The sequence below is a fragment of the Microcoleus sp. F4-D5 genome, assembly GCF_036704885.1.
Taxonomy (GTDB): domain Bacteria; phylum Cyanobacteriota; class Cyanobacteriia; order Cyanobacteriales; family Microcoleaceae; genus Microcoleus.
This window is the reverse complement of the sequence record NZ_JAUBSX010000044.1, coordinates 1-57,509: the sequence shown is the minus strand read 5'-3', so window position 1 is coordinate 57,509 and position 57,509 is coordinate 1. Positions and strand designations below refer to the sequence as shown.

The following is a 57,509-nucleotide window of genomic DNA, read 5'->3' as shown; positions in this document are numbered from 1 at the left end:
ATGAGGACGCCCAGACATTTTAATATTCTCCTTTACTTTTCAGGTAACTCTAGCATAACTTTAGAAAAATGGTATAATTTCAGGAGAATTGAGGTTTAGAGTTCCTCAAACGGGTGAGTTTTTGAAGACTCACCAGGAAGAAAACCTGGGACGGGTGGCTGCGGAGTCAACATTGCGATCGCTCGTAACTCAACTCTTAAATTCTGGAACGAGTCTGGAACAGGTGGCACAAATGATGAATTTATCAACCTTGGAAGTGAGACGATTGGTACGGGAAAACTTTTGATCGATCGCACTTTTCCCAGATATCCAGGATAGTGCGATCGATGTATGGCACAAAATGTGAACAGTCAACAGTCAGGACTCAACTATTAGCTAATGACTAGAGAGGCTTATTAGTAGGTTTAAAACCCTGCTTTTGAAAATAGGTTCTAAATACCTCTTGAGCAATTGGTGCCGCCGATACAGCACCATATCCTCCGCCTTCAACGATAACTGCGATCGCAACTTCGGGTTTGTCAGCGGGAGCAAAACCCACATACATAGAATTGTCAGGATGACCGGGCATTTCCACCGTCCCAGTCTTACCAGCACTTAAAGGAATAGTACCGTCATTCATGGCGCGGCCTGTACCTTTTTTCACCACGTCAATCAATCCCTGGCGAACTACATTTAAAGTTGCAGGCTTAATACCTGTTTTGATTTTTTCAGTAACAGGCGTATTGGTTTGAGAAGCCAACAAATGCGGCTGCACTCGCCAACCACCGTTGGCAATAGTTGACACCATCACCGCCAATTCTAGGGGAGTACAAAGTACCAAACCTTGACCGATCGACATTGTTACCGTATCGCCAACGTACCAATCTTCCCCATACATTTTCTGTTTTTCTGCTGGGATCGGAACTTGACCGTGATTGGCGCCGTCTATCCCCAAAAGGTCTAAATTAATAGTACCGCCAATGCCCATTTTTTTAGCCCATTTCGCCATTTGTTCGGGGCCGGCAGCCATGCCTACTTGATAGAAAAACGTATTGCTGCTGTAGGCTAAAGCATCGCGGAAACCGATAAGGCCGTAACCGGCGCCGTGTTCGTTAAAGGAAATTCCGCCGATGTTAATTGAAGCAGAACTTACCAAAGTCGAGTCAGGAGAAAACTTGCCCGACTCCATCCCGGCTACAGAAGTGACAATCTTAAAAGTGCTGCCCACTGGATAGCCTTGAACTGCCCGATTTAAAAATGGTTTGTCTGGCCCTTGCAGTCGATCCCATTCTTGTTGAGTTACCTTGCGGGTGAAAATATTGGGATCGAATGTCGGCCAACTAGCCATTGTTAAAAGAGCTCCGGTTTTCACGTCGATCGCCACAACTGCACCCAGGCGATCGCCCAAAGCTTTTTCCGCAGTTTTCTGCATATCTAAATCTAAAGTTAGCTGCACCGGTTTGCCGGGAATAGGGTCTTTTACACCTAAATCTTGGATTTCTTCGCCCTTAGCATTTACCTCGATTAAACGGTTTCCCCAAACGCCCTCTAAAGTTGAATTGGCTAATTTTTCCACTCCCATTTGACCGACGATCATCCCCATCGGATATGCAGGATTAGCTTTTAATTGATCTAAAGTAGCTTCGCCGACGTATCCCAAAACGTGAGCTGCTAATTGCTGGTTGGGATTGTCTCGGCTCGATTCTACGCGAATTTCAACTCCCCGCAAAGCATTACTTTGTTCTCCCAAAGCGACGAAAGTACCGACATCGATATCCTTACTAATTCGCACTGGTAGGGCCGATCTGTAGCCAACTCCATCGATTTTTTTGATAATTTCGGCAGCGGGAAGTTTGACGATCGGACCCAGTGTAGCGGCAATCTCCTGCCACTCCTTGGCCGATCGCTCTTTTGGCCACACATAGACCGATCGAGATACGCGGCTGGCCGCAAAAATTTTGCCGTTGCGGTCTAAAATTTGACCGCGATTCGCTGGGACTGAAACAGGACGAATGCGGTTATTTTCCGCCCGCTGTCGGTTGTAGGCTCCCTGTATCAGTTGCAGTTCGGCTAGACGAAATATCGGCAGCGTCACCAAGGTAGTGACTAGCAGCATAAAAATCATAACTTGGAGCGATCGGCTGCGTTGCCGTGAAGCATTGTCCAAGCCATTTTTGTCTAATCGGACTTGAGAGTTAAAAGAAAAATCGCCAGCCATATTAATTAATCTGCTATTTTTATTCAACTAACAGGTTGATCTGGTTGCGATCCGGATTATTTGGCGGAGGATACACCTATGATAACTTCTAACTCTTTAGTGACAGACATAAATTCTGTCGATTGGTAGAGGAATCAGCGGTTTTTTTTGATTAAGGTAGAGCTTAAATATCAGGTTTTATTGACAATTCAACTGTTAAGGAGGTAGGGGCGCTGTGGAACCGATCGATTTTTTGATTGCTTGGCTGGTGACGGGCAGCAGCTTGCTGCTAATTTCTCAACTCCCGATCGGCGTAGAAATTGACAGCACACCGAAAGCAGTAATTTCCGCTGCGGTTTTGGGAATGTTGAATGTTTTAATTTTGCCAATTCTAAAAGCAGTTTTTTTCGTGCCGAACCTGCTGACGCTGGGGTTGCTTTCCGGCGTGTTTGCTTTTGTAATGAACGTGATTGTTTTTGCCTCGGCGGCGAAGCTAGTTGAAGGATTTAGTTTGCGGATGGGCCTTTGGAGCGCGGTACTGGGCGCGATCGCCTTGGCTGTAGTTAGCAGCTTTATCAACGGCGCACTGATTTAGCAACTCCCCTAGAAAAAGGGCGATAGAAATCGCCCGATATTTCCACGCCTTACCTGGCGCGTTTCGTTTGCCTAAAAGCGATTTCTGTCGCCGAATATTTCTTTTCGCTTCTTCCTTCTCCCTTGTCCCATCTTCCCTATTCCTTCTCCCTTCTCCCTTGTCCCATCTTACTTCTCCCATCTTACTTCTTCCATCTTCCATCTTCCATCTTCCATCTTCCTTCTTCCATCTTCCTTCTTACTTCCCAATCACCGACTTATAGGCTGTCACCTTAATATCAATCCCAGTAATATCTGTGCCGACAACAACAGCCGTCGCTCCCAAATCCAATGCTTTTTTAGCCATTTCCGGCCCAGCGATCCCGCCTTCGCAGATAACGGGAACCTTAAGCTTTTCTACCATTTCCGCAAGCAAATCAAATCCGGGCGGCGAGAAATTTTTCGTCTGGGCAGTGTAGCCAAAAAGAGTAGTTGCTACAGTATCGGCACCAGCTTGGGCTGCCGCGATCGCAGCTTCTATTGTATCTACATCCGCCATCACTAATTTGCCCAATTCGCTGTGAATTCGCCCGATTAATGTCTTTAACTCTTCGCCAGCAGGACGGTTTCTCAAAGTAGCGTCAACGGCGATAATATCTGCTCCAGAAGCGGCGATCGCCCGCGCGTCTTCAAACCGAGGAGTAATGTATATCTCGCATCCCGGCAATTGCTGCTTCCAAATCCCAATTATGGGAGCGGATACCTGTTTTCGCACCGCTGCAATGTGAGCCGGAGTGTCAATCCGCACGCCCGAGGCACCTCGATTGATGGCGGTTCGAGCCATTGCCACAATTACGATCGGATCGTGCAGCGGCGAATCAGCAGGTGCTTGACAAGAAACAATTAACCCTGTAGGAATTTGACAATTAATCATGGGGAATGGGGAATGGGGAATTGGGAATTGGGCGGAGCGAAGCGGAGGGATGGGGCATGGGAATGGGCCTTTTTTTGTAATTTATTCCCTGTCGGCTATTCAACTCAAATAAGCGTTAAGTTTTGGTAGTAATTTATCGACAATTGGTTTAAATTTGCTTACTTCTTCGCTTGTGATAAGTTGTCTAGCATAGGCTCATGTTAACCAGTTTACTGTTTCGTACAAAGAGCCTCTGGCAATTTTTACACAACGCCGACTATCTCGGTCAATATAACGAACTCTTGCTTCAGCCATATTATCACAGACACTATCAGCAGACATAACGATCTGTTTGCCGATCCTATCTTTTGTGAAGTAATCCCATTTTTTTACAATCTTCCAAATCTCATTCGCCCAACTTTCCGTCAACTTATAAACCTCTAATGCCTCAAAATCAGGTTTTCCCATAATTGCCTCAAAAACTCAATTATATATTAAATGTCCGATGCTTTTAGACCCAATTCCCAATTACCCATTACCAATCCCCGCCATTAAAGAAATAATTTTGTCGAGCAAGTGTTCAGGGTGAATCGGTTTAGCCAAACAATCGTTAGCTCCCGCTGTCACGGAAGATATCTCATCTGCGGGAATCTCCTTAGCGCTTAGAGCCAGAATTTTAATATTTTCAGTAGCGGGTCTTTGGCGCAGTTGGTGAATTATTTCGCAGCCATTCATACCGGGCAAACGCATATCGACAATCACAGCATTCGGCTGCAAAAGTTCAATTTGTTCCACCGCCGCCGAACCTTCAATCATCCACACCACTTGCAGTCCTGCGACTGTCAGGATCTCGCAAATCAGCATGGCAGTTTCTTCATCTTCTTCGACGAGCACGAGGCTGCCCTGCAAGGAGGAAGAATGCAGCGGTAAAGATGAATTCGATTTTTCATATGTGAATTTTGTGGATTCATCTTTGCTGAGAGTTTGGATGGGTATAAAAACGGTAAAAGTAGAGCCGACATCAACTGTAGAGCTGACTTCGATCGCACCGCCGTGAAGCTCTACTAACTGTTTAGTTAAAGCCAATCCCAGACCGGTACCGCCGTATTCGCGGCGGTAGGGGGAATCCAACTGCTGGAATTTTTGAAACAAAAGCGATCGCTGATTTTCGGGAATTCCAATGCCGGTATCTTTGATTTGAAAAACAGCGGTGCTGCCAGCAGGTGCAATACCGGGATGCCGAACAGCAGGCGTTCGATTTTTATCTTCTGTAACCCAAACTCGCAGGATGACTTGCCCGCCTTCGGGAGTAAATTTTATCGCATTTCCTAAAAGATTGAATAGAATTTGTCTCAAACGGCGCGGGTCAGCGGTGAAGCGATCGCACTCTTGTTTGATCCGCTGTTCTTGCACCAGTTTCACGCCTTTAGCCACAGCTTTTTCTTTTAGGGCGTGCAGGCTCTGAGAAGCTAATTTAGAAATAGAAAATTCACTAATTTTTAATACTGCTTTTCCCGCTTCTACTTGCGATAAATCTAAAATATCGTTAATTAATTCTAATAAGTGGTCGCCGCTGTCTCGGATAGTTTGCAGGTACTGCCGCTGCTTTTGCACCGGCACTTGTTTGCTGCCAACTTTGCCGTAAGACCACCGCAGCAGGGTGTCGGAAATCCCGATGACGCAAGTGAGGGGAGTCCGCAATTCGTGACTCATAGCTGCCAAAAATTCGCTCTTGGCGAGGCTGGCAGACTGGGCAGCGACCAGTGCATCGCGCAGTTCTTGCGTGCGCTCTATTACGCGCTGTTCTGAGGTGCGCTTTTGCTGCTGGACTTCTGCATAAAGTTCGGCTTGGTAAATGGCGATCGCCAAATGTTCTGCTATGTGTCGCAAAAATGTTTTTTTGCTTTCTTCCCACTCCCGAAAAGTACACTGGTGGGCAATTAGCAGCCCCCACAATTCGTCTTGAACTACGATCGGCACTAGCAACTTCGCCCGCACCTTCGCCCGCCGCATCAACTCTAAAAAACAAGGCTGCGAAGAGTAAGTTTTTTCCACATCCGCGACGCACAAAGCCAAACCTTTGCGATATTTCTCTCTGTCAATGACTCCATTGGTAAAACACTGCGCGCCTTCACTAAAATTCAGTACAGACGAGATAGCTTCGCTGGCTAAAGCTTCGTAGGTGACGCGACCTAAATAGAAGTAAGACCCGGAATTTTTTGGGGTGGTTTCGCCAGACCCAGAAACCGCCGCAGGTATTTCTTTACCTAACTCGTTATTGTGCGGCGCTGGGACTTTTTCAAATTGATAAATTAACAGACGATCTACTTCCAAAAACTCTCGCACTCGCTCGACTGCTTTTGACAAAATTACAGGCAATTCCAAGCTCTGGCGGATTTGAGTTGTCACCTGATTCAAAAGTCGCTCTTGTTCGAGCTGCTGCTGCAAAGCATCTTCCACCGGCTGACACAATGAAATGCAGGGACTCGTAATTTGTAAGTGATTGACTGCTTCCGAAATCTGGCGCTTCAGCGTTTCGGAATCTATCAGTTTGGGCGCGGATTTTCCCTGTATTTCTGTTTGGGTGTGTAGGGGCGGGCGACTGTTTTGGCTGGCATTGTCTGCGAGAATCTCCAACAAATTTAGGGTGAATTCGCTTTGAAGAACGGCAGAGTTTGGCTGTATGTTTTTAATTGCTTGTTTCAGGGCGCGAAGGTCTACTTGCCGCGAGGGTGCGGGTGTTATTTCTGCGAGTTTGTCTGCGAGGGGAGAGAGGAAATTGGCGATCGCCCCAGGATCGAAAGTCAACTGCACATTCAATTGCGAATTGAGATTTTTTTCGCTGTGCTTGTGTCCGTTTATTGCGAACTCATCTAATAGATTGCCCCGCAGCAGCGCGCTAAACCCATCGGATACCACTGCTGCAAATCTTTCCGACGAGTTTTCCAGATCTTGAGAATCAGCGAGCGCATCGTCTGCCAGCCAAATCGCCCCGGGCATTTCAGCCATTTGCTGTAACAACTGGTAAGCAGCCTCAAACGTTGCTAGCGGCAAAGTCCGACTTAAGGTTTTGAGTTTCAATCTAGATATTTTCCCGGTTGTTTTAAAGAACAAAATTTGAATGCCCCTGTTTTGGGGACGGAACCCGGGGCGCGGGAGGGGCGGCCGCTCCAACAGAGTTGAGCAGACTGGAGATCGAAGTAGTCAGAAGCCAGGGTCTCGTCAGGCCCAGGAGCCAGAAAGCTTATTTCTCCCTATAGTTGTCATTACTTTAAACAATCTTATTCCAGTATAATATTAATATATAATTTGTTAACTTCTACTTAACACTATCCGGGTAAATGAGCAATCCAACTCAACTCACCCCCGATTTCACGATCGGACATCTGCCGTGTCACCACTTCCAAGTGAGTGCTGCAACTCCAGGACAGGTAGTGGCTGAAAGATTCGAGCAAGAACCCGACCTGCCGGGAGTCATTATTACTCATGAATCACAGGTATTGGGCATGATTTCTCGCGTCAAATTTCGAGAGCACATGAGTCTTCCCGATCGCGTAGAACTTTACGGGACGCAGCCTATTCGAGCATTGTTAGATTTTATTAGAATTCCGCCTTTGCTGCTTTCGGAAAACTGGAAAGTTGACGATGCCGTGCAAGCGTCTCTCAACAGGCACAAAGACTTGATCTATGAACCGATTATTGTGGTAATGGAAAACCGGACTTACCGCCTTTTGGACGTTCATACTCTGGTAATTGCTCAGTCAAAAATTTTAGCGCAAGCTAACAAAATTATTCAAAGATACCGAGTAGAAAGACATAAATATCAGGCGATAATTCAACAAGAACAGGCAAAATTTCAGGAATGCAATGAACTTTTAAAAGCCCAACAACGTCAAACAGAAAAATCGCATATTAATCCCAGTAACCAAGTAGCAATGATCAAACAAGCTGAAGAAATTGCTCACATGAATCAGCGATTTATGAAGATTGCGAAATTGATTTCTTCGGAAGGTCGCCAAGCATTTCAAGCTACTTTTCAAGGTGCTAATTCTATTTGCAACAATACAGATAAAATTTTGGGCGTTGGCAAAGCAATAGCTAATGATTTAGAAACGGTTAACCGCACTTCTCGAACCATCCGGGAGGCGATCGAACAAGTCAGGCATTTAGCAGTACAGGTGGCTGTAGTTACCAATCAAATGGGAAGTCAGCCCAGCGGTCTGAGCCAAGTGAGTCTGGAAATTGGCAGACTGGCAAGTAAAACTTTTGAATTGGGAACTCAAATGGAGCAAATTGCCAGCCGGTTTAAACTTCGCGTTCACGAACTCACGGAGGCAGCAAGAGCGGGTGCGAATGTGGCTAAATCCGTGACCATTAAGATCGATCGCGCGGAAATGGCGCTGTTAGAGTTAGAGGAATTAATAGCGGAAAAAGATTTCAATTCACAGACCGGTATCAAACAACCTTTGGGAGTCAGAAAAAGTGTTACCGCTGATTCTTTAGTTAAAGATATAAAAAACGCTGAAGTCGCGGTTTCTGAGTTGGAACACATAGTTCAGCAACAAGATTCATCGCAATATTTGATTCAAAAAATTCAGCAGGCGCTGAAGTCAAAAAAACCATAAAGTACCCTGGAGAATTTGATGAAACATTGGGACAGGTAAAAAAATCTAATAATAATTTACCATCACACTATATTCAAAAATACTATTTGTTAGACTGAGGGTAGGAAAATTTCAAATAAACTAGGAAAAAGGTTATTTAACTATCCCAATAATTCGATAAGAAGTCAGTCACTAACATAGATTAAACAACAGGTTACGCTTATGAAAATTCTGCTGGTAGAAGATGACACAATGACAGTCAGGTTGCTTACCCAAGCGCTGAACTCTCACAATTACAATGTTAATGTTGCAGCAGACGGTGAAACAGCCTTGCAGTTGGTGCAGGCATACGATTACGACCTGATTGTTTTGGATGTGCTGATTCCTAAACTCGACGGCATTAGTTTGTGTCGGAAATTGCGGGCGTCGGGCTGCCAAATGCCGATTTTACTGCTAACAGCGCTAGATAGCAGCAACGATCGAGTCCAAGGTTTAGAAGCGGGTGCAGACGATTATGTGGTCAAACCCTTTAATCTCGAAGAATTAATCGCTCGAATTCGGGCTTTGCTGCGCCGGGGTAAGGCAACTTTGTCGAGTACAAATTTGAGCTGGGAAAAACTGCAAGTCAACCCGGACACTACGGAAGTAACTTATGGGGAAAAAGTGCTGCACTTGACTCCCAAAGAGTACAATTTGCTAGAACTTTTCCTGAGAAATCCCCGGCGCATTTTCAGTCGCAGCGCCATCCTCGATCGCATTTGGTCGGCCGGCGAATTTCCTCAAGAAGAAGCCGTTACCGCTCACATCAAGGGGCTGCGGCAGAAGCTGAAAGCAGCCGGGATGACTGTAGATTTAGTGGAAACCGTGTATGGATTGGGCTATCGGCTCAAAAGTCTGCCGGAGGATATTGAAAACCAAAAAGTTGTGCAGGAAACGGCAAAAACTGCTAAAACTCCAGAGACTTTATCTCCTGAATCCAGCGGGTCTAGCCGGGAATTAAACAATGACGAACGCCGCCTCAAAGTCATGAGTGTGGTTGCCCAAATGCAGGGTAATTTAAAAGCTAATTTTATAGAAAAAGTGGCGGTATTCGAGCGCGCGATCGCTCAACTGAAAAACGGAAGCTTGGAGGGCGAACTGCGCGAGGAAGCCCAAACTCAAGCTCACAAATTAGTCGGTTCTTTGGGAACGTTAGGGCTGCCGAAAGGTTCGGAAGTTGCGCGCCAGATAGAACATTTGTTCAAGGCGGAAAACATCTGGAAACCGGGGACGGATCGGCAGATTGAGCGATTTCTGCATAAGCTCAAACAAATATTCGATCGCCCGTCGCCCGAACCAGAAGGCGATTTGGTTCCTGCGGTTTCCCAAAAGCGCCGAATGCTGATTGTTGACGATGATACTTTTGGAAGCGATCGACTCAAAACAGTAGCATCCGGTTCCGACTTTCAGATAGAAGTCGCCAACTCTCCGCAAGCGGCAAGAAATGCGATTTCTCAACAGCCTCCCGACGCGATTTTGCTGGATTTGACATTTTCCAGATCTCAGGAAAACGGACTTTCTCTCTTAGCCGAACTCCGCATTGAAAAGCCCGAAATTCCGGTGATGGTTTTTAGCGAGCAAAATCAATTGAGCGATCGAATAGAGGTTGCTCGTTTGGGAGCTTCGGGCTTTTTACACAAATCTATGCCCCCAGCAGATATACTCAAAGCAGTCGCCCAGCTAATCGACCAGACTGGTCCTGCTGAAGCTAAAGTTATGGTGGTAGACGATGACGTGCATCTATTGGCTGCACTGCAAGTGATTCTAAAACCTTGGGGATTTCAAGTAACAACATTGGACGATCCCGAAAAGTTCTGGGAGGTACTCGAAACGACTTGTCCGGATTTGCTAATTTTAGATGTAGAGATGCCCGGTTACAGCGGTATCGAGCTGTGTTTGGCAGTTCGCAACGATTTGCGCTGGAGCCAGCTCCCCGTGCTATTTTTGACAGCTCATTCCGAATCGGAAATAGTGCGCCAAATGTTTGTCGCAGGTGCTGACGACTACGTGAACAAGCCGATCGTCAAACCGGAATTAATTGCTCGCCTCCTGAATCGTTTGGAGCGAACTCAACTGAGGAACAGACTGGCTCAGGCACAGCGTTAATCCATTTTAGATTTAACAAATTAAATAATTAAAAAATTGAAGCATTGGGAATGACTGATCGGATCTGGGTTTCGATCGCTGACTTATAGCTGTATTCTTGTTTTAAACTGGTATAACTCGGAGGAAATATGCAGTGCGTGTCCGAAACAGATCGGGAAGCCTTAGCCAAGACTTGGGATTGTTTGATTGTGTGATTCCGACGCGGTGCTGTTGATTGATGCTTGCCCGCCAATCGAGGACACAGGCTAATTTAGAGAAGTATTAATCAGATGAAAGCAATGGTATTGCCCTCAGACACAGACCATCTCAATGACAGCAACTGCGAACTAATTTACGCTCCGGCTTCGATTCAACCTCACGGCATGCTTTTGGTTCTGGAATTTCCTGTGTGGAAAATTTTGCAAGTTAGCAACAATACTTTTGAGGAACTCGGCATTTACCCAGAAGAACTTGTGGGCAAATTTTTACATGAATTTGTCGAGGCTGAGGCAATTGAGGCTATAGAAAAAGCTTTATTTGAAAAGAATCATCACTCTAACGGTATCAGATTATCCTTCAAAAGTCAAAACCGCCAGTCTTTTTTTCATGGAACGCTGCATCAATCTAGTTCAGCATTAATTGTTGAATTAGAGTCGGTTGTTTCCCCAACAGCTAGCGATAGTTTTAATTTCTACCGTTTAGTCGAAGAGCCGATCGACAAAATCCACAAAACAGCCAACCTGCAAGTGCTGTGTCAGACAGCAGTGGAAGAAGTGCGGAGGATGATCGGTTTCGATCGAGCGATCGTCTATCAATTTGATGCCACCGGGGCGGGGGAAGTAGTCGCCGAAGACAAAGTAGAAAGTTTGGCTCCTTTATTGGGACTGCACTATCCGGCTACCGATATTCCTCCCCAGACAAGAAACCTGTTCACCATGAATTTAATTCGGTTTATTCCCGATATTAACTGTCAGCCGATAGAACTAATTCCTCACTGCAATCCGCTGACCGGTCGCCCCCTGAATCTGGGCTTCTCCTTGTTGAGAGCAGTTTCCCCTTGCCATATTCAATATCTCAAAAATATGAACGTTGGCGCCAGCATGACATTGACATTAATCAAAGATCGAAAACTCTGGGGATTGATTGCCTGTCACCACCCAACACGAAAGTATGTCAACTACGAAACAAGAAAGGCTTGCGAACTGCTAGCAAAGTTTGTGAATCTAGAACTTAGCTACAAACAAGACAGCGAAAATTGGGAATATGCAATTTATTTAAAAGAAAATTGCCGTAACTTTATCACCCAAATTTCTCAATCACACTGCTTTGTAGAAGGTTTACTTAAATCCGGAGATGAATTGCTGAGCTTAGTGGGCGCTACCGGTGGAGTTGTGTGTGCCAATGAAAATTTAACAACCATCGGCAAAACCCCGGAATTGCTAGAAATCCAAAAGTTAATTGCTTGGATAAAAACTCAAATAAATAATGATATTTTTCATACAGATTCTCTATCAAAACTGTATCCGCCCTCCGAGAAGTTTAAAGAAGTTGCTAGCGGTTTGCTGGTACTTGCCATGTCCGAAATGCAAAATTATTATATTTTGTGGTTCCGTCCAGAAACAATTCAAACTGTCAACTGGGCCGGCAAACCAGACGGGGAAATTGAAGTGCAACCGGATGGCAGCCGGCCGCTGTCTCCTCGCAATTCCTTTGACTTGTGGCAAGAAACTGTGAGGTTAAAATCTTTGCCTTGGCAGCGGTGCGAAATCGAAATAGCCCGAGAACTCCGAGTTGCTATTACTAGCATGGAGTTGCGGAAAAAAAATCAGCAGCTTAGCTTAGCTTTGTCCGCTACCAAAATCGGATTTTGGGACTGGGACTTGCAGAAAAATCACATTGTTTGGTCGAGGGAACACGAAGAGTTATTTGGGTTTGCCCAGGCAACTTTTGACGGAACTTATCAAATGTTTGTAGCTTGCGTTCACCCAGAAGATTTAAACAGTCTTCAGAATGCTGTAAATCAGGCCCTGGCCCAGCGATCGGATTACTGTCACGAATACCGCGTGGTTTGGCCCGACGGCAGCATTCACTGGATTGAGGGGAAAGGCAAGTTTTTTTACAACGAAGCAGGCGATGCAGTGCGGATGGTGGGGACAGTTAGAGAAATTACCGATCGCAAAGCTAGAGAATTACAGTTGCGCCTGTTGGAATCAGCAGTCACCACCACTAACGACGCCGTGTTAATTACCGAAGCTGAACCGATTAACGAACCTGGCCCGCGAATTCTTTATGTCAACCCAGCTTTCACGCGGATGACCGGCTATACGCTAGAAGAAGTTGTGGGCAAAACGCCGCGAATCTTGCAAGGAGAAAAAACAGACCGCGCCAGTCTCAATCGAATTCGGACAGCTTTGGAAACCTGGCAGCCGCTGCGAGTTGACACGATCAATTACCGCAAAGACGGGACGGAATTTTGGGTAGAAATGAGCATTGTGCCCATAGCGGACAAAAATGGTGAGTTTACCCACTGGGTATCAGTGCACCGCGATATTAGCGATCGCAAACTTGCTGAAGCCGCCCTCCAACAGCTCAACGAACGGTTAGAAATGCGAGTTTTGCAGCGAACCAGAGAACTAGAAAGCTCTCAAGCAGAACTGCGGGAAAGCGAAGCTTTATTTCGCTCTCTGAGCGAGAGTTCCCCCGTCGGCATTTTCAAAATCGATGCTGAGGGGAAATGTACCTATACAAATCCCCGCTGTCAAGCAATTGGCGGCTTCGCACCGGCAGCAGCTTTAGGAGACGGCTGGATGCAGTTTGTTCACCCGGAAGACATCCAACTAATTCTGTCTAAGTGGTCCCAATCGCAATCGCTAGATGGGGAATTTTCCTGCGAATTCCGCCACATCCAGCAAGACGGAACAATCCGGTTTTGTCGGCTTAAAACTGCTCCGATTTTTTCCGACAGATCTCAACTAATCGGTCACGTCGGCACAGTCACAGATATCACAGAAAGTCGGGCAATTGAAAAAATGAAAAATGAGTTTATTTCGATTGTCAGCCACGAACTGAGAACTCCGCTTGCCTCCATTCGCGGTTCTTTAGGTTTGCTGGCGACTGGGGTACTGAAAAATCGACCGGAAACTGCCAAACAGATGTTAGAAATCGCTTCGAGCAATACTGAACGGTTAGTGCGTTTGGTCAACGATATTCTAGACTTAGAGCGGCTCGATTCGAGCCAAGTTACCCTCGTCAAGCAGTGGTGCGATGCCCAGGTTTTGATGCGGAAGTCTGCTGAAGCTGTACTTGCTTTGGCTGCGGAAAATAACATTGATTTGTCAATTTTGCCCGAAACGGCAAAAATTTGGGCTGACCCCGACAGGATAGTTCAACTGCTGGTAAATTTGTTGAGCAATGCGATTAAATTCTCGGCTCCGGGGAGTACAGTAACTGTCAGGGTGGAAGATTTGGGCGATTCTCTACGGGATAGCTACGCTTCACGGATTTTATTTGAAGTCAAAGATCGAGGCCGGGGGATTCCTGCTGATAAACTAGAAACTATCTTTGGACGGTTTCAACAGGTCGATGCTTCTGACTCCCGCCAAAAAGGAGGTACGGGTTTGGGTTTGGCTATCTGTCGCACCATCGTGCAGCAGCACGGCGGCAGAATTTGGGCCGAAAGTGTTGTCTCAGAAGGCAGCAGTTTCTATTTCACAGTGCCTGGACCGTTGGAAGGCTAAGGGGGCAAAACTTGGGAGTTTTGAGATTGCTTTCATTAAGAGAGTGCGAAGGTTAACTTTCCTCACAACGCAAGCCGGGAGTATTGAGTTTGGGAGGAATATATTTCGATTTTTCTGTTCTCGGTTTAAGTAGGTGAGCGGCAAAATATAGCAACCGTTCCAGACGATTAGGACGTTTTTAATTGCTGAAACTCTTAATTTTATTGCTTCTTCCTGCTGCTATATCTGTGAATAAAGCGGGTTGATGAGCCAGGGTGCATAACTGCTTTTTCAGTTTACCATTATTAATTTAAAATTTGAGTTTTAATTATGTCAGCAAAACGCATTTTGGTAATCGATGATGAAAAAAACCTCTGCAGCGTGATTCAGGCCTGTCTGGAACACTTAGGCGGCTGGACGGTATTAAGCGCGCCCGACGGCAGCCAAGGATTGCTTTTAGCTGAAACTCAACTCCCTGACGCTATTCTGTTAGATGTGATGATGCCGGATATGGACGGACTTACTCTGTTTGGTTTGCTGCAAAACAATGAGGCTACTCGGGGGATTCCGGTGATTCTTCTGACGGCTAAGGTGCAGGCGATGGATTTGAGCGAATTTGCTGATTTGGGGGTAGCAGGGGTGATTGCAAAGCCTTTCGATCCTTTGACTTTGGCACAGCAAGTGGCGGAAATTCTGGGTTGGGAACCGTTGCTTTAAACTGGGGTAAAATGCGATCGGATGATTTGCGATACCACCTCAAAAAAGTTTTGCTACAATTATGTCTCTTATACCAATTATTAAAAGTCCCATATCTTTCTAATGACAAGACATTACCGTTTGCCTGTAGATGCTCGGTTACAATATATATGTAGCTCTATTTTACTGAAGCGGTATTGCTTTAAACGCTGATTTCTTAGAACTTCTAGAAGTCGCCTCATGGACTCGGGGTTTTTTGTTTCTCGCAAAGTCGATCGGCTACTAACATATTTACACGCAGAATAAATACTGTATAAGTTAGGCAGACTTGCCCCAACAAATCGGGTTTTTTAACCCGAGCTCTCAGATGCAGCGAATTTTTTGGTCAACAACCCGGTTTGTGCTAGCTAATCCAGCAATTACCCGCGCTTGCCTCAGAAACCGGGTTTTTTAACCCGCACTCGCGAATGCAGCCAAATTTTTTAGTAAAAACCCCGGTTTCTGCGTAAGAGTTGCAGTTTGTGCTTCGGCCAAAGTATATTCATCAAAAAAATGATTCTCTTCAGAATTTCCTCATATTTTTTAGATAATCTTTACTTCAAGCTCTTGAGTTGAAAGTCGATCGCACTCTCAGCAGCATGCCGCTGGCAAACAACAAACCTGTTGTCAGAGAGGTTCCGGTCAGTAACTGTACTTTCTATTAAGTGGTGCGACAGCACAACCAACCTGAAGAAGTAAGGAGTTACGCACTGTATACCAAACAAACCGGGTTTTTTAACCTGGAAAAACCTGGTTTATGTGCAATTCATTTGAGTGTGGACAGGAGAAATCAATAATAAAAAAATCAATAACTGAGGATGTGATTTGCCCTCTCGAACAACAACATAAAAATAAGTCGCTCATTTTGTCAAGAGCAAAACTCGCAATTATCGCTAACAACCCAAACCAAGTCTGAGTAAGTTTTTGAAAGAGTGTGGAGATTTTTCAAATGTTAGATCGGCTATCTTCTAAATGTAACAACAAAATTCTGTGCTATTACGCAAATGTTACCAGCCTAACTCAGGTAGTTCGGATTGAAAACATTCCAAATTGGTACTTTGAAAGAGTGATGTTTCCGGGACAGCGACTGATGTTTGAAGCTGCTGCTGAAGCAGTATTAGAAATTCACACTGGTGCGGTGGCAAGTGCTATTTTATCGGACAAGATTCCCTGCTACGTGCTGCGGGTTATAGAAGAGGTAAGTTCCGAGAGCGAGCTGGTGATTCCCGAAGAACGATTGGCGCTATTAGCGCGCTAAGATTCAGCAGAAATCACATGAGATCGAGAGCGGCAACAAAAATATTAGTTAACGAGTGTGGAGGGACGGGGAAAATGCAGAAAAATCTTGTCAATATTACCTTAGCTGTAGTCACAGAAGAAGTAGAAATTATCTTGGAGTCTTATCCGACGCATCCCTACCAACAAGCTTTTTCGCCCTCGGGCTTGCGGCAGGATTTAATTGCTTACGTGCTGAGCCGAGTTCCTAATAGATATACTGCGATCGACTCCGGCGAGTCGGTGTCACACCAAACAGTCCAGGTTCGCTGTTCTTCAGAACAGTTGCTGCACATAGAAAATTTGATTCATGCTGGCATTCGCGACCTGCTGCACAGCTATCAGAAGATAGATTACCGCCTTCCTGAACAAGTTAAATTCGGTTCGAGAGTTGCTACTTGGTTTTGATAGTTTGGCGTAATTGAGGGAGATGGTGATGGCAGCATCTCACTTTTGTAAAAAGCGTTTTTTAGGAGTGTTCGCTGTCAGAGCACAGCACAGCCTATATGTCTGGCTTCGCGAGATCGCAGCGAACACTCCTGTGAAAGATCGTTCAGGACTTTTGGTAATCGCAGCAGCGATCGCACGGGCCATTGGGATTGACAGCACAGCGCAGAATTTCCGATCGAGCATTAAAGCGGCAGCTAGCATCTCCGATAACCCAGATGCCGCTGACAAAAGTTCTTTCCGTCGGCGGTGCGGCAGACTGCACGTACAGGGCAATTTTTTGCAATCGGTAGCGGCCGGATTTGAGTTGATAGCGGTGGTGGCGTTCCAAGACAGCGTAGGTTTCTCCCTCTAAATCTAGATAGTTCCCCGGTTGCGGCGTCCAATCCAGCCGAATGCTACCTAAAGATTGGCGGGGGTGAGAGAGAATCACCTCTACAGGTAAAGTATTTTGTTCCATCTGGCGGTGCGTTCGCGACTACACGCTGATGGTATCGCACTCTCCGTTTCGATCGAGACGCGGTGGAGATTCCGCACAGATTTTCAGGGTTTGCGGGACTTGAGGTGCTGGGAATGCGTTCGTAGTGAAGATTTGATTCCTTTGATTTTCCGCAATCAAAATTTCCAAAAATATGCCATTCCTTCCATGATTCCCCAAGCACAAGCAGAACTAGCTAAATAATGATTTTTAGTGCCGCATTCGCGATGCCATTCTAATAGTTCTGACAGAGCATTAGCAACGATTACTCCCCGGACATCCTGTTCAAACATATTGATATCATTGCCAGAATCGCCGCAAACTAATGTTGCTTCAGATGGAATTTGCAGGCGCTTTTGTAAATAAGTAAGGGCATTGCCTTTATTGCTAGTCTGCGGTAAAATATCTACATCGCGATTGCTGCTAAAAATGATTTGAGCTGCCAGTCCCGATTGAGTTAATTTTTGCTGCAATGCCTGGAGAGTCGAGCTGTTTTCTGCTGCTGGTTCCAGACAATAACTGATTTTCCAAGGATTTTGTTCTTTTGGGGATTGGGATTTAAGCTGAGAAAACTGCTGACCTAAAGAGACGATCGCCATTTTATCCCAATCTTGAGAAAGATATTCCGCCCAATCTAAATCGAGGGTTCCATCTTGGTAAATTTCGCTGCCTACACCTGCGATCAAATAGTCCGGTGCTAGCAGTTGCTTTTGGGCAATTAATTCGCAAGTTGAAGCATGAGAACGCCCGGTAGCGTAAACCAAACAAATTTGCGCTCGCTTTGATTGCAAGTGCTGGTTTAAAACTTGAGTTGCTTCGTCATCTCCGACTAGCGTGTTGTCTAAATCTGTAACTAATAAAAACTTCATTTGGGAAATTAGTCATCAGTCATTAGTGATTGGGAATCGATCGCTTCCTAAAATTATTTTAAGTATTTATCAGAATTTGTTAAACCAAGCACATTTATAACCAAACTGATCGTTTAAGATGGGCCAAATTTAATTTTCAACAAGTGGTGTGAGTGTTTTTGTGAATAATTCAACCTCCGTTAAAGCTTTTTGGCTGTCTTTCTTGATTTCTGGTGTGGCGGTGCCTTTGGAGCCGATCGCAGCAACAGCTCAAATTCAGGATACCTTAACTCCTGAAGTTGCGCTAGAGGGTAGTGCCGTCCCTGCTGCTACCCCAGACGCAGCGCCAGCAGCAGGTAAGACTGAGATACCGCAGTTAGCGGCGATAACCGCAGAGACTAACTCAGCAGTCGATCGCGCTTTACCTCAAACAGATACAGCAGTCGATCGCGCTTTACCTCAAACAGATATAGCATGGATCGATCGCGCTTTACCCGAAACAGATGCAGCAGTCGATCGTGCTTTACCTCAAACAGATATAGCATGGATCGATCGCGCTTTACCCGAAACAGATGCAGCAGTCGATCGTGCAACAACAGCCCCAGAAATAACGGAGGCAATTGGCGAATTGCCCCCACAGAAGTTAGAAATTGCAAACTCTCCTGAGTCTCAAAACGTTGCTGAAGCCAGCAAAGTTGCCGACATCAGCAGCGAGACTGGCACCGCTGATGACCTCAGCATACAAGAAGACGCAGCACAAGTCACCTCTGTTTCCCAACTGTCCGACGTGCGGCCAACAGATTGGGCTTTTCAAGCACTACAATCCCTGGTAGAAAGATACGGCTGCATAGCGGGATATCCAGACGGCACATTCCGAGGCAATCGGGCAATGACTCGCTACGAATTTGCCGCCGGATTAAACGCTTGCTTGGATCAAATTACCAAACAACTTGGCGGTTCTACTGGTAATTTAGTCAGCCGAGAAGATTTACTTGCTTTGCAAAGATTGCAAGAAGAATTTGCGGCAGAATTAGCTACATTGCGCGGTAGAGTAGATGCTTTAGAAGCCCGCACAGCAGAATTGGAAGCCAACCAATTTTCAACTACTACTAAACTCAACGGATTTGCTTGGTTTAACCTGACTGGAGCTTTTGCGGGCGATCGAGTCCGAGTTGAAGCGACAAATGGAAAAGCTGCTGCGCTCGATCGAGTAGCCGGACGAGATCCTGTCACCAACAGACCGATCGTGCAGAAAGTTGACGACCCAGAAATCACTTTCAGCCAGTTAGTTTGGTTGACCCTCACTACTTCGTTTACAGGGAAAGACGAATTGATTACACAGCTAGCTGTAGGTAACGGCAATTCCCCAGCCAACCAGTTTACTTCGGTGGGTTTTTTCAATACATTCGGCACTCCTTTTCTCGATCAAACTGCGGGAGGAAATCCCAATGAAGTTGTCTTGAGGGAACTTTCCTATCGGTTTCCGGTTAGTAACAGCTTGCAAGTAGTAATCGGGCCGAGGATTAATTTCTACCGCTACTTCGACAACAATAACTTTAACTTTTTCGTAGACGGTGCGAGCAGCTTTAATTCTAACAACAGTCCTTTGTTAAGCGCTACCAGACGCGGTGCGGGTGCTTTGGTTTTGTGGGATATCGGCCGCCCATTGAAACTCCGCTTTGGCTATTTGGGCGAGAGTACGGAATTTTTGCCCACTTCCGTGTTTAATTCGGCTTCCAATCCGTCTCAAGGATTGTTTGGCGGGACAAATACGACTACAGCAGAATTAACATTCAGTCCGAGCGATCGGGTTAATTTGCGCTTTTTGTACAGCCGTTCCAACATCCAGCAAATCGGCGGTTTAATTGGATCTCCTAACAGCAAGCCGTTGAACGGTGTGGCAGATGACGGTTTCGGCGGCCGCCTCGGGAACGCGACTGCGAATACTTACAGTTTCAATTTCGATTGGTCAGTCACTCGCGGCTTTGGTCTTTTCGGCCGCTACGGCTACGCCGAAACCAATATATTTCCCAAGACTAACCGACCTGACGGCACGATCGAAAATCAATCTTATCAGTTAGGACTTGCATTTCCCAATTTGTTCAAAGAAGGAGCTTTGCTTACGGTGTCATATTTAGTACCTTTTGACTTTACTGGCGGTCGGAGGTTTCTGGTTTCTGGCGGAGGGAATGGCGGCACTCAGTACGAAATTGAGGCAACTTATTATTTGCCTCTCACCGACCATATTTCCATCGTGCCGGCATTTTATGCGATCGGCAATCCCAATAATTTCGATAACAACCCGACAATTTTTGTGGGGAATTTGCGGACGCAGTTTAGTTTTTAACTAAACCTAGATTCATATCGTTTCCGGTAGCATCGGTATTATTCAAGGGTGGGCGGTGCGCGAGTATAAATAATCTCATAGTTGGGAATTTAAAGATTTCTTGCGCTCCGCAGCCTATAGATAAATAATTTCGATGTCACCCGATTTGATATAATGAATCACAGACAGCCTTATACCAAAATTACTCAACTCTCTTTTGACGTTGGCACCTCGGCAAAGAAAGGGTCATTTTTTTTAATGGAAGATTTTTGCGCTAGGACATTGAAATTAAAAATCAAGACATTGACTCCTCTCTGGACGGGCGGTGTTGAGGCTGGTAAGGTCGATCGCATTCACGAAACAGGTATCTTGGGTAGTCTGCGCTGGTGGATGGAAGTGCTGGTGCGAGGAGTTGGGGGAAATGCGTGTGACCCAACGGAACAGAAATGTTCGCGCAAAAATGGACTTTGTGATGTCTGCAAAATTTTTGGTGCAGAAGGTCAAAAACGGCAGTTTAGGTTGGAGGTTCAGGAGGTTCAAATCTCTGATACAGTCATTCAGCATCCTATCCAAGCAAATCGCTCCTATACCAATAATCAAGGCAAATCGAAAACACCAACCTGGTATTTTCCAGATCCAACCCGAAAAGATATTAAACCGCAGCCTGCAAATACTCCAAAAACTGGCACACTTATCCTTAAAATCCAGAGCTTACAGCCAGATTTCAATCCAGGAGTTATTGGTGGATTAATTCAATTGATAGCCGATCGTTCAGCTTTAGGTGCGCGTTCCCAAATGGGTTTTGGTGTGATTGAGGTAATGGACGATGATTTATCAAAGCCGATTCGCTTTAATACACAAACTCTCTATAAATGGCTCATTGCTATAGCGGGAAACAAAATCTATCAAGATTTACCTTCGCTACAAAACATCTTCCTGGCACAGATTCAGCCTAAGCACTCAATCGATTCATTTACTGAAAAAGACACTTTTAACTTGAAGTATGACCTCCGGCAACTTTTTAGAACAGATCCTAATGCAAACAATGGAACGAATGAAGATGGAAAATCACGTCCCAAGAAAAAAGATAGAGACAAAGATTTACGTCACTTCATTATGGGCACGGTGGAAGGCGATCGCATGGCTGCCAAAATCAAAATCTCCCGTGCCTACGATGATGACAAGCTAATGCGCGTGTGGGGTTGGGTTCCTACACAAACAGATGTTTACAAAAATGGCTGGGATAGAGAAAAGATCGTGAATGTTATTTATCAACACCTGACAACAAACTATACCTTGTGCGATTGGCGTGAGATGAATTTAATGAGAGATACTAAAACACCAAATATCATGGATGCAAAGGTGTTTCTGCGTAGCTTGTTGAAATTGCAGGAGGATGGCTGATGCAGTATGACTATTACGCTTTTCGGAAAGAGCAGTTGGGCGAGCCGCTGAATGAACTCGATCGAGCAAAAGTAGAACTCGATCAAGCGAAACAACGCAAGGATAAAAAGGCGCGTCAACAGGCAGAAAGCAAGATAGAACAAGCTGCTGAAAAGGGAGTTAAAATTGAACCTCACCTATCTTATTTATGGTATGAAGCTCAGGGTTCTGAACTCAAAAATTCCATTCGTGATGCTTGGCAAAAGCATTTAAATGCCAGCATTATTCCTGATGCGTTTCACTTCACACCTAAACTCTCTGATCTCAACCACTTGCCATCCCTCAGCTTCATGCTGCGCGTTCCATTCAAACTGCGTAAACCCTATCTGAGCAAGGACGATCGCGCTTTCCACTTACTCGATAATCCTGTTCGGAAAGACAAAGTTTTCCAAACCCCAATGGTTGCCTCGACAAGCTGGAAAGGAGCATTAAGGGCAACATTGTGGCAAATGGGATATCAAGAAGAAGATGAGCAAATTATTCGGATTTTTGGTGATGCTCGTGATGATGAAAAAGGTCAATCCGGTCGGCTCTACTTTTATCCAACTTTTTTTGATAAGATTGGGTTAGAGGTAATTAATCCCCACGATCGCAAAACAGGCACAGGCAAAAATCCCATTTTTATCGAGTCAGTTCCAATCAGCGCAACAGGTGACTTTGTTATTTTGGGTGACTTTGTTATTTTGTATGTACCTTTTTGTAAAATTGACGAGAGAGAAGTCGTTGAAGATTTAAAATTAGTTATAAAAGGTGTAGAAGCAATGCTCACAGTTTATGGTTTTGGAGCAAAGACCAGTAGTGGCTTCGGGATTGTTGAGGTTATGGGAAAAGTGGCTTTTGCAATTAGGGCTGATTGGCCAGAGTTAAAACAACCGGAACCGGAAGTAAAAACATCAGAACCCGATCTACATCGCTATCTGGTTGTACCTGGACGAATCGATCCAGATTTCTTAAATCCTGATGGTAGTTTCAAGTCTAAAGAACAATACTTGCAAGGAAAGTCTGGGAAAAAACCTGGACAGCTTTACGACAAGGCTAAAAAGTGGTGGGATAGTGAACAGCTTAGATTAGCGGAAACTGCGAGAGTAGAATCAATACCTGAAGCTGAACCGTCGCCAAAACCAACTATGACTGAAGTTTGTTTTGATAAGTTGAGTGATTTGGGCGAGCGCACCCAGCAAATAGCAGAACCTCTACATCAAAGTGAGGAAATCAGCCATGACTCATAACCTACAAGATTTAGCGGATAAACGTGATGCCCTTCTCTTGGCAGAAGTAGCAGCATGGCTACATATGCTAGGAAAATTGCATGAAGATTTTTTGAACGATCCCCAGAGTGGGATTGATATTGAAATTCCTTCAGATTTAACAGAAAGTTTTACTGAACTAGATCGGCTATTAAGAGATCCGTCATGGTCAGGGCTGATTTGGGCTCAACTCGGCATTTCTGAGTTTCAATCTAGTTCCGTAAGTTTTTTCGATTTTATTAAAAAGCATAGAGAGCAAGAACCTAAAAAGATTACACAAGGATTAGTGCGTTTGATGCACGATGCACATGGACGCGGATCGGGAATTGAAAAAGGAGTCTTGAATCGCTTCGCACCTAGTCAATCAGGTACAGTCTATCTATCAACTGCATTTGGTACTGAGAGAAACACTATCGATCTCAAACAAACTGAGCGTCACAAATTGTATGATTATTTGCAAAAAAATATCAACCAGTTAAATAATTTATTTTCTAATTCAACGTTTGACTGGCAAAAAAACCGTAAAAATTTTATCTGTAAAATAGAAATATACTTTCGCCAAACAGTTGCCGAAACTCGCCGTCCATTGAGTGATGTTTCTTTGTTTGACCAGACTTCCGCCAGTGTTGCCTTTCTCAAAGCAGCATTAGCACAAAATCTACTAGCAGTAGCAGGGTGGAAAGAACCTGTTACTGATATCATTCAAGACAAATATCACTGGCGATTACTAAAAGTTGGCTTAGATGGTCTTGCATTTTGGGGTGATTCTGTTCGCATTGGTGACTTGCTGGCACGTAAAGAGTTGATTGGCCAAGCCTTGGATAAAGTCCAAAAAGTTATAGAAGAGGAATATCCTCTGGGATTACAAGTTTATAGAGATGAGAATGGTAGTGTCTTTATTGTTCCAGATGTTGATGATTTACTTGATGCGACGGTCAAATCAGGAAGTTCATTGCATGAACATTTGCAAGAAATCGCCAACCATCAGTTTAAGGGTGAAGCCTGTTGGACTTTAGAATTGAGCGATCGCACTCGCAACACTCTGAAATTCGGAAGATTGGTAACTTCTCCGCCCGATCAACTCACTGCTAATTCTCAATCGATCGCACCTTATTGGAACATTAAAGAAAAGCAGGATATTTGTCCAGTCTGCAACTTACGACCAATCGGTTCGAGCGACAAAGCATTAAGATTAAAAGTCTGCGATCTATGCTGCGATCGGCGGATTACTCGCGCTAAAGACTGGACGGAAAACCTACCCACAACAATTTGGATTGATGAAGTTGCAGATACTAACGGTCGTCTTGCCTTAATCGTTGGGCGCTTTGAACTAGAATCATGGCTGATGGGTGAAGCATTTAATAGTATAGTTTCTTCTAATCCAGCATCTCAGTTATGGAAAGAGCGAAGCAAGCAACATAATTTTGACTATCAGCAGTTACTCAGTGACATTCAAAATGCTTTGCAAAAGAAACCTCAAAACAAACAACAATTTGTTCCCAATACGTTGCTAGATGGTTTAGTACCTTCAAATTCGCGCGGATTGCGTAAAGGCGAAAATCCCCCACGGCTACAGCCATTTTATGATTTACAAGTTACCGATACTGATTTAGGTGAAGATCCAAATTCAGGCAAGAAACGAATTGAAGACCCATTTCTTCTAGCTCTGGCAATGATGCGGCAAAATCCCTCATTTGCTCGCTTGCGACGTGTATGGGAAACCACTCAAAAATTTTGGCAAGAAGTCATAAATCATGTCCCAGATACACAGCTACCAAAAGTGAAATGTCGGCTCATTATTAAAATTAGACTGTCTGAAATTTCTCGACTCAAATTAGTCAATTTTGGAAACTACGATTTAGTTATTAGAAACGTTAAGCTAAGTGTTTTACTCTGGGATGATAGGCTTATTACAACAGATAACCTTCGGTATGTTGCCAAAAAACTGCACACATTCTCTGATGCAAGAGGAAATGAAAACAATAATTTATCCTCAGATAATGAAAGAGCAGCTAGTTTTATTCGTAGGCAATTACTCAATCAGCAAGTATCGATAGAAGAGCCTACTGGATATGGAAGTTCTAACAGATTGCGCGGTCAATTGGAAATCAACGATGATGTCATTACATTTAATTCCATAGAATACAGTCCTGTGATTCAAATTCTCACTGAACCTAGCACTTTCATTGCACTTGTTCCAGCAAACAATCTTAATTCTCTGGAGTCTCTGAATATAGTCACAACAATCAAAACGAAATACGATCGCGAAATGGGCAAAGTTCGCAACCGCCTCCCCTTGCATCTAGGTGTCGTATATTTCAATCGTCGTACCCCTCTGCGATCGGCTCTGGATGCGGGACGGCAGATGTTGAACTACAAATCGCCTGCAGATAAGCAACTCTGGGAAGTGCGATCGACAAGTAAAGGAAAATTGCCGGATGAGAAGAAAGAACTGGCAAATGGGACTAAACAATTTGATGAAACTATTACTCTTGAGTTAACTCAAGGCGATCGCACTATCACCTGGCACGTCCCGGCCCAAATGGGTGATGGCACAACTGAGGATAGTTGGTATCCCTACATCTTTCTAGAAACAAATGGTGATGACAGCCAAGTGAATGGACGGCAAAGGGCAATCAAAAGTCAGCGCCCTGGTGAAACAACACCCTGCTGGCTAGTTCATGCTGCTGATTTAAAAGAGGGCGATCGCATCTATTTCACACCCTCCACCTTCGACTTTGAATTCCTCGACAGCACCGCCCGCCGCTTCGAGATTTACTACGACGACAAAAACGGTCGCCGTCCGCGCCAGACTCGTCCCTTCTACCTAGAAGACCTCGATCGCTTCGACATCCTCTGGAAAATTCTAAAAACCCTGGAAACCTCACAGCGCCATCAGATAATTCATACGATCGAAGCCACCCGCGAAACCTGGTACGGGCAAGATGAGAAAAATCAGTCTGTGCAAGATCCCGTGTTTCAGCAGTTTGTTGAAGACACCCTGGCGAAGGCTGCATGGCCTAAGGACAAAAAATGGTGGAGTATCCCTAAAGCTGAACGTCAGCAACTCATTCAAGCTGGGGTGCGCGGCGAACTGGCAGACTTGGCAGAACTGCACATGGAAATCTTAAAGGAACGGTAAGGAAAACAACAATGGCAACCTACAAACGGCAACGCTACCTGTTTATGACCCTCGACCCCGTGCATATCGGCACTGGGGGCTATCGCCTGGGACGGGTTGACAAGAGCATTGTGCGAGAACCGGGAACCAAAATTCCCAAAATTCCTGGGACGAGTTTGCATGGGGCGGCGCGATCCTACGCAGCCCAGTTGTATGAAACGCCAGAAGCCGCCGGACAAAGCCATGACAAAGTTACAGGAAATATAGCTGAAAATCCGGTCTGTTATACGTTTGGCTATATCAAGAACATTAATATGTATTCTGGTGTGGTGAATATTTTTGATGCTCATGTGCTGCTATTTCCCGTGCATTCGATGGTTGGTCCCGTGTGGGTAAGTACCAGAGAGCGATTAGACGAAGCTGGTTTTACCAATTTGCCTGATGACTGGAATGATGTTACCACTGTTGTTTTGAATTGGGACAAACCTGATAAACGATTAAATCTAGGCTGGTTAATGGTCAATGTTGCTGACCAGAAAGCAGAAATACAAGCACCTTTTGAATGGCGAGATGAACCGCGCTACAAAGCTATTAGCACAATTGTTCTCGTCAAAGATGCTCTTTTCAGCCAAGTCGTAAATAGTAATTTAGAGGTACGAACATCGGTGGCGATCGATCCGAATACTGGTGCAGCCGACGAAGGAGCTTTGTTCACATACGAAGCTATTCCCCGCGCTACCTTCCTGACCGCAGAAGTTGTCCTTGATGATTACCGCGATGGCGAGGAAAATCGTCCATTTCCTAAAGATAAAACTGCTAAAAATAATCCACTACCAGGAGATTCTTGGAAAGGTGCGTTGTGTGTAGTGAAAGCAGGGTTCCGTATGATTGAATGGCTCGGAGTCGGTGGTATGGGTACGCGCGGCTTTGGGCGCATGGCAACAATTGGCGCTCCTGTAAATGTAGAATTAGAAACTATTTTTAGCAAAAAGTAAGGCAATGATTAATCCAGAAAACAATCTCGATCGCCTCGCTGCAAAAAAAGCACAGGCATTTATTGCTAATACCAAAAGTCAAAAAGCTAGTGATGTAGAAAATACAGTCACCAAGACATTAGGCGTTTTGCAAGAGGATGGCGTATATGCCTGTTTGCTCTATCTACTCGCTAAAGAGAAAGATAATGGTAAGGCTGTGGTTGCAGAAATGCTGAATCTGTTAGAGGAATTAGGTTTTGGCTGGAACAAGCCAATGAATAACGGACAGATCGATCTTCGCTCTGAAATTGTTTTAAAGCATATTACCGATAATGTAACTCAAAATTTAGAACGATTATTACTCACGAAAGAAACGCTAGAACAAATGCTTATTTATGCCCGCTATGGCGCAAAAGCTCGTCAAGTTGAGGAAAAACCAAAAAATGAGCAGGAGGAAACTCCGTGACCTGGACAGCGTATCGATTGGTGTTTAAGCTGAAATCCCCAATGCACATTGGCTGTGGCAAAGTGGGCAACGTGCAGCGCACCCGTCCCTATGTGACTGGACGAGTGTTTTGGGGCGCACTAACGATGCGATTAACCCGCGATGGAACCGATGGCTCTGCGACTGATTCAACGCAGTATGAATCCTATGGAAACAAAGTCCACGAGCAGTTAGCTTACACTTACTTTTATCCTGCAATAAAATCAAATGGAGACTATCCAATCGAATGGTTTTGGAAGAACGAAAGTCTGTTTCGTCGCTATTTTTTGAGTAGCTATAACAGCACTGCGTTGGTGTATCCCCAACAAGCAGCCGATGAGGGATTGTTGCATGAAGTTGAGTTTATTTCACCTCGCACATTAGATAAAGGCGAACAGGTTTATCTGGTGGGTTATGTGTTTGAGAAAGAGAGTTGTAGGGTCAACTGGAAAGATGCTTGTCAGAAACTACAAATGGGTGGCGAACGGGGTTACGGGTGGGGCATGGTTGAAATAGTTGAGATTAAACCACTTGAAAATCAAGATTTGTTTAATGGCCAGGCAGTCTCGATCGAGAATGAAGATAGAGTTATCATCCAGGCAGAACGAGTGTTAGCCCATACCTCATCGACAAACTTGGTAGCTAGTGGTGAGATAGAGCCTTTGGTGGGTCGGGAATGGCGATCGAAGGAATCAACCAACCGCTATGCCGGACAATATGTAAGCTTTTGCGATCTTTGCTGGATTCCCGGTAGTACAGTCGCGCAAAAGTCGGATTTTGCGATCGGAAAATTTGGCATTTGGCATTTGTCACAGTGATAGCGACTAGATTCTAACCCCGATCGCGCCTATGCTAACTAAAGCAGATGATGTCTCTGTTGGTGGAGGAACTCAGCGAATGGGAATTTCGATGATAAATTCGGTCCCTTTACCTGGTTCTGAGAGGCACTGCAATTTGCCGTTGTGTTTTTCAACGACAATTTGGTGCGAAATTGATAAACCTAAACCAGTGCCTTTACCTACTGGTTTTGTGGTAAAAAACGGGTCAAATAAACGCACGATCCGATCTTCGGGAATGCCCGGACCGTTGTCTTTAATCCGAATACAAATGCTATTGTTATCAATCATTTCAGTTTGAATCGTAATTGTAGGAAATATAGTATCGGCTGTATTTTTTGCTTGGCTGCTGGTTTCTTCTAAGGCGTCGATCGCATTGGCCAATAGATTCATGAAAACCTGATTTAACAGTCCGGGATGGCATTGTATTTGCGGCAGTTCTCCGTATTTTTTAATCACTTCAATGCCCTGCCAGTTGGCCTTGGCTTTGAGTCTGCTGTTCAACATTAACAAGGTACTTTCTAAACCTTCGTGAATGTCGGCTGTCTTGATTTTCGCTTCGTCGGCCCGCGAGAAATTGCGTAGAGTTTGAATAATTTCTACAATTCGCTCGCACCCTATCTGCATCGAATTGAGCAATTTTGGCAGGTCTTCTGCGAGAAATTCTAAGTCTATATCATCGGCTTGTTGCTGAATTTTGGCGGGTGGATTTGGGTACTCTTCTCGATATACTTGGACTATTTCTAACAAGTCGAGAACGTAGCCTCGGACGTGGCAGAGGTTGCCGGCGACAAAGCCAACTGGGTTGTTAATTTCGTGGGCAATTCCTGCTAGCACTTGTCCGAGGGAAGACATTTTTTCGGTTTGTACTAACTGCATTTGAGTTTGCTGCAATTCGCGCAAAGCTGTTTGCAATTCCAGAGATTTTTGCCGATCGCGCGAGGCGGCGGCGGCCCGTTCTTCCTCAACTCCGATCGCTGCGGCAATAATTCCGATCAGCTTGCAGTCGGCTTCTGTGGGCGCGATCGACTCGGTGTAGACAACGCACAGCGCACCCACATAATTGTTGCCCAGCCGCACGGCTTGTCCCAGATAGCTTCGCAGTTGGTAGCGGATGACAGCGGGATCGGTTTGGGCGTAGATCGTGTTCTGCAAGTCAGGAATGGCCACAGCCCGATCGCTTCCTTTGTGGCATACGTCGGTGCAGACGCGGCCTTCGGCGCGATCGACCGGCGGGTAGTCCGGCGGCGCTTGCCAAGTCGCGATCGCGCGCAGCAGTCCGCCACCTAAGCGGCTGTATATGGCGCAGTTTCCGCCCAAAAGCTCGCCGGCTAAGGATGTCAGGCGCTGGATGTTCTGGGCCGCGTCGGTGGTGAATCCCAAAAAGCACTCGTTGATTTTGCTGAGGCGGTACTCTGCTTGCCGGCGCGCCGTCATGTCGCGGGAGTTGATCACAATTCCTTTCACAGCGGGGTCTGCTAGCAAGTTGATGCCGACGCCTTCGAGAAAACACCAAGAACCGTCAGCGCGGCGGAACCGACCTTCTAGGGCGATCGGATCGCCTGGATTTGCGATCAGTTTTTCGCCGTCGGACATCACCGAGGGCAGGTCGTCAGGGTGGATGAAATCTAGGGCAGTTTGACCGGCGAGTTCATCGGGTTCGTAGCCCAAAACTCTTTCTACAGAAGGGCTTTCGTAAACAATGCGACCGCTGGCGTCGAGAATAGTAATGATGTCGGAACTGTTGAGAATTAGCGATCGCCACTTAGCCTCATTTTGGAACAAAGCTGACTCGGCTTGTTTGCGATCGGTAATATCCTCTACCATTTGCAAAATAAACTGCGGCGTTCCCTGACTGCTGTCGATCGCAGAGGCGCTGAGGCGTCCCCACCGGATGCTGCCGTCTTGGCGGAGGTAGCGCTTTTCTATTTGGTAAGCTTCGCGCCAGCCCGCGGCCAACTGTTGGCGCAACTCGCGCGAAGCTTCTACGTCTTCCGGGTGCGCGCATTCGTCGAGGCCCACACCCCGCAGTTGAGCTTCCGATCTCCCCAGCATAGCTTGAAATGCCGGATTAGTGGCGATCGCAACACCTTCGAGAGTAGCGACTACCATGCCGATCGCAGCGCGTTCAAAAATTGCCCGAAACCGCTGTTCGCTGTCTCGCAAAGCTGCATCCGCTGCCACTTCCTGGGTGATGTCCCGCCCCGCCACTGCCAAACCTTTGCGCGAACCGTCGGGGTTGAACAGCGGCACTTTCCGCACTTCAAACAAATTGCTGCCGCCTGTAGGCAAGGGGACAATTTGGCGGCTGGAGGTAAGAGTGCCTGCTTGCCAGGTGGTTTCGTCGGTTTCCTGCCAAGTTAGCAGGATTTCTCTGACTCTCGGATCGGCTGCGACAGCGAGTTCGGCAGTAGTTTTGCCCTGATAGTCTGCGGTTTCCCAGCCCAAAAGTTGGAGGGCGCAGTCGTTGGCAATCAGCCAGCGCCCCTCGCTGTCTGTAAGGTTGATCGCGTCGGGGACGGCGTTAATTGCGGTTTTCAGCCAGTATTCTTGATTTCGCAAGGCTGCTTCGGCTTGTTTGCGATCGGCGATTTCGGCGACGGTTCCTTCGTAGTAAAGAACTTCGCCGCCTGCGTCGCGGACTTCGCGCACGTTTTCCGAGATCCAGGTAGTGCTGCCGTCCCGGCGGCGGACGCAGGACTCAAACTCTTTCAGGGAACCGTTTTTGCTGATTTCTGCCATGAAGGAAGCGCGGCGGGTGCGATCGGTGTAAAGGTTGTTTGCCGAACATTTGGCGATCAGTTCTGACGGGGAATCGTAGCCGTACATTCGGGCTAGTGCCTGGTTGGCGCTGAGGTAGCGCCCGTCTGGGGCGGTTTGAAATATGCCTTCGGTGGCGTTTTCAAAGATGCTGCGGTATTTTGCCTCGGCTTGTTTGAGGGCTTCTTCTGCTTGGAAGCGATCGGTGATATCAGATTGGACGCCGATGAAGTGGGTAACGATCCCGCTGCTGTCGCGCACCGGCGAGATGGTGAGTTCGTTCCAGAAGGGGGTGCCGTCTTTGCGGTAGTTTTTCAGAACTACTTTGCAGTCGTGTTGTTCTTTCAGGGCCGCGCGGATTCGATCGACGGCAGCGCGATCGGTATCCGGGCCTTGCAGGAAGCGGCAGTTTTTCCCGATTATTTCGGTGCGATCGTAGCCTGTAATCCGCTCGAAAGCCCGGTTGCAGTAGACTATAGGCTTGTCCGGCCGAGTAGCGTCCGCGATCGCGATGCCGTTGCTGGTAGCTGCCAGGGCGCGATCGTACAGCCTCCAGACTTCTTCTATTAAATTCGGTGTGCCGCCAGTACGAGTCGGCGATAGCGTTTCAGAAGGAATGCTGATATCGATCTGCATGAGTTTCTATAAATTGAGTTTAGTTTATTGTCTATCCCGACTTGCAGCACACCCTATAGTTTAACAGAATTGCCTATTCTCCGAAGGTCCAAGTTAGAAGACTCTTATGCAGGATTTTTGCGGTAAATTATACCTCAAAAAAATTGGCTTGACTCATTTTTTTTTCTGCTTGTTTCTGCCTTCAAAGGAATCCTGCTTGTTAATTTATAATAGCTTGTCCAGCGATAACTCTATCTTTGGGATGGTTTACTTAGCCGAGTTTATGCTGCTTGCAGGTTGGCGTCTTTATTTTTGCGAGTGAATTAAAAATTCTAGCATTTGGCTATAGTTAAATATTTTTTTATTAATTTTTAATTAAAAAATTTAAATTTTTCTGAAAAAAGTCTAGGAAAAATTAATTGTGAACGAACACAGCAAGTTCTGAAATATCGTCGATCGCGAAAGTCGGTTCTAGGGCTAGACACTCAGCGCGATCGCCATATCCGTAAGCCGCCCAACAAACATCTATCCCAGCGTTTTTAGCAAACAGCAAATCAATCGCTGTATCGCCAACCATTAAAATTTGACTGTTATCCAACTCCGGGAACAGCGGTTTAATAATCGAGTGAAAAACAGCCGGGTTTGGTTTCATAATTATTTCTCCGTTGTCACCTAATATCAAATCAAAAAAACTGTGAATACTCAAATAATTTAGTAATACATTAATAAAATTAACGTGTTTGTTGCTGAAAACTCCCCGGCTCAATCCAGACTGGCGCGCCAACTGCAAGACTTGCTTTGTCCCGGTAAATAACTCTACCTGCTTTTCACCTTCCGTCCGATAATAAGAGCGGTAAGTTTCCACCCATTCAGGAATTGCGCTTTCCTCGATCGCCGGATGGAGGATTTTAAAACTATTTGGTAAATTGATGCCGATCGTACCTATAATAGTATCAGCAGCAGGCGGGGTAATATTGAAACTTTCAAAAGTTTTGGTAAAGCAAAATACAATAGCTTTGTGAGTAATTGCCAAAGTGCCGTCGAAGTCAAAAATAATTAACTTGTACTGACTCATTTTTCTTAAAAATTATTTTTAGCAGCCGCAGATTTTCCATGTTATAATAACATTATTAATCTCTCATTTCCCAATTATAAGTATAATTTTTCAACATTCAAGAGGTCAACATGAGTGTCACCGAAAAACCAGAAATTATAGCAACAGATTTCCCCGACCACACTCAATTACCAGACTCCGACGGTACTTTTGTGAAAAACTTTCAAGAACATCCTCAAAGCATCCTGTTAACAACGTCTGTTCGACCCATTTTAGACCAAATTCATCCCGACGGACAATACTGCATCGGTCAAGATTCCGGTATTTATTGGCGAGTGGCCCAGCCCCCGGAACCGCCAGAAAGATGAGCCGAAGCACCTAATTGGTTTTACGTGCCCGACGTGCCGCCAACTCTTGACGGAAATCTTCGCTGCTGCTATGTAATGTGGCAGGAATTAATGCCGCCTCTAATTGTACTTGAATTTGTTTCTGGCGATGGCAGTGAAGAAAGAGATAGGACTCCTCGCCAGGGGAAATTCTGGATTTACGAGCGGATAATTAGACCTGCTTTTTACGGCATTTATGAAGTCAAAAAGGCACAAGTTGAAGTGTATCATTTGGTAGAAGATAGATTTGAGTTACTGCCGGAAAATCAGCGCGGACATTACCAAATCGAGCCAATGGGATTGGAATTAGGCATTTGGCAAGGGATTTATCAGGGCATAGAGCTGCCTTGGCTGCGCTGGTGGGATGCTGAGGGGAATTTGGTGCCGGCCGCTGAGGAACGAGCCGAACAAGCCGAATTAGTGGCAGAACGAGAACGACAACGGCGCATAGAAGCTGAATTGCGAATTCAAGCTTTGGAAGCGCGTTTGCGAGAGTTAGAAGGCGAGTAATTCGATTTTAGATTTTAGATTTTAGATTTTAGATTGGGGATGACTGATGATTATCGGGGTTGGGTTATTCATAAGTCATTCGCAATTATTCAATCCTTCAAGCCAAAATCTAAATTCGCATAAGTCGCCGATTCCGGTAGAGACACGGCAATTCAGTTTGCCTAGGAATATCATGTGCTGTAACAACCCGATCGCCTAGCAGCCTCCTCAGAAACGATATAAACATTCATCGGTTATTATCAAAAATTTGCGTATATTAACTTAAGTATTGCATCACTTTTCGTGTAAGTCCTATGGCACTAATTGTTCAGAAATATGGCGGAACCTCGGTTGGCACAGTCGATCGCATTCTGGAAGTAGCCCGACGAGTTGTAAAAACAGCACAGCTTGGCAACTCTCTGGTTGTCGTACTTTCGGCGATGGGCAAAACCACCGACGGTTTAGTTAAACTCGCCAAGGAAATTTCCGCAAATCCCAACAAGCGGGAAATGGATATGTTGCTTTCCACTGGGGAACAAGTCTCGATCGCACTTTTAAGCATGGCATTGCAGGAAATGGGACAGCCCGCAATTTCCCTCACCGGCGCCCAAGTCGGCATTGTCACCGAAGCCGCCCACACCCGCGCCCGGATTTTGCGGATCGATCCCAATCGGCTTCAGAGTCAGTTAAAAAACGGTAAAGTCGTTGTGGTTGCGGGTTTCCAAGGCATCGCCGATGCCGGAGAATTGGAAATTACCACCTTGGGGCGCGGCGGTTCCGACACGACAGCAGTGGCCCTCGCAGCAGCGCTGCGGGCCGACAGGTGCGAAATTTATACCGACGTGCCCGGAATTCTGACTACAGATCCGCGCTTGGTTGCCGACGCGCAATTGATGGACGAAATCACTTGCGACGAAATGCTGGAATTGGCGAGTTTGGGCGCAAAAGTCCTCCACCCGCGCGCGGTAGAAATTGCCAAGAATTACGGCGTGCCCCTGGTAGTGCTTTCTAGCTGGAGTGACGCCCCCGGTACGCGGGTAGTGTCCCCACCCCCACAACCCCGGCCTTTGGAGGGCTTGGAGCTCGCAAAAGCGGTGGATGCGGTGGAATTTGACTTAGATCAGGCGGGGGTATCGCTGCTGCGTTTGCCCGATCGCCCCGGCGTAGCAGCGCGGTTGTTTGGTGCGATCGCGCAGCAAAACCTCGATGTTGATTTAATTATCCAGTCAATTCATGAAGGAAATACTAACGATATTGCCTTCACAGTGACGAGAAATTCGCTGAATCAAGCTGTCGCGGTTGCAGATGCGATCGTACCCGCCCTCGGCAAGAATTCTCGCCCAGAATTGGGAGAACCGGAAGTGAAAGCAGAAGAGCGGCCAATAGCTAAAGTTAGCATTGCGGGTGCGGGAATGATCGGTCGTCCGAGGGTAGCCGCGCAGATGTTTAAGACTTTAGCGGATGCGGGAATTAACATTCAAATGATTTCCACTTCCGAGGTAAAAGTTAGTTGTGCGATCGATGCCGAAGATTGCGATCGGGCTGTTGGCGAACTCTGCAAAGCATTTGATGTGGCCAACTCCCCTATTGGGCTGCGTTCACCATCCCAAAAACCGCCCGCAGTCCGCGCCGTTGCGTTGGATCTCAACCAAGCGCGTCTAGCAATTCGCCAATTGCCCGATCGACCCGGAGTAGCCGCAAAACTGTTCGGACTTTTAGCCCAGGAAAATATCAGCGTAGATACAATTATTCAGTCGCAGCGCTGCCACAATATCGACGGCATATTAACTCGCGACATTGCATTTACCGTAGCACAAATTGACGCCGAAGCTGCTAAAAACGCCCTCGAAAAAGCCGCCCCCGAATTTGGATGGGGCGAAGTAGCAGTCGATACACAAATTGCCAAAGTTAGCGTTGTCGGTTCCGGGATGGTAGCGCATCCGGGAGTAGCGGCAAAAATGTTTGAAGCGCTTTCTCGCCAGCAAATCAACATTCAAATGATTGCCACTTCCGAGATTAAAATTAGCTGCGTTGTGGATGAGGAACAAGGTGTAACTGCTTTGAAGGCAATACACGCAGCCTTTGAACTTGCCGGCACCGAAAAAATCCAAGTTCCCGCCTAATACTTGTTTGCAGTCGGGAATTAAGATTGCGTCCGATCGGTGCTTGTATTGCAGTTTTCGGTAGGGACACGGCAGTGCCGTGTCCTTGCAAATATCGCGGACACAGCAGTGCTGTATCCCTACAAATATATTCGGATTTGGACACGGTAATCCCGTGTTCATACAAATATCGATCGACCGTCAGCGATCGGAGTTTTGAGTGCAAATTTCACAGCATGAGGCTGTGTTAAAATGAAACTGGCGATCGGCTAAAAGGGATTGAATCTTATGACTGTAGCAAAGGAACAGATTACTGATAGCAGTAGCAATAGCGGTTTATTGAATTTCCGAATCACTGTTGAACGTCTGATCGAGCTTTTAGATTTAGAAGAAGAGGATGAGTACGGAATTTTAAGACCTACTGAATATGCTTTCAGGACAGCGATGAAATTAGTTGTTGAGGCATACGATAGCATGGGAAACAGTTTTCCCAAATGCTCTACAGGTACAGATGACAGAGGGAGTATTACACTAGATTGGGCCAGCTTAGAACCAGAGCGTACAGTTCGCCTATTTTGTCCATTCAGTGCGGAGCAACCAGTTGACATTTATCACCATGCAAAAAATGAAAATGCGGTCGAAGATATCGCTTCATCATCAACATTAGTTTACTGGTTGCAGTGGTTTAACAAAATATGAGAGAACCATCTTCAGGGAGTGCGTCAGAGTTTGAAACATTACCGGGTCGTACACTTGTTTACCGAGTTCTCCGAAAAGGATGGATAGATCGGGATAGATCGATCGTCAAATCGGACGCCTACTATTTGCGGAAAAATATAAACGAACAGGGTATTTCTGTCAATTTTTCCATAGAGCAATCTTTGAGTGCATTGAGAAATTGTGAAGGAGTTGCTAGCCTGGATTTAGGGAAAATTCGAGAACTAGGTCTAAATGTAGTACGTGACTCTTCATCTCATGGGAGTATTATAGGCTTGCCCTATCGTGAAGATAACCGTCCAAGGGCTGATGAGCTTGCACTTTTGTTAGCAAGACAATCTCGAATTGTATGGGAATCTTCGTCAAGTTGATATCAGCAATTTAAAAGGACAAGCTGTATATATTCTTCAGTTTTTCTTTGTGGTTCATTTGGCTCATTTGACAATAAATTTTGACTTAATATTTCTTGGGCGATCGCCTCCACCACCGGTACACAAACCGAATTCCCAATTTGCTTGTAACTTTCCCCCGCACTAGGATAACTTTTAAAATCTTCAGGAAAACCCATAAGACGGTAACATTCCTTCAGCGTCAACTTTCTCACCATATCTTGCTCGGGAATGTAGATAAAAAACCTGCCAGATGTTTCTTGCGAAGGAATTGTCGGATGCACTCCATCTACCGAATAAATGCGATTAGGCTGTCTGTGAACTCTCGATAAATGTTCTGTATTCGGCCTCACGCCTGTTTTCCAAGTACCTTTATTTCTGTAACCTACAAACAAAAGTCCCGAATCTTGCTTTCTCGGATAATCAATTAAAGTATACTCTGACTTGTCCAATATTTCAAAATCCCCTGTCTCGTCTAGAAATTCCCTGAGTTGCGGAGTAAACTTGCTTTTAAGTCGAGAAAAATTGAAGGGTTTGCCTTGAGTTCCAATAATAAATATTCTTTCACGATGTTGAGGAATTCCAAAGTCTTTAGCATTCAGCATTTTGTAATTCACGCTGTATCCCAAATCTTCAAGACTGGCAATAATTACTTTTAAGGTATTTCCCTTGTCGTGATGGATTAAGTGCTTGACATTTTCGAGAACGATAACTTTAGGCTGCTTGATTTTGATGATTTTACAAATATCGAAAAATAGCGTACCTCTAGTATCTTCAAAACCCAGCTTTTTGCCGCAGATGCTAAAAGGTTGGCACGGAAACCCGGCGACTAAAACATCAAAGTCTTCTAACTCGACGGGATTGATTTTACTGATATCTCCAAAAGGAACCTCACCGAAGTTCTGCGTGTAAACTTCTCGGCATTTGCTGTTAATTTCGCAGGAAAAAACGCATTTAAAGCCGATTTTTTCAAACCCTTGTCTGAAACCTCCTATTCCTGAAAACAAATCTATAAATTTCATTTTGGCTCAGCTTTAACACAAACAAATCATCTATACAATAATAACCGATTTTGCATCATAGATAAGTGAGCAGCCGCTAAAAAAACCGAATGCTCAGATCCCCGACTTCTTGAAAAAGTCGAGGATATAACAGCGATCGCGTCTTAAGTTCACTCATCAATTTCTCTGTAGAGCCCGATCGACTGTAGCATAGGAGCGATCGGCAAATTGCAGGAATTGTCGATCGCCCAAACTTTCCCCCCATTCAACCAACCAATGTCCCAAACTTGTCCCGCAGCCGACTAAACTAGAAATAGCACCAAAAATTACAGCTATTGTCTACTTTCTTTTACCAACCATGAGTCAAACCTTGGAAAACCTCACTGCAATTGATGACAAGCTATCCAAACGCCACCTCGATCTCGATCCAGGCGGCTACTTCATCATCTATCTCGATCGCGAAACCAGCTTAATTTGTGCCAAACATTTCACCAACATCATCGACGATCGAGGCCTGGCCGTCGATCCCGAAACTGGTAAACCCATCCCCGCCCGCGGCAAAGTAGAACGCACTCAGGCCACACTTTTTACCGGCAGAACCGCTAAAGAACTTTGTGTCAAAATCCTAGAAGAAACCCGCCCCAGTCCGGTGACAATGTTGGATCACGCGGCTTATCTGGGACGGGAATTTGTGCGGGCAGAAATTGCATTGTTGAGCGATCGAGAATACGTTCAAGATTAGTGCAGCCCTGCCAGAATTTATTGACAAAACGGCAACTTACTAGAGTGGCATTGCATTCAGGCAATCGTGATTCTTGAAATTATCCGCGTTCATCTGTGTGTATCAGCCTGTCATCTGCGGTCGATCTATTAAAGATTTATGCAATGCAAGTCTATTGCATCAGACAGCAACCGATCACGAAAAACCTTGATACCAGAAATAAGTCACCATCGGAATCACTGTCGCCAATACCAACAGCACAACCACAACAACTGTGGCATTGCCTTGGTCTGTTTCTTCAGCTTTTTTAAACGTGCCTTCAACTTGAATGTTGTCAACAACTTCAGGAGGACCCGGATCGGGTTCGCCCGACAAAACAGTTGCAATGCGCGTACTTGCAGCCGCAAATGCCTCGTTGTATTTATTGCCTTCCCGCAGCGGCACTTGCACGGTTTCCCCAGCTACACTCTGGGCAATTTCATCGGTTAGCAGGGACTTAACCCCTTCGCCGGTGCGGATTGCCGCGTTGTTGGTAACAGTGTCGAGAACGAGTAAAATTTGATTAGTCTGGTCTTCTTTTTCGGGAAACCACTGTTCAAACAGTTGGTCTGTGAAAGTGGCAGTCGTTTCGCCGTAGTCTAAGCGGTGGATGGTGACAAACCTGACTTGTTTCCCTGTTTTGTTTTCCAGATTGTCGAGCACGCTGCTGATATTGCTTTCGCTGCTGCGGCTGAGTACGTCGCCTTTGTCGAACACCCAAGTACGATCGCCCGCCGACAACAGCGGCATTTCGTACACGCCCGTCGCCAATGCCGGCAATACCGCCATCTGGGATGCGATTAGGGCGATCGCGATCGCCGCCGCCAAAGGTTGGAGATATTTTCTCCAATTAAATAATTGCTTCAGGAGTCTAGTCATGAGGTTAACCGTAAAACTGACTTTTTTCCAAAAATACTATAGAAACCCCCGTAAAATTCATTTTACACAGGGCAATATTTACAATTAGCTCGCCACTCGAACTCCCCGCCCGATTATTTTAGGATTCTCACTATGGAACCAGCAGACACTTATAAAGGTTGGATTATTCAATCTCAGAAAGTCTTCTACGTTGAGGTTTGGGATAGCCGCGGCAACCGCCACGTCGCCGTCCAAAATGCCAAGACTGAGGAGGAAGCTTTGGAATTGGCCAAAAAGTGGATAGACAAATATGAGTCAAAACCCGGAAGAATGGCGATCGACGTACCCCATCCTTTCGGAGACATGATCGATATGCCATTTTGAAGTCAGCAGTCAGCAGTCAGCAATCATTAGTTGGTTGCTACAAATTACCAATTGCCAATAACCAATACAAATTACTCCTTGCCCGTTACCAATAGTCATGAGTTATTGGTTATTGGTTAATTACTACCAATTCCCAATTCCCAATTACCCATTACCGATGACTACTGGCGAAAGCAAGCCGTCTGCTAAGAAATTCCTCGCAATTTCCGCGTATTTTCTACTAAACTCCGAGCAAATTCGTCGAACCTTTCAGACAGTTTTTCATCCAACAATTTACCGTCGGGACTAAAAGCTTTCCAAGCTTGTCCGATCGCAATTTGTTCGGGAATTACCCAAGCGTGCACCCATCTCAAAATGGTTCGCAAATCGTTGAGTGCGTTGCTGTTAACTTGCCCTCCCAAAACGCTAATGGCACCCGCAACTTTCCCGTCCAAATGCTCAAAACTCATCAAATCCAGGGCATTCTTGAGAGCACCGCTGACGCTGCCGTGATACTCCGGCGTTGCCAAAATCAACCCGTCGGCTTCCTTAACCGCATTCTGCAGCTTTTCCACATCAGGAAACTTATGATAATCATTCTCTCCGTCGCAAAAGGGCAGATTAAGCGATCGCAAATCGAATATTTCAACTTCAGCGCCCAAGGCCTGCGCCCGTTCTGCTGCTACCTTCAACGCTAACTGGCTGTAGGAGCCAGCCCGCAAACTTCCGCCAATGCCGACAATTTTTACCATAAAACTCAAAAACCGCAACTAAAGCGTACTCATTACGACTATGAATAAGATAGCAAGTTCGATCGGCAACTGTCAATCGATTTGAGATTTTGGATTTGAGATTTTAGATTTACGGACGCGGCCGAGAAACCGGGTTTTTGCCAAAATTCTTTGTCAAAGCCACAGATTTGGGGAAAAACCCGGTTTCTGAGTCGCAGTGCGTAAGTTCAAGAACGGGCCGAGAAACCGGGTTTTTTGACCAAAATCCTTCGTTATAACCGACAGATTTGGGGAAAAACCCGGTTTCTTGAGGAGCAGTGGATTCAAAACCCCCTTCTTGAGGCGTTTCTTCAGATGCCAGCGAGAGATAAACCCATTCAACACCCGCCCTCTTGTTAAAATAAATAAAGGTAGCAAACCAAAAACGGTCAATCTTGGCAGTCTTCAACCTTGGGCAAAGCAATATGAAAAATTCTTGGCAACACGCATGGCTGGGGCATCTCGCTGTAAACAAAGACAAATCGAGCCAGAATCCTAAAAAATCAATTCCAGGACGGAATCTTTGGCGCATCCTGGGCAGTTTGGTGATTTCTCAAGGAATATTGCTCTCGACCCCGGTTTTTGCCGAGAGCACGCCAACCAGCATGAGTTACAGCCAACTGATCGACAACATAGAAAAAGGGCAAGTCAGTAAAATCGAAATAGACGAAACTCAAAGAACTGCCAAAGTTAGGCTAAAAGATCAAAAAAGCGATCGGGCCCAATCAGTTACCCTGTTCGACTACAACAACCGAGAACTGTACTCGCAAATCCGTGCCAAAAAGATTGACTTTGAAGTCAAACAAACACCCGACAACGCAGCGGCAGTCAGTTTAGTAGTAAACTTGCTAGTGATTTTTGCGGTGTTGGCAGTGTTGATGGCAATCATGCGCCGATCGACCCAATCTCAAGGAAATGCCATGAACTTCGGCAAATCCAGAGCACGTTTCCAAATGGAAGCCAAAACCGGCGTGATGTTCGACGACGTAGCAGGCATCGAAGAAGCTAAAGAAGAACTGCAAGAAGTCGTAACTTTCCTCAAAAAACCCGAACGCTTCAACGCCATCGGCGCGAAAATTCCCAGAGGAGTTCTGTTAATCGGACCTCCGGGAACCGGCAAAACAATGCTGGCAAAAGCCATCGCAGGCGAAGCAGGCGTCCCCTTCTTCAGCATCTCCGGTTCCGAATTTGTAGAAATGTTCGTCGGAGTCGGCGCTTCCCGCGTCCGCGACTTGTTCCGCAAAGCTAAAGAAAATTCCCCCTGCATCGTCTTCATCGACGAAATAGACGCCGTAGGAAGGCAGCGCGGCGCCGGTATCGGCGGCGGCAACGACGAACGCGAACAAACTCTCAACCAGTTGCTGACAGAAATGGACGGGTTTGAGGGGAACAGCGGCGTGATTATCATTGCAGCTACCAACCGCCCCGACGTGCTCGATACCGCCCTGCTGCGGCCCGGCAGGTTCGATCGCCAAGTAACGGTAGATTTACCCAGCTACAAAGGGCGTTTGGGGATTTTGCAAGTTCACGCGCGCAACAAAAAACTCGACCCAGAAGTTGCCCTAGACACGATCGCCCGCCGCACTCCCGGCTTTTCCGGTGCCGACTTGGCAAACTTGCTCAACGAAGCAGCCATTCTCACCGCGAGGCGTCGCAAAGACACTATTAGTAACTTAGAAGTTAACGACGCGATCGACCGGATCACGATCGGGCTCACCCTCAACCCCCTGCTCGACAGCAAGAAAAAGTGGATGACAGCATACCACGAAGTCGGACACGCCCTAGTCGCGACAATGCTCAAAAATGCCGATCCAGTTGAAAAAGTAACGATTATTCCCCGTTCCGGCGGGGTAGAAGGCTTTACGAGCTTTGTGCTCGACGACGAAATGCTCGACAGCGAAGGTTTGAGGAGTCGGGCTTTGTTGTTAAACCGGATTACAGTAGCTTTGGGGGGACGGGCGGCGGAAGCAGAAGTTTATGGCGATGCTGAAATCGACACCGGTGCCAGCAGCGATCTCAGAAAAGTTAGCAGTCTCGCCAGGGAGATGGTAACACTTTACGGAATGTCCGATTTGGGGCCTGTGGCTCTGGAAAGTCCTAACAATGAGGTGTTTTTGGGTCAAAACTGGAATTCGCGATCCGAGTATTCCGAAGAAATGGCAATCAAGATCGATCGGCAAGTCCGGGAAATCGCCTTTCACTGCTACGAAGAAGCTCGCCGGATTATCCGCGAAAACCGCGCTTTGGTAGACAAACTTGTCGAAGCGCTGTTGGATGAAGAAACGATCGACGGCGACGAATTCCGCCAAATTGTCGCTCGGTACACCGAGTTGACCAAAAAAGAGTTGGCCCCAACGTAAAGAGTCATCAGTCATCGGCCATTAGTCATTAGTTATTCAAGTTTGTAGTGAGGACTTTATTCCTGATTCTCGAAAAAAGAAGGACTTTATTTCTTACTACAAACCAAGAAAAATGACTGCTAACTAATCACTAATGATATCAACTCCGGTAGCATCGAAATTAATATTACCTACAGTCAGCACACTGCCAGAGCAAGAGTGTCCCTACAATTAATTGCGGTAGGGACACTCTTGCTCTGGCGGTCTCCGAACGATCATAAGAAGTGCAACCGGAAACGATATGACCCCTCTTTTGTCACCTCGGGGAGATCGAATGGCTTTCGCCTGGCGCTGTTTGGATTTTAGCCAGACTCAACTATTTTGGGGTCGCAACGCGAAAGCCTTACAAATCAACAGTTCCAGAAAACTTTCTACCGAAAGTGACAAAAGAGGGATGGCTGCTGACTAATGACCGATTAAGATTGCTGGGAGTACATTTCTCGGAGTACCAAAGCTGGGTCTACCCAGCGGCCGCCGTACTTCAATCCCCAGTGCAAGTGAGGGCCTGTCGTGCGGCCGGTCATCCCAACTCTGGCAATTCTCGCACCGGCCGGCACAATTTGACCCTGCCAAATTTGCAGGCCACCTTCGCGATCGATATAATAACGCCCGCCGTTAGCGGTTTCCACCCGACCTCTGAGGTGACAGTAGATGTGTTCCCAATCTCCCGATCGCACCACCATACCAGTGCCACACCTGCCGTCTTCCCAAACTTCCACAATTTGCCCGCCCCACCAATTGCGGATATAGCTGCCTTCCGGGGCCGCCAAGTCCAAACCGTAATGAAAATCGCCGCCGCGGGGGCCGAAGGCGGAACTGTAGGCTTCAAAATTTTCTACTGGAAAAGAAGCTTCTTGCCACAAATTGCCCGTGGCTACTTGACGGGCTGAAGTTTGCTGAGCCCGGACGAAATCCTGCCGCCATCCCATACCAAGTAAACCAAGGCCGATGGAAGCTGCCACCAGCAGCATCGATTTGGAACGCATTAAGCGTTTTGCCGCCAGCGGGCTTGTAGAGTCTTGCACGTTTTTTTTCATTCCTCAAAGTTGAATGGATTTGCAAGGGTGCCTTGTCTGTTGTGCCACTTCGCTGCAAGATTGCCTCTGAGCTCTACCCACTAGCGAATGAGTTGGCCAACGTGTATCTTACTGCATACAGAGCCGCTGTCAAGGCTTCGGGTTAAATGCTGTCGGAAACGGAAAATAATTTTCCAGCGGAATTCCTGCTGCGGTTGAATTCGATCGAGCTTTTGCTTGACACTATAGTTAGTTCGGGGATTTTGGATGTCATCCAACATCTCAAATTCATAACAAACATCAAGCTGCGTGTTATGAATGATGGTTGTACTGTTTTGAAAAGCAGGCGGCTACTTCTAGAAATAGAGACTAGAGCAATAATCTAGAAACAGTCTAGAAAATTTTAAACCTTGACAAACCAACACTTTGCAGCAAAACACACGAGATCTGACAAGCGTCCCCAACCGTGGGATGTAACCGTGTATTCCGACAAAGGTTCCGTTGCCTTGCGCTTTCCCAAGCGCCACAACGCCCTCTGGGAACAGTTGGACGGTAAATCGCTTAACGGCAAGCCTAAGTGTCTGGGAATAGGCAAGTACGGTTACAAGGACAACCCAGACGACCAGGGTAAACGCATCTAAATTAGGTTGACAAAAACGTGGTTTTGTGCATTAGCAAATAACTAAAAAAATATTCTTAAGACTCTTAACTATAACCCGACTTGAGCAGATAAAATCATAACCTTAAGATTTTCTGAACTTCTTAAAGCCGGATAATTTTTCTTCTTAGATTGCTATTATATTTCGAGTATTAATTGGCAGAGTTTAAAATTTTAACTACATAATTATTGTCCATTGCCCCTCGATACCGTTTCAATCTTAGACTTTGTGCCGGAAGTTTTTTCTTATTTCGGTAAATTTATAGCTAATCGACGTAGAAGTGCAAAATTTTCGGGAGAGTTCTGTTTCCGAATCCGGCTTTCATCTTCACAAAATGTAAGATAAGCGCGTCCAATGTAAGCTATTTTAAATGCCCCAATGACTGCGGATCGAATCGGCAATTCTCTCAGCATTACTGCTTAAACTACTCAAGTAATACCAATTTTCAACGAAATAACAGTATTCTTGTTCCCCCCGCAATGCAGCGGGGCGGCTAGGGGGGTCGAAGAGTGTTGCACGATTTTAGAGAAATGGTATAAAAACGAGTTTCAGTCGTGGTTTTATTTCACAGCCGTCGTTCACTAACTATCATGACAACTGTTTTTCATCCACTCCATAATGCTTGATTATGCACTTGTGGTAAATCAGATACAGCGTATTCCAGGTTTATGAAGTAGGGACACGGCGAGTGCCTAAGTCCCTACGGCGGGATATCGATAGGCGGGTGTCCTTCATAAACGTGGAATCGGCTGTACATCAACACTCCATACTTGTCTTTTTTCCACTCGATGATGTGCCGCTTCTACTCGTTCACAATAATTGTAGTTTTTGCCTAAATAATCGGTTTTTTGGGGCAATTTAAAACCATTATTTTACGGCTTTGTGCAGGAGTTTTTGATTCACTTTTAAAGCTAAAATGTAATCTATTTTTTTCTTGACGATCGGAGCTATTATGTCTTTTTGACATCCCCTAGAATCTATAGTTATTAGACTTACGCCAATTTATAGCATTTCTATTAATTCCGGTAGTGCTGTCAGAACGTTAGATTTTTTATGAACTTTTTTTGCTGTAAAACTAATTGATGATATAAAGACCAAGCAGTCACTATATGTAGCTTTTTGTTGGTCATTTCGGTCACAAGATTGTTTCATTATTTTCCCATCAATGAAGGGCGATAGCGTTTAGTTCTAATGCCCCGACTATCGCATTTACCCAACTCAAAAACATTCTTGAAACTGCTGCGGTTCAATTCTGGCAACTAATCGACTAAACGTGTCATGAGATGGTATACCATTCGGTAATTCTAGAAAGCTTTTTAACCATTCATATTTGGCGTTACCATAGGCTTCTATTGCCACCCCTCGGGAGCATCTCAATGAAAGCAGCCAAGCTAGAAACAAGAGTTAGGAGTCAGGAGTCAGGAGCCAGGAGAAAAGAGTCAGAAGGAAGAAGTCAGGAGCCAGAAGAAGTGTTTTTACAAATATGAGATGCTCCCCCCCTCCCTCTGCACCACTGATGACAGCTAGAATCGCAATCGCGATAATATCTTTGAGCAAATGTTATTTACTTCTTTCTATTTTTGGGTATTTCAAGTTATCGAAATGCTCTAAAAAAATGGTTTTAAATTCTTCATTTAAGGCAATTAATCTGTTTGTTTTTGTTGGGAACTTACACTTTTACTAAAACCTCTTGCCATTGATACCACTCATAAACTACATAGAAAATTAGTCGGATATAACTGTAGCATATTTTGGGTTGAAGTTAAAATGCGTTTACCCTGGCATTGTTGACCTATCAATGCTTGTTTGGCAAGGGACAACGGTTGCGTTATTTATGTCAAGACGAGACCTGCTTGGGACTCAAAACCGAAACAGGGAAAGTAATTATGGCGTTTGGGGTGAAACCGATCGCCCCATCGGTTGTGGAAACGCGAAAATTGTTGGCTCTGGGCGTGTGGTCGAACCCTTGAGTAGCTGGCATTTTTGTCAAGAATACGATCGACTCAATACTGAACAATTTCAGCAATTTATTGATGCCCTCTCACATCAGCTCGGAGATGACATCGCACTAATTCAACTCGAGCGAGCCGGAGCTCATGTGACCAGCGCTCAAAGAATGGCCCGACAACTTGATTCCCCTGTGTCAACGGGCCCATAGCCCGGAACTCAATCCGATTGAACGGGTGTGGCAATTTATTAAACAACAATTCAAGGGAGAAGTGTTTGAAACACTTCTCCAATTGCGTGAGCAAGTTAACCAAGTTCTGGAACAAATCACCCCTGAACCAATCATTTTGCTATCTTCTTACAATTTCATTCTTGAGGCTTTATTCTATGCAGCTTCATATTAAATTGGTATTAAACATTTTACCGAGGATTTGCGGCTTTCACCCTCCCGGACTTATCTTGTGAAATTTATCTTTGGCAGACATCATCTGCTACTGTTAAAGTATCTAGCTATCTTAGCCATAGCAGACCGTGCCGCTCCACAATTCTTGAGAAAAATTTATGTCTGCGATCGCACAATCTCCCAATTTTCCCATTTTACAAGAAATCAATTCAGGATTGCCCAATATTTGCGGCTCCGAAGCAGAAATCAGTGCCGCAGCCAATAGCAACGAACCTGTCTTTCTACCTACCACTAATCTGCGCCTCGAAAACATTCAAGCCGGATTCGCCTGCGCCCTGCATATGCACCAACCGACAATTCCTGCGGGTGCAAACGGCGAACTAATCAGCAATCTCCAGCATATGCTTGAACATCCCAACCAAGGAGATAACCACAATGCCGGAGTGTTTGCTTGGTGCTATTCCCGCATGGGAGAATTTATTCCTCAACTGATTGCTGAAGGTTGCAACCCGCGAATTATGCTCGACTATTCGGGCAATTTATTGTGGGGATTGCGCCAAATGGGGCGCGATGATATCTTCAACAATCTCAAGCGCATCACCTGCGAACCTCAATATCAACCTCACGTAGAATGGCTGGGGACAATGTGGAGTCACGCCGTCATTCCCTCAACTCCAATTCCCGACATCAAACTCCAAATTCAAGCATGGCAACATCATTTTGCAGCCATTTTTGGCTTTGATGCCCTGAAGCGCGTCAAAGGTTTTTCGCCCCCAGAAATGCACTTTCCCAATCACCCAGATACACTGTACGAATATATCAAAGCTTTGAAAGAATGCGGCTACCGCTGGCTGATGGTGCAGGAACATTCTGTAGAAAATCCCGACGGTTCGGGATTGTCGCAAGACCAAAAATATATTCCCAACCGTTTAGTTGCCCGCAATTCTCGCGGCGAAACAATCAGTATTACTGCTTTGATTAAAACCCAAGGTTCGGATACGAAATTGGTCGGTCAAATGCAGCCTTATTACGAAGCAAAAGGACGCAACAAACAGCAAATAGGTAGTGTCACAGTTCCTTCTTTAGTTACTCAGATTGCCGACGGGGAAAATGGCGGCGTGATGATGAATGAATTTCCCAGCGCTTTTGTCAAAGCTTGGCACGAAAACCGCGAACAAGGCGGAGGGAAATTCGGTGTTGTTGGTTTAAACGGCACTGAATATTTGGAGATAATTGAGGCGGCGGGCGTTAATCCTGAAGATTATCCGATTTGTCAGGGGATTAACCAGCACAAAATCTGGCAGCTAGTCGATCCTGATAGTGCGACACCGGAAAAAGTCGAAAGTGCGATCGACCAACTCAAGCAAACAGACCATAATTTTCACATGGATGGTGCTTCTTGGACTAACGATTTGAGTTGGGTCAAAGGCTACGAAAATGTCTTGGAACCGATGAATCTACTCAGCGCTGCATTTCACAAAAAATACGATCCGCTGTTGCAGCAAGATGCCACCGTTACCAAGCAGTTTGAATACCAGCAAGCTTTGCTTTACAACTTGTTGTTGCAAACAAGCTGTTTCCGCTATTGGGGACAGGGAACTTGGACTGATTACGCGCGCGAACTTTACAACTGCGGCGCTGCTTTAATGAACTAAAAAAAGTTCGCAGTTGCGGTGTGGCGAAAAAACGCAACTGCGAACTTTTCCAAATTTTACAAACAAATAATTCTAGTGCCCCCGGATTTAATCTCGACCGTATATTCGCTGATTGCCTCGCATTTTAGAGAAAACTCGATAAAAAACAGTATCCATTGTAAATCTTTAGCTACAGAAGTCAAGAGATTTGGCTTGGGGATAACAAAAAGTATATTTACAAGTAAATCGCCGTCAAATGAGGTGTGAAAATTGCCAAAAAAAATTAGTGAGGACTTAGAAGTTGTTAAAAAAACTATAAACTATAACTTATACAGAAAGGTTTTAAAAAAAGGTTTGGTCATAATTATTAGAAAGCGATCTAAAAAACGTGGCTCAAAGAAATGGAGTCAGCGAACAAGAAATAGAAACGATGCTCCGGGAATGGGGAAAAGAATTGATTCGAGGAAAACCCACCGGATTAAAAAGGCTGGGAATAGATGAAATTTCTCTCTTTAATGGACAAAAAAATATTATGTGGTTTTAGTAGATATCGCTCAAAAAATTATAGTAGGAATGCTCGAAAACCGAACTCAATCGGAAATCAAAAAATACCTATAAGCTTGGGGAGAAGAAGTTTTAAGTCAAATAGAAGAGGTCAGCAAAGATATGTGGAAGCCTTATAACAACGTCTCCGAAGCTTTAATGCTCCAAGCCGAAGTTGTGGCCGACAGATTTTATGTTATGAAACAAGTAAATGAAGAATTAGATGAAGCCAGAAAACAGCTTAATAAATCCGCTGAAGCCTTAAAAAATCAATCGGAAAAATCGCGAATACTCTCCGGAATTCCAAAAAGGAAATATATCCTCCTAAAAAATGAATGCGACCTCAGAGACCGGGAAAAATCAAAGTTAGAATCAGTCAAAAAAGTCGCTCCTCAATTAGGAGAAATGTCTCAAATAAAAGAAGAGTTCAGACAAATTTTTGACTCCAACGAAGATTGGGTAGAAGGATTACTTAATTTAAGAGATTGGTTAAAAGACGCCCGTTCATTTTTCCAAAAAGCTGTGGGACAATTATTCGGTGGATTGGAGAAATTGTTGCCTACTTCGATCGGGGGACTACCCAAGGAGTTGTCGAAGGAATTAATCATAAATTAAAACTCATCAAAAGAAAAGCTTATGGGTTTAGAAATTTTGAAAATTTTAGGCTGATTAGCTTCTTACATTGGCATTTTGCCAGTTAGTTTTACATAATAATTTCGGGAGAACAATCAAAGTTATTATACATTGCTCGATCGAGCCAAGATTAGCTGTCATCAACAAAAAAAAAATAAAAAAACGATAAATTAGTAGAAATAAAGAAGATATAAATCAACAGAATACTCAAATAAAACCGAGAAGACATAGAGGCAGGCGGGAAAGCTTGTGGTGTATATGATTGATGAATGTCATTTTCTGTGGGGCGATGTTTTTGGATATGTTTGGTAAAGACTAATAAAAGAATAGAAATCCCGACGACAAATCAGAGAGAAAGGCAAACATATTTTGATGCCCTAAACTATCAAACACAAGATTTTTTTTTATGAGAAAACATTAACTCGGAAATTCAAAGAATACAGTTTTGTTTGTAAAATACCTCCAAAGTCTAAATAAAGGGGCTATAATTTTAATATTTTGGGAGGGGACAGTTATCATAAATACGGAGAAATGCGAGATTATCTTAATCTGGTTAATCAAGATTTTTTAAAATCTGAATTGCCGATCGTATGTGAATTATTTGCGCCTAATGCACCAGAACAAAACCCTGTAGCAGATATTTGGCTGGTCTGCCAAAAGATTTCTCAGCTCAAATTGGTATCTATGTAAATCTTTCTCACTTGTTAAAAAACTATTCATGCTTGTAACTCATTGTCAGACTTTTGATTTTCCGAAGCTAGATATGTATGGCTTTTTTTCTAAAAACTCTCAATTAATACCAAGTTAATCAGGATTAGTGAATCCCAAGATTTTTGTAATTGATTTAGGATTGCTATAGTACCTGTTGCTAAAGGGGGTACTGACGACGAGTACAACCTACAGCACGTCGATCTAGCTTGTCACAAACAGGTACATTCCAAAACTCAAACCCAGTCTCAAAAGGCGTTAAGTTAGGTTTGAGCGCAGTGAGTTGGAAACTCTCATGCTGCGTTCTCAGGGGAGGGGAGAACGGCGACGCTCGAAACTGAGCCGACAGAGGTAGGGCTAGAAATACCCAGATTGACTCTCACCTCATATCAGAGATTTTTTTTGGCAAGCTGTTTTTTTTCCTGAACAGCTTGTTTAACGGAGAGGGAGGGATTCGAACCCTCGTTAAGTTGCCCTAAACAGCATTTCCAGTGCTGCGCCTTCAACCGCTCGGCCACCTCTCCAAGGCTAAATGAATTCATTTAGCCACGGCTAAGCTATCTTAGCAGAACAAATCTGATTTGGGAAGGGGTAACGGCATAAATTTGCTGTTTAATGTGGGTAGGGTGTTAAACGAGCGGGCTCGGGTTCTCCTCCCTGTGTCGCAAACCTATTCATCTAAAGGATTTTGCCCGCCAAACCCCAATCTAAAATCTAAAATCTAAAATCTAAAATTCCATGACTCGCTCCTACACAATTAAAATTCATAACAGACAGACAGGCGATCGCCACACCGTGCGAGTACCCGAAGACCGCTACATCCTCCAAAGCGCCGAAAACCAAGGAGTAGAATTGCCATTTTCCTGCCGCAACGGCGCTTGTACCGCCTGTGCGGTGCGCGTCAAGTCGGGGGAACTGTACCAGCCAGAAGCAATGGGGCTTTCTGTGGAACTGCAAAAAGAAGGTTATGCCCTGCTGTGCGTCAGCTATCCCCGTTCCAACATCGAGGTAGAGACGCAAGACGAAGACGAAGTGTACGAACTGCAATTCGGCCGCTACTTCGGCAAAGGTAAAGTTAAAGCCGGTTTGCCGTTGGATGAAGAGTGAGGCAATTTGATAAATAATCAACTACCAATTATCCATGCTTTATCGATTATGTGCGATCGCCCTTTGTCTGTTGCTAGCTAGCTGCCAAAAACCAGAAATGCCCCAAGGTACGATCGCCAAAGTAGAAAGGGCCATCAGCGGCCAAACAATCGAAGTTATCAGTACAGCCGACAAAATAGCGTTATTAGAACAAATCAGGCTGATTGGTATTGATGCGCCGGATTTAAAACAGCAGCCTTGGGGAGAAGCAGCCAAACAAAGACTAGAACAGCTAATTGGGGGAAAACAGGTATTGTTAGAATCAGACATCGAAGACAAAGACCAGTTCGATCGCAAACTAGCCTACTTGTGGCAAGATAAAATTTTGCTCAACGAACAGCTACTCAAAGAAGGTTATGTCCTGGCCTCAGTGCGATCGTCGCCCAACACCAAATACCAACAGCGACTCATCAACGCTCAAGAATGGGCCAGACTCATGGGTAAAGGCCTGTGGAATCCAGAACGACCTTTGCGCCAAACTCCCGCAGAATTTCGCCAGCAAAATCAGAAATAGTCAATCGATTGCGCGATTTTAGATTTTAGATTTTAGATTGAAGCATTGACTTGCGCGAGATAAATACGTTCGGCAAGTTTTATCGGGTACAGGTTTTTTATTTCTGGGTCCTGAGTGTGCTTTCGGAATGAATCCGGGGGCTTGTATCGTGGATGCTTTCGGTCAGTTGGGAATTGTTGACTGTTGACAACTAACAACTGACAACTGACAACTGACAACTGACAACTGACAACTGACAACTAACAACTAACAACTAACAAATGACTGATAATCAACTGCAAAACTTCTTAGAAATAGCCACCGAAGCAGCCCTAGCCGCGGGTTCCGTCCTGAAATCTTTCTGCGGAAAATTAGAAAAAATTCAAGAAAAAGGTCGATCGGGCGATTTAGTCACAGAAGCCGACAAAGCCTCAGAAGCCGTCATTTTAGAAATTCTCGGCCGCCACGTACCCGACCACGGCATCCTCGCCGAAGAATCCGGCAAATTAGGGGATGCCAGCAGCAAATACCTGTGGGCGATCGACCCTTTGGACGGCACAACCAATTATGCTCACCAATATCCTTTTTGGGCCGTGTCGATCGGGCTGTTAATCGACGGGGCACCACAAATTGGAGTAATTTACGACCCTTTTCATAACGAATTGTTTCGGGCAGGCAAGGGATTGGGAGCAACCTGCAACCGTTCGCCCATCCAAGTTTCCCAAATCTCAGAATTGAGAACCAGCTTGCTAGTCACTGGCTTTGCATACGATCGGCGCGAAACAGCAGACAATAATTATGCCGAATTCTGTCACCTCACCCACCTCACCCAAGGCGTGCGGCGCAGCGGTTCGGCATCCCTAGACCTCGCACACCTGGCGATGGGGCGATCGGACGGATACTGGGAACGGGGACTCTCCCCTTGGGACGTAGCCGCCGGTGTACTCATCGTCTCCGAAGCCGGAGGTCAAATTACAGCTTATGACGGCAGTGCCTTTGAGATGAACTCGGGTCGGATTTTGGCCACAAACGGCAGAATCCACGCCGAACTCAGCGGTGCACTGCTAGCCGTTCCTCCCTTATCTTCTTGGAAGTAGCGCCCCGCAGCCAAGGATCGGGGGTAGTACGGGGGTGACAACCCCTTGACTCAAGCTACATTAAAGAATAGTGAAAAGCCAGGAAAGGAAGAGTAAAAGTTATGTCTTTTGAAATGACAAAAGGGCTGTTCAAGTATGACTTTACCGATCAGCACGCAATTTTGGGAATTCCCTTAGACGCCGAGTTTAACGACATCCGCAAGCGCTACATGAAAATCGCCCGCCGCTTGCATTCGGATACTTGCTCTTTTGAAGACCAAGCAGATAAAGATTGGGCCAACCAATTTTTGTCAAAAGTAGTCAATCCGGCCTACAACAAATTCTCTAAGGAAAGCGATCGCAAAGAATACAGCCTGCTATTAGCAGCCATAGCCAAGCGCGTCGTTAAAGAACAGGCGAAAATGCAAATTGAAAGCGAAGCAGCCAAACAGTTAGCTACCGCTAAAAATTGGGAAGAAGCTTACAAAATAGCAGTTAACAAACTCGCTCTCAAGCAGTACGAATCGGTTAAGGAAACGCAAGAGGCGATCGATCGAATTAGCGAACTCAATATGGTTTACCTGCTGCGAAAAGAGCGCCTTGGTGGTGGTGTTGGGGTTCCACCCATTTCACCCCCAAAAGCTGTAACCCCTAGCACAGAAAAAACAGCAGCAGCAGCGACCCCAGCCACCGCAACTCCACCGCCGCCTCCGCCCAAACCCGAAGTCTCGGCGGCGGAAGCCTATTGCCGCCGAGCTCAAGGATTCATGGACAGCAAAAGTTACGCCAAAGCAATTTTAGAATTGAAAGAAGGCCTGAAGCGCGATCCGAAACACAGCCACGCCCACGCTTTGTTAGCAATGTGTTACCTTGAACAAAATCAAGCCACAATGGCGAAACTTGAGATGAACAAAGCTTTGGCATCAAATCCTGAAGAACCGACAGCTTTGGAGGTCAAGAAAAAGCTGGAACAAGTTTCCGCAAAAGCCAAAAAAGGTGACGATAAACCAGGATTTTTTGCAAGTTTGTTTGGCGGGAAGAAGAAGTGAGAAGTTGTGAATTGTGAGTCTGGAATAGTTAGAAAGTGTTGAATAGCTCAGCAGTGGAGTGAGCTCGCTCAAAAGAATCAAGAGTTGGTGATATCGCATCGGATCGCAGTCGGAATTATACCGTCAGTGCGATCGTCCCGCGATCGCGGATGCTCCAGAAAGAGCGGGACGATCGCACTGACGGGGAAAATGATTGTTCCGATGCAAACGAAAACGATATTAGACCTTAATTTGTTAAAGTCGAAGGTTAAGCTTGCCTTCTTCGACTTTAACAGCGTTCCCTAAAGCTAAGCTTCTAACCCCAATCTAAAATCTAAAATCTAAAATCTAAAATTGATATGACACCTTAATTTGTTAAAATCGAAGGTTAAGCTTGCCTTCTTTGACTTTAACAGCGTCCCCTAAAGCTAAGCTTCTAACCCCAATCTAAAATCTAAAATCTAAAATTGATATGACACCTTAATTTGTTAAAGTCGAAGATTAAGCTTGCCTTCTTCGACTTTACCACCGTCCATAAAGCTAAGCTTCTGGGCCCAATCTAAAATCTAAAGTCTAAAATCTAAAATTGATATGGTTCACCAACCCCCATCCGGTGCAAGAGATTTATTGCCCCTTGACGTTGCTCAAAAAATTTCGATCGAACGGCGCTTACAGCAGGTTTTTCACCGCTGGGGCTATCACCGGATTATTACCTCTACTCTAGAAAGGCTGGAGACATTGATGGCTGGGGGCGCGATCGACCGATCGACCTTAATTCAACTGCAAGACGCCGAGGATGGAGAACTGGGTTTGCGGCCGGAATTGACAGCATCTATCGCCCGCGCGGCTGCGATGCGGATGGCCGGGACTCGCTGGCAGCCGTTTCGCCTCTACTACAACGCTAACGTGTTCCGCAAAGGCCCAGATACTGGCTCAGGCGGGCAACAGGAGTTCTATCAAGCTGGGGTAGAACTGCTCGGCGCGGGGGGGACGGTTGCGGATGCAGAAGTGCTGCTGCTGCTGTCTGAGTGCTTGCAGAGCTTGGAAATTGATGAGTGGCATTTGGTTTTGGGAGAAGCGGGCTTGACTGCAAGATTGCTGGAACCGTTTCCGCCAAACGTGCGCCAAAAAGTTCGGGGGGCGATCGCCAATCTCGATCGAATTACCTTGGAAACTTTGCCGCTGTCAACCGAATTGCGAGAAAGAGCTCTGCTATTATTTGACTTGCGCGGCCGCCCCGAAGAGGTGTTGCCAATTGTTGCCAAGCTGGATTTAGATTTGCCGCAGCAATCCGCGTTAAACAATCTCAAATCGGCGATCGAATTGCTGCACCAATGCCAGTCAAAAATTCCCCATCTCAAATCTCACATTCACCTCGATTTGAGTTTAATTCAAACATTTGACTACTACACTGGCATTGTGTTTGAAGTTGTCAGCAGCAGCAAGACAGGACAGCGAGTTTTAGGACAAGGGGGACGCTACGACCAACTGTTGGGACTGTTCGATCCCCAAGGGCAAAATTCCCCCGGCATCGGGTTTTGTCTGAATATTGAAGATTTGCACCAAGTTTTGCTGACAGAGGGGCAATTGCCCAGCCAGACGCCAGCTAGCGACTGGTTGGTTGTGGCTCAAACTCCTGAAGCTAGTGCCGCCGCGTTTGCTTACGCTCGCAAACTCCGAGACTCTACTCACCTAGTTCGGGTAGAAATAGATTTGGAGAGTCGGGAGACGGAAGAGGCGGCGCGGGAATACGCGCGCGATCGACGAATTGCTCAAATTGCTTGGGTAAATGCCGAAGGATTGCCAACAATTGAAACGGTAAATTAGCCTAATTGGCAATGGGTAATTGGTAGTTGGTAATTGGTTAAAAATCACCAGATATGATATTATGTATCCTGCTGATTTAGAGAAGGTTTTGCCAATTGCTAATTGCTAATTCCCTATCTAACTAAAATCTTTTGAGAGAACACTATGGCACACACTATTGTTACGAATATTTGCGAGGGAGTTGCTGATTGCGTTGGCGCTTGTCCGGTTGCTTGTATTCACCCCGGCCCCGGCAAAAATGTCAAGGGTACTGATTGGTTTTGGATTGATTTTGATACCTGTATTGACTGCGGTATTTGTTTGCAGGTGTGTCCTGTCGAAGGTGCGATCGTTCCCGATGAACGACCTGAGTTGCAGCAAACTCCCTCTTGATTGAATTAACTCTTTTTCCCCTTCTCTTCTCTTCCTTTGTGTCACAAGCGTCTTCGCGGTTGGTTAAATTTATATAGGAACTTTTTTAACGAACCGCAGAGACCGCAGAAGACACAGAGAAGAAGTTGAGAAAGAACGAAAAAATCTAACGTTGATATATCTTAATTGCAGGTAATTAGTTATGCTACTTTTAGATCCAAAAACTCTCGATCCAGCGGCTGAACAGCGCATAATTCTATATGATGTGACTTGGGAGCAATACGAGCAACTTTCTGATATGTTTGTCGATGAATTCCCCAGGATGATCTACTTGGAAGGAACGTTAGAAATTATTATGACGACTTCGCCAGAACATGAAAGGCTTAAAACAATTATTGCCCGGTTGATAGAAACCTATGCAGTTGAAAGGCTAATTAATCTCAACGGTTACGGAAGTGCTACATTTCGCCGCGAAGCTGTGAGACGGGGTGCCGAACCGGATGAGTGTTACTGCTTGGGTGCACTTGCAGAAATCCCTGATATTGCGATCGAAATTGCTCTAACTAGCGGTGGAGTTGACAAACTAGAAGTGTATCGCGGTTTGCAAGTTCCTGAAGTCTGGTTTTGGGCTAACGATCAATTTTCTATTTACCACTTGCGGGAGTCTGATTATGAGTTAATTTCGAGCAGTGAATTTTTGCCGGAGTTAGACTTTTTTGTATTGAGTCAATATGTAGGATATGTTAACCAAACAGAAGCTGTTATTGCTTATAGAACTGTTTTGCAAACAGCTACAGGAATGTCAAATCCATAGACATCTCCAGAAAAGCCAGTATTGAAAGGGAAGATGCCTGTTCCACAATTTAAAAAAAGCCCGTGAAGCGTAGCTATCCCGCTCTTAATCGCACTTTACCAAGAACTTGGGTCTAAAGCCCCGTCCTTACAGGACGGCTTTAATGGCAAGAGATGTGAAGTTTTGTTAGCATAAGCTGTTGTACCTTTAAATAGGGTATAATAAAAATTAAGTTTAGTCAATCTCTACAAAAATGCCAGCCAAAAACC

Annotated in this window: 47 protein-coding genes, 1 tRNA gene and 3 pseudogenes; 36 read left to right on the top strand and 15 right to left on the bottom strand. The window is 45.4% G+C overall.

Features of this window, described 5'->3' with window-relative positions:
• The first annotated feature begins 121 nt into the window (after nt 1-121).
• The gene (locus tag QUA80_RS20120) at nt 122-286 is read left to right on the top strand and encodes a hypothetical protein (RefSeq protein ID WP_333426867.1); all 165 of its coding nucleotides are present in this window, start codon (nt 122-124) and stop codon (nt 284-286) included.
• A gap of 96 nt (nt 287-382) precedes the next feature.
• Here QUA80_RS20120 and mrdA read toward each other — a convergent pair whose 3' ends face one another.
• Complete coding sequence (mrdA, locus tag QUA80_RS20115; RefSeq protein WP_333426866.1) at nt 383-2,197, bottom strand: penicillin-binding protein 2; 1,815 nt, start codon at nt 2,195-2,197, stop codon at nt 383-385.
• A gap of 214 nt (nt 2,198-2,411) precedes the next feature.
• Between mrdA and QUA80_RS20110 the strand changes: the two genes are divergently transcribed.
• Nucleotides 2,412-2,771, top strand: coding sequence for a phage holin family protein (locus QUA80_RS20110; protein WP_006635567.1), 360 nt, complete (start codon nt 2,412-2,414; stop codon nt 2,769-2,771).
• A 237-nt stretch (nt 2,772-3,008) separates the two neighbouring features.
• On the opposite strand, the gene QUA80_RS20105 is transcribed toward QUA80_RS20110, so the two are convergent.
• From QUA80_RS20105 to QUA80_RS20095, 3 genes are all read right to left on the bottom strand, one after another.
• A complete protein-coding gene (locus QUA80_RS20105) occupies nt 3,009-3,683 on the bottom strand; it encodes an N-acetylmannosamine-6-phosphate 2-epimerase (protein ID WP_333426865.1) in 675 nt (224 codons plus the stop codon).
• Nucleotides 3,684-3,878: 195 nt separating this feature from the next.
• On the bottom strand, nt 3,879-4,130 hold the full coding sequence (locus tag QUA80_RS20100; RefSeq protein ID WP_333426864.1) for a four helix bundle protein: 252 nt from the start codon (nt 4,128-4,130) through the stop codon (nt 3,879-3,881).
• Nucleotides 4,131-4,190: 60 nt separating this feature from the next.
• Nucleotides 4,191-6,743 carry an ATP-binding protein gene (locus QUA80_RS20095; protein WP_333426863.1) on the bottom strand — a complete coding sequence of 851 codons (2,553 nt, stop codon included), beginning with the start codon at nt 6,741-6,743 and terminating at the stop codon, nt 4,191-4,193.
• Between the two features lie 260 nt (nt 6,744-7,003).
• On the opposite strand from QUA80_RS20095, the gene QUA80_RS20090 reads away from it, so the two are divergent.
• From QUA80_RS20090 to QUA80_RS20065, 6 genes are all read left to right on the top strand, one after another.
• Entirely contained in the window at nt 7,004-8,287 is a 1,284-nt protein-coding gene (locus tag QUA80_RS20090) for a chemotaxis protein (protein WP_333426862.1), read from the top strand.
• A gap of 201 nt (nt 8,288-8,488) precedes the next feature.
• Complete coding sequence (locus QUA80_RS20085; RefSeq protein WP_333426861.1) at nt 8,489-10,411, top strand: response regulator; 1,923 nt, start codon at nt 8,489-8,491, stop codon at nt 10,409-10,411.
• A gap of 269 nt (nt 10,412-10,680) precedes the next feature.
• Entirely contained in the window at nt 10,681-14,127 is a 3,447-nt protein-coding gene (locus QUA80_RS20080) for a PAS domain S-box protein (RefSeq protein WP_333426860.1), read from the top strand.
• Between the two features lie 309 nt (nt 14,128-14,436).
• On the top strand, nt 14,437-14,823 hold the full coding sequence (locus tag QUA80_RS20075; protein ID WP_333426859.1) for a response regulator: 387 nt from the start codon (nt 14,437-14,439) through the stop codon (nt 14,821-14,823).
• A gap of 967 nt (nt 14,824-15,790) precedes the next feature.
• A complete protein-coding gene (locus tag QUA80_RS20070) occupies nt 15,791-16,099 on the top strand; it encodes a DUF1830 domain-containing protein (RefSeq protein ID WP_333426858.1) in 309 nt (102 codons plus the stop codon).
• Nucleotides 16,100-16,173: 74 nt separating this feature from the next.
• A complete protein-coding gene (locus tag QUA80_RS20065; protein ID WP_333426857.1) occupies nt 16,174-16,524 on the top strand; it encodes a late competence development ComFB family protein in 351 nt (116 codons plus the stop codon).
• A 145-nt stretch (nt 16,525-16,669) separates the two neighbouring features.
• On the opposite strand, the gene QUA80_RS20060 is transcribed toward QUA80_RS20065, so the two are convergent.
• Together QUA80_RS20060 and QUA80_RS20055 are read right to left on the bottom strand one after the other, a co-directional pair.
• The gene (locus QUA80_RS20060) at nt 16,670-17,023 is read right to left on the bottom strand and encodes a DUF6464 family protein (RefSeq protein ID WP_333426856.1); all 354 of its coding nucleotides are present in this window, start codon (nt 17,021-17,023) and stop codon (nt 16,670-16,672) included.
• A 155-nt stretch (nt 17,024-17,178) separates the two neighbouring features.
• Nucleotides 17,179-17,910 (bottom strand): sucrose-phosphate phosphatase, encoded by a 732-nt coding sequence (locus QUA80_RS20055; RefSeq protein ID WP_333426855.1) that lies wholly within the window; start codon nt 17,908-17,910, stop codon nt 17,179-17,181.
• A 160-nt stretch (nt 17,911-18,070) separates the two neighbouring features.
• Between QUA80_RS20055 and QUA80_RS20050 the strand changes: the two genes are divergently transcribed.
• From QUA80_RS20050 to QUA80_RS20020, 7 genes are all read left to right on the top strand, one after another.
• The gene (locus QUA80_RS20050; protein WP_333426854.1) at nt 18,071-20,236 is read left to right on the top strand and encodes an iron uptake porin; all 2,166 of its coding nucleotides are present in this window, start codon (nt 18,071-18,073) and stop codon (nt 20,234-20,236) included.
• A gap of 153 nt (nt 20,237-20,389) precedes the next feature.
• The gene (cmr1, locus tag QUA80_RS20045; RefSeq protein ID WP_333426853.1) at nt 20,390-21,619 is read left to right on the top strand and encodes a type III-B CRISPR module RAMP protein Cmr1; all 1,230 of its coding nucleotides are present in this window, start codon (nt 20,390-20,392) and stop codon (nt 21,617-21,619) included.
• Between the two features lie 35 nt (nt 21,620-21,654).
• Complete coding sequence (locus tag QUA80_RS20040) at nt 21,655-22,887, top strand: RAMP superfamily CRISPR-associated protein (protein WP_333426852.1); 1,233 nt, start codon at nt 21,655-21,657, stop codon at nt 22,885-22,887.
• Complete coding sequence (locus QUA80_RS20035) at nt 22,877-26,047, top strand: CRISPR-associated protein Csx11 (protein ID WP_333426851.1); 3,171 nt, start codon at nt 22,877-22,879, stop codon at nt 26,045-26,047. The genes QUA80_RS20040 and QUA80_RS20035 overlap by 11 nt, the downstream gene beginning before the upstream one ends.
• Before the next feature lie 11 nt (nt 26,048-26,058).
• Entirely contained in the window at nt 26,059-27,021 is a 963-nt protein-coding gene (cmr4, locus tag QUA80_RS20030; protein ID WP_333426850.1) for a type III-B CRISPR module RAMP protein Cmr4, read from the top strand.
• 4 nt (nt 27,022-27,025) lie between these two features.
• The gene (locus tag QUA80_RS20025; protein ID WP_333426849.1) at nt 27,026-27,466 is read left to right on the top strand and encodes a hypothetical protein; all 441 of its coding nucleotides are present in this window, start codon (nt 27,026-27,028) and stop codon (nt 27,464-27,466) included.
• The gene (locus QUA80_RS20020) at nt 27,463-28,302 is read left to right on the top strand and encodes an RAMP superfamily CRISPR-associated protein (RefSeq protein WP_333426848.1); all 840 of its coding nucleotides are present in this window, start codon (nt 27,463-27,465) and stop codon (nt 28,300-28,302) included. Before QUA80_RS20025 ends, QUA80_RS20020 begins: the two co-directional genes overlap by 4 nt.
• 72 nt (nt 28,303-28,374) lie before the next feature.
• Here QUA80_RS20020 and QUA80_RS20015 read toward each other — a convergent pair whose 3' ends face one another.
• Both QUA80_RS20015 and QUA80_RS20010 read right to left on the bottom strand, forming a co-directional pair.
• Complete coding sequence (locus QUA80_RS20015) at nt 28,375-31,716, bottom strand: PAS domain S-box protein (RefSeq protein WP_333426847.1); 3,342 nt, start codon at nt 31,714-31,716, stop codon at nt 28,375-28,377.
• Nucleotides 31,717-32,110: 394 nt separating this feature from the next.
• Nucleotides 32,111-32,770 carry an HAD family hydrolase gene (locus tag QUA80_RS20010; protein ID WP_333426846.1) on the bottom strand — a complete coding sequence of 220 codons (660 nt, stop codon included), beginning with the start codon at nt 32,768-32,770 and terminating at the stop codon, nt 32,111-32,113.
• 110 nt (nt 32,771-32,880) lie between these two features.
• Between QUA80_RS20010 and QUA80_RS20005 the strand changes: the two are divergent.
• The 3 genes and pseudogenes from QUA80_RS20005 (at nt 32,881) to QUA80_RS19995 (ending at nt 36,425) form a co-directional block, all read left to right on the top strand.
• A pseudogene (locus QUA80_RS20005) lies at nt 32,881-33,645 on the top strand (Uma2 family endonuclease).
• A 293-nt stretch (nt 33,646-33,938) separates the two neighbouring features.
• Entirely contained in the window at nt 33,939-35,747 is a 1,809-nt protein-coding gene (locus QUA80_RS20000) for an aspartate kinase (protein ID WP_333426845.1), read from the top strand.
• A gap of 267 nt (nt 35,748-36,014) precedes the next feature.
• Nucleotides 36,015-36,425 (top strand): hypothetical protein, encoded by a 411-nt coding sequence (locus QUA80_RS19995; protein WP_333426844.1) that lies wholly within the window; start codon nt 36,015-36,017, stop codon nt 36,423-36,425.
• A 391-nt stretch (nt 36,426-36,816) separates the two neighbouring features.
• On the opposite strand, the gene dcm is transcribed toward QUA80_RS19995, so the two are convergent.
• Nucleotides 36,817-37,854: a DNA (cytosine-5-)-methyltransferase gene (gene dcm / locus QUA80_RS19990; RefSeq protein ID WP_333426843.1), complete on the bottom strand. Its 1,038-nt coding sequence runs from the start codon at nt 37,852-37,854 to the stop codon at nt 36,817-36,819.
• A 337-nt stretch (nt 37,855-38,191) separates the two neighbouring features.
• Between dcm and QUA80_RS19985 the strand changes: the two genes are divergently transcribed.
• Entirely contained in the window at nt 38,192-38,575 is a 384-nt protein-coding gene (locus QUA80_RS19985) for a DUF4346 domain-containing protein (RefSeq protein ID WP_172189606.1), read from the top strand.
• Nucleotides 38,576-38,749: 174 nt separating this feature from the next.
• Here QUA80_RS19985 and psb32 read toward each other — a convergent pair whose 3' ends face one another.
• On the bottom strand, nt 38,750-39,472 hold the full coding sequence (gene psb32 / locus QUA80_RS19980) for a photosystem II repair protein Psb32 (RefSeq protein WP_333426842.1): 723 nt from the start codon (nt 39,470-39,472) through the stop codon (nt 38,750-38,752).
• 132 nt (nt 39,473-39,604) lie between these two features.
• On the opposite strand from psb32, the gene QUA80_RS19975 reads away from it, so the two are divergent.
• Complete coding sequence (locus QUA80_RS19975; RefSeq protein WP_190734279.1) at nt 39,605-39,835, top strand: hypothetical protein; 231 nt, start codon at nt 39,605-39,607, stop codon at nt 39,833-39,835.
• Between the two features lie 185 nt (nt 39,836-40,020).
• Here the strand turns inward: QUA80_RS19975 and QUA80_RS19970 are convergent, their stop codons facing one another.
• Together QUA80_RS19970 and QUA80_RS19965 are read right to left on the bottom strand one after the other, a co-directional pair.
• The gene (locus QUA80_RS19970) at nt 40,021-40,566 is read right to left on the bottom strand and encodes an NADPH-dependent FMN reductase (RefSeq protein ID WP_333426841.1); all 546 of its coding nucleotides are present in this window, start codon (nt 40,564-40,566) and stop codon (nt 40,021-40,023) included.
• A gap of 109 nt (nt 40,567-40,675) precedes the next feature.
• Nucleotides 40,676-40,993, bottom strand: a complete 318-nt coding sequence (locus tag QUA80_RS19965; protein WP_333426840.1) for a hypothetical protein — start codon at nt 40,991-40,993, stop codon at nt 40,676-40,678.
• Nucleotides 40,994-41,009: 16 nt separating this feature from the next.
• Between QUA80_RS19965 and ftsH the strand changes: the two genes are divergently transcribed.
• Nucleotides 41,010-42,944: an ATP-dependent zinc metalloprotease FtsH gene (ftsH, locus tag QUA80_RS19960; RefSeq protein ID WP_333426839.1), complete on the top strand. Its 1,935-nt coding sequence runs from the start codon at nt 41,010-41,012 to the stop codon at nt 42,942-42,944.
• Nucleotides 42,945-43,257: 313 nt separating this feature from the next.
• Entirely contained in the window at nt 43,258-43,392 is a 135-nt protein-coding gene (locus tag QUA80_RS19955; RefSeq protein ID WP_333426838.1) for a hypothetical protein, read from the top strand.
• A gap of 7 nt (nt 43,393-43,399) precedes the next feature.
• Here the strand turns inward: QUA80_RS19955 and QUA80_RS19950 are convergent, their stop codons facing one another.
• On the bottom strand, nt 43,400-44,020 hold the full coding sequence (locus QUA80_RS19950; protein ID WP_445302268.1) for a M23 family metallopeptidase: 621 nt from the start codon (nt 44,018-44,020) through the stop codon (nt 43,400-43,402).
• A gap of 389 nt (nt 44,021-44,409) precedes the next feature.
• Between QUA80_RS19950 and QUA80_RS19945 the strand changes: the two genes are divergently transcribed.
• The gene (locus QUA80_RS19945; protein ID WP_333426837.1) at nt 44,410-44,640 is read left to right on the top strand and encodes a hypothetical protein; all 231 of its coding nucleotides are present in this window, start codon (nt 44,410-44,412) and stop codon (nt 44,638-44,640) included.
• A 1,287-nt stretch (nt 44,641-45,927) separates the two neighbouring features.
• On the opposite strand, the pseudogene QUA80_RS33880 reads toward QUA80_RS19945, so the two are convergent.
• Nucleotides 45,928-46,011: pseudogene (locus QUA80_RS33880) on the bottom strand (hypothetical protein); the annotation flags it as partial.
• A 481-nt stretch (nt 46,012-46,492) separates the two neighbouring features.
• On the opposite strand from QUA80_RS33880, the gene QUA80_RS19935 reads away from it, so the two are divergent.
• From QUA80_RS19935 to QUA80_RS33875, 5 genes and pseudogenes are all read left to right on the top strand, one after another.
• Entirely contained in the window at nt 46,493-46,816 is a 324-nt protein-coding gene (locus tag QUA80_RS19935; RefSeq protein ID WP_333426836.1) for a hypothetical protein, read from the top strand.
• Between the two features lie 350 nt (nt 46,817-47,166).
• Nucleotides 47,167-48,663: a glycosyl hydrolase family 57 gene (locus QUA80_RS19930; protein ID WP_333426835.1), complete on the top strand. Its 1,497-nt coding sequence runs from the start codon at nt 47,167-47,169 to the stop codon at nt 48,661-48,663.
• A gap of 367 nt (nt 48,664-49,030) precedes the next feature.
• Entirely contained in the window at nt 49,031-49,186 is a 156-nt protein-coding gene (locus QUA80_RS19925) for a hypothetical protein (protein WP_333426834.1), read from the top strand.
• A gap of 95 nt (nt 49,187-49,281) precedes the next feature.
• Nucleotides 49,282-49,800: pseudogene (locus tag QUA80_RS19920) on the top strand (ISL3 family transposase); the annotation flags it as partial.
• Nucleotides 49,728-49,886 (top strand): transposase, encoded by a 159-nt coding sequence (locus QUA80_RS33875; RefSeq protein WP_445302269.1) that lies wholly within the window; start codon nt 49,728-49,730, stop codon nt 49,884-49,886. The pseudogene QUA80_RS19920 and the gene QUA80_RS33875, both read left to right, overlap by 73 nt.
• Before the next feature lie 1,079 nt (nt 49,887-50,965).
• Here QUA80_RS33875 and QUA80_RS19915 read toward each other — a convergent pair.
• Nucleotides 50,966-51,050, bottom strand: a tRNA-Ser gene (locus QUA80_RS19915).
• Nucleotides 51,051-51,264: 214 nt separating this feature from the next.
• On the opposite strand from QUA80_RS19915, the gene QUA80_RS19910 reads away from it, so the two are divergent.
• From QUA80_RS19910 to QUA80_RS19875, 8 genes are all read left to right on the top strand, one after another.
• Nucleotides 51,265-51,633 carry a 2Fe-2S iron-sulfur cluster-binding protein gene (locus QUA80_RS19910; RefSeq protein WP_333426833.1) on the top strand — a complete coding sequence of 123 codons (369 nt, stop codon included), beginning with the start codon at nt 51,265-51,267 and terminating at the stop codon, nt 51,631-51,633.
• 34 nt (nt 51,634-51,667) lie between these two features.
• Nucleotides 51,668-52,186, top strand: coding sequence for a thermonuclease family protein (locus QUA80_RS19905; protein ID WP_333426832.1), 519 nt, complete (start codon nt 51,668-51,670; stop codon nt 52,184-52,186).
• A 260-nt stretch (nt 52,187-52,446) separates the two neighbouring features.
• Nucleotides 52,447-53,262: an inositol monophosphatase family protein gene (locus tag QUA80_RS19900; protein ID WP_333426831.1), complete on the top strand. Its 816-nt coding sequence runs from the start codon at nt 52,447-52,449 to the stop codon at nt 53,260-53,262.
• Between the two features lie 101 nt (nt 53,263-53,363).
• Nucleotides 53,364-54,290, top strand: a complete 927-nt coding sequence (locus tag QUA80_RS19895) for a tetratricopeptide repeat protein (protein WP_333426830.1) — start codon at nt 53,364-53,366, stop codon at nt 54,288-54,290.
• 84 nt (nt 54,291-54,374) lie between these two features.
• Nucleotides 54,375-54,575, top strand: coding sequence for a hypothetical protein (locus QUA80_RS19890; protein WP_333426829.1), 201 nt, complete (start codon nt 54,375-54,377; stop codon nt 54,573-54,575).
• 285 nt (nt 54,576-54,860) lie between these two features.
• On the top strand, nt 54,861-56,096 hold the full coding sequence (locus QUA80_RS19885; protein ID WP_333426828.1) for an ATP phosphoribosyltransferase regulatory subunit: 1,236 nt from the start codon (nt 54,861-54,863) through the stop codon (nt 56,094-56,096).
• A 144-nt stretch (nt 56,097-56,240) separates the two neighbouring features.
• Nucleotides 56,241-56,468: an indolepyruvate ferredoxin oxidoreductase subunit alpha gene (locus QUA80_RS19880; RefSeq protein ID WP_015174956.1), complete on the top strand. Its 228-nt coding sequence runs from the start codon at nt 56,241-56,243 to the stop codon at nt 56,466-56,468.
• A gap of 181 nt (nt 56,469-56,649) precedes the next feature.
• A complete protein-coding gene (locus tag QUA80_RS19875; RefSeq protein ID WP_333426827.1) occupies nt 56,650-57,261 on the top strand; it encodes a Uma2 family endonuclease in 612 nt (203 codons plus the stop codon).
• The last annotated feature ends 248 nt before the right edge of the window (nt 57,262-57,509 follow it).

Excerpts from the sequence above, each read along its gene's own strand:
- ftsH (WP_333426839.1), top strand. The coding sequence starts at position 41,010 with ATGAAAAATTCTTGGCAACACGCATGGCTGGGGCATCTCGCTGTAAAC.
- QUA80_RS20010 (WP_333426846.1), bottom strand. The coding sequence starts at position 32,770 with ATGAGTCAGTACAAGTTAATTATTTTTGACTTCGACGGCACTTTGGCA.
- cmr1 (WP_333426853.1), top strand. The coding sequence starts at position 20,390 with ATGAATCACAGACAGCCTTATACCAAAATTACTCAACTCTCTTTTGAC.
- QUA80_RS20085 (WP_333426861.1), top strand. The coding sequence starts at position 8,489 with ATGAAAATTCTGCTGGTAGAAGATGACACAATGACAGTCAGGTTGCTT.
- QUA80_RS19975 (WP_190734279.1), top strand. The coding sequence starts at position 39,605 with ATGGAACCAGCAGACACTTATAAAGGTTGGATTATTCAATCTCAGAAA.
- QUA80_RS19985 (WP_172189606.1), top strand. The coding sequence starts at position 38,192 with ATGAGTCAAACCTTGGAAAACCTCACTGCAATTGATGACAAGCTATCC.
- QUA80_RS20025 (WP_333426849.1), top strand. The coding sequence starts at position 27,026 with ATGATTAATCCAGAAAACAATCTCGATCGCCTCGCTGCAAAAAAAGCA.
- QUA80_RS20100 (WP_333426864.1), bottom strand. The coding sequence starts at position 4,130 with ATGGGAAAACCTGATTTTGAGGCATTAGAGGTTTATAAGTTGACGGAA.
- QUA80_RS20055 (WP_333426855.1), bottom strand. The coding sequence starts at position 17,910 with ATGAAGTTTTTATTAGTTACAGATTTAGACAACACGCTAGTCGGAGAT.
- QUA80_RS19905 (WP_333426832.1), top strand. The coding sequence starts at position 51,668 with ATGCTTTATCGATTATGTGCGATCGCCCTTTGTCTGTTGCTAGCTAGC.
- QUA80_RS19950 (WP_445302268.1), bottom strand. The coding sequence starts at position 44,020 with ATGAAAAAAAACGTGCAAGACTCTACAAGCCCGCTGGCGGCAAAACGC.
- QUA80_RS20075 (WP_333426859.1), top strand. The coding sequence starts at position 14,437 with ATGTCAGCAAAACGCATTTTGGTAATCGATGATGAAAAAAACCTCTGC.
- QUA80_RS19875 (WP_333426827.1), top strand. The coding sequence starts at position 56,650 with ATGCTACTTTTAGATCCAAAAACTCTCGATCCAGCGGCTGAACAGCGC.
- QUA80_RS19910 (WP_333426833.1), top strand. The coding sequence starts at position 51,265 with ATGACTCGCTCCTACACAATTAAAATTCATAACAGACAGACAGGCGAT.
- QUA80_RS20035 (WP_333426851.1), top strand. The coding sequence starts at position 22,877 with ATGACTCATAACCTACAAGATTTAGCGGATAAACGTGATGCCCTTCTC.
- QUA80_RS20065 (WP_333426857.1), top strand. The coding sequence starts at position 16,174 with ATGCAGAAAAATCTTGTCAATATTACCTTAGCTGTAGTCACAGAAGAA.
- QUA80_RS19930 (WP_333426835.1), top strand. The coding sequence starts at position 47,167 with ATGTCTGCGATCGCACAATCTCCCAATTTTCCCATTTTACAAGAAATC.
- QUA80_RS19880 (WP_015174956.1), top strand. The coding sequence starts at position 56,241 with ATGGCACACACTATTGTTACGAATATTTGCGAGGGAGTTGCTGATTGC.
- QUA80_RS20080 (WP_333426860.1), top strand. The coding sequence starts at position 10,681 with ATGAAAGCAATGGTATTGCCCTCAGACACAGACCATCTCAATGACAGC.
- QUA80_RS20090 (WP_333426862.1), top strand. The coding sequence starts at position 7,004 with ATGAGCAATCCAACTCAACTCACCCCCGATTTCACGATCGGACATCTG.
- QUA80_RS20015 (WP_333426847.1), bottom strand. The coding sequence starts at position 31,716 with ATGCAGATCGATATCAGCATTCCTTCTGAAACGCTATCGCCGACTCGT.
- mrdA (WP_333426866.1), bottom strand. The coding sequence starts at position 2,197 with ATGGCTGGCGATTTTTCTTTTAACTCTCAAGTCCGATTAGACAAAAAT.
- QUA80_RS20105 (WP_333426865.1), bottom strand. The coding sequence starts at position 3,683 with ATGATTAATTGTCAAATTCCTACAGGGTTAATTGTTTCTTGTCAAGCA.
- psb32 (WP_333426842.1), bottom strand. The coding sequence starts at position 39,472 with ATGACTAGACTCCTGAAGCAATTATTTAATTGGAGAAAATATCTCCAA.
- QUA80_RS20060 (WP_333426856.1), bottom strand. The coding sequence starts at position 17,023 with ATGGAACAAAATACTTTACCTGTAGAGGTGATTCTCTCTCACCCCCGC.
- QUA80_RS19955 (WP_333426838.1), top strand. The coding sequence starts at position 43,258 with ATGGCTTTCGCCTGGCGCTGTTTGGATTTTAGCCAGACTCAACTATTT.
- QUA80_RS20070 (WP_333426858.1), top strand. The coding sequence starts at position 15,791 with ATGTTAGATCGGCTATCTTCTAAATGTAACAACAAAATTCTGTGCTAT.
- QUA80_RS19900 (WP_333426831.1), top strand. The coding sequence starts at position 52,447 with ATGACTGATAATCAACTGCAAAACTTCTTAGAAATAGCCACCGAAGCA.
- QUA80_RS19970 (WP_333426841.1), bottom strand. The coding sequence starts at position 40,566 with ATGGTAAAAATTGTCGGCATTGGCGGAAGTTTGCGGGCTGGCTCCTAC.
- QUA80_RS20000 (WP_333426845.1), top strand. The coding sequence starts at position 33,939 with ATGGCACTAATTGTTCAGAAATATGGCGGAACCTCGGTTGGCACAGTC.
- cmr4 (WP_333426850.1), top strand. The coding sequence starts at position 26,059 with ATGGCAACCTACAAACGGCAACGCTACCTGTTTATGACCCTCGACCCC.
- QUA80_RS19895 (WP_333426830.1), top strand. The coding sequence starts at position 53,364 with ATGTCTTTTGAAATGACAAAAGGGCTGTTCAAGTATGACTTTACCGAT.
- QUA80_RS19995 (WP_333426844.1), top strand. The coding sequence starts at position 36,015 with ATGACTGTAGCAAAGGAACAGATTACTGATAGCAGTAGCAATAGCGGT.
- dcm (WP_333426843.1), bottom strand. The coding sequence starts at position 37,854 with ATGAAATTTATAGATTTGTTTTCAGGAATAGGAGGTTTCAGACAAGGG.
- QUA80_RS19885 (WP_333426828.1), top strand. The coding sequence starts at position 54,861 with ATGGTTCACCAACCCCCATCCGGTGCAAGAGATTTATTGCCCCTTGAC.
- QUA80_RS19935 (WP_333426836.1), top strand. The coding sequence starts at position 46,493 with ATGTCAAGACGAGACCTGCTTGGGACTCAAAACCGAAACAGGGAAAGT.